Here is a 53,305-nt window from a genome sequence, read left to right as displayed (position 1 = left end):
ATGTCGCCGCAGCAGCGCTGGGCGGCGGCGGGTGCGACGAGCTGATCGCCGCCCGGGTCTTCGTCGATCGGTGACACGCTCATGATCACGCCAGCCACGTTGGACCGCCCGGGGCCAGCCGGCCGGTCTCGCGGCAGGCGTGGATGAGGGCCGGGTCGGTGACGCGGCGCAGACCGAGGTGCCCGGTTCCAGGGATGGGCTCGGCGAACTGGAGGGCATTGGCCAGCCTGAGATGCCAGACGTGCGGTTCCCCCCAGGGCGCGCAGCATCGGCCGTCGCCGCGGTGGACGTCGACCAAGTCCGCTGCGCCGATGAAGTAACCCGGGTGGCACTGCGCCCTGGTCAGCGGCGGTGCACCGGTCATGGCAGCGATGAAGCCCGCCGCCGGCGGGTCCCATTTGCCGGCGCTGGACAGGATGAGCACCAGTCCACGCCACCCGCCAGCAAGGTTGCGGGTGCGGTTCTCGACGGGCTTGCTGCCCTGAGCGATCGCTGCCGACCACGGCGGGATCACGGTCAATGACCGCAGCTTGTCGAGGTCAGCGTGCGCAGCGGCGGACATCAGCCTCACCATCCTCCGACGGCGGTGACAGGAGACCGGTGTCGATCGCCGGCCTGGGCGGCGGAGCGCCTCGAGTCACCGATCGGCGTGCTCGAGGCGTCGTGCACGTTGCCGTGCTCGTTCTCCTGCCATCGGGTAGGCCAGCTGGGCGCCCGATCCGTTCCCCTGTTCCAGCTCACTGCTCCCCGTTCCGCGCCCTGTTGGGTGCTCCCCTATTCCGGTGCAGGGATCTCGTCGAAGCCACCCATCACGGCGTGCGCGAAGCGTGACCCGGCCACCTCGTCGCCGTAGGCGTCGTAGAAGCCGCGGCAGGCGGCCTGGCCGACCTCAGGATGCGAGCCGTAGGAGAGGGTCTGGTGGCAGGTGAGAAGCGCACCGGCGGACCGGTTCGCGTTGATGACTGCGCGGATGCGAGCGCCACCGAGGTGCATGGGGTCACCCGGCCGGAAGATGCAGGTAGAGCACTTCTCGACGAGCAGCTGAGGGCGACCTGTCGGTCCGGGACGTGGTGACTCGTCAGCCACGATGGCCTCCTCTGGGTCGACGTGCAATCCTAGCGTTTTCACGCTAACACGGACACTCTGGATCAGTCACGCCGCGTGCCGCTTCGGCCCTCCTCGCAGGTCTCTCACGTCCTCCGAGCGGGCCGCGATCGCCGTCCTAGGCCACCGCAGTGGCACCGCCGCTCTCGACAAGCCCACATCCTCGCTTTCGGGGCATCGCTCAGTCGTTCAGCAACCCCGGTGATCCATCCGATGCGACGCTCCGACTTAGTCCCCGATGAGGTGGCCGCTCCGAATGCGCCGCTCGCCAGCAGGGGTGTTGAGCTCGGCCCGCATCTCGGGGTGGGCCTGGTAGTAGCGAAGCGCGTGATACGCCACGACTGGGTCGGCAGCGAAGTCACGGGCGTGCACAATGAAGAAGAAGTACGGGAGCCAGGACTCGCGCCACCTGCCCCACTTCCTCCAGCGGAACCGGGCGTCCTCGGAGGGGATTGCTCTCACCACGATGATTGGTTCTTTGACAAACTTGTCGGCTGCCACCTCGCCTACCAGGTGCCACGGGACGGAGCGCTCGAACCGGCTCTTTCGGTCGTGGACCCCGCCCGGTGTGAGCAGCAGATACCCTCTGGCGAGGCGCCCACGGGCGGCGTGGAGGACTATCCGCACCAACCATCCCGCCCACAGCATCAGCAGGATAACCGCGGCGCCCGTGCTGAGAGGTGCCGCCGGTGGCAGCACAATTCCCCCCAGGACGGCGGTTGCCACGCCTCCGGTCACGACGACGAAGTTCCCTTGCAGGAACTCCCTTAACAGCACGTATGGCTGCGACGTGTAATAGATCACGACACCGTCGCGTTCCGAGCCAGTAACCCGCAGCGTGATCGCTGGATTGCGTTGACGGCGCCGCATCATCCATAGATCCAGTGCCGTGAGCGCGCCGACGGAGATGCCTCCCACGCCTCCGATGACGACAAGTCCGGGGTCCTCGTTGTCCACGGCGGCAACGATCCCGGCGACGCACAACGCGAGCATCCACGCCAGCCCCTTGGCCAGCAGCGCGCGCGCCCGCGGCCAGATCTGCAGGTTCGCCCACTCGGTCGGCGTCGGCGGCAAGGTGGTGGTGTCGGCGGTCTTTCTCATGATGGCGCCTCCTCGAGACGGCCGAGCGGTGACGAGCTATCGGTCGCCGGGCATTGCCCGGCGAGCGCAGAGTCGGGTGAGACAGGCGGATTCCTCTTGACTGACGGGGAGCTATACACCCGCGTGCCGTCCGTGCGGCTAACGTGGGATAGCGTCGGATGTAGCCGTGGCCTTCAGCACCTCACTCATGTCGAGCGCAATGCTTCCAACGATGAACTCGGCAAGTTCGCGTGGAGCATAGGTCTGGTTTCGCTGTTTGGCCGGCACCCGTGCAGCCTCGGTCTCTACGTGAATGTGCAGCAGACGTTGGGGCTGATTCGGGCCGAATGCCAGGAAGAGATGCGAGCTGTACGGCTGTGATCTCGGAGTAAGGGTGACCCAGTAGCGGGCACGACCGATCTCTGACCTCGACGCCACATTCACGGCATTTCGACCGCCAGGGCGGTATCGAGGATCGTTGCTCACCTCTAGAATGGTTCTCCCGGTTTCGTCGGTGACGGTGATGGCGGTACGCGCTCCGCGCCAGCGACATAGGCCAGGACCGCGCTCAACCGGTCCTTGCTGGACCGGCGCCTGCTTCAGAAAGAGGGAGTCATTGAACGGAGAACAGAGATCGAATCCCTCGCGGGGGAGATTCATCCAAGAGCCACGAGTCAGGTCATCGGGCGAGAAGCCTCGCTCTCCGGGGTAGTACAGCTGCTTCGTGTAATCGAACTCTGCGGGGTCAGGCTGCGGCGCGGGGGAACTGGAGCATCCTGCCGCTGCGATCGCAACAGCCAGCGCGATGGCCACAGGCCGGACGGCGCTCCTCTGAAAACGTGTCATCGACACCTCTCATCTGGCCCGGGTCGAGCTCTCGCAGGAGAAGGTCATCGGATGGGCGTGGCACTGACATCGAGGGTCGGTGATCGACTGCGCGAGCCTGCATGCTCGGATCTGGCAGCTGTCAGGACCCTCAGGCGACGTACAGAAGGACGCCATGGAGGCCTTAGAGAAGCGTGAGTTGGTAGGGCAGCCGTGAGTGGTCGAGCGCTTCGATGTAGGCGGCGCCGACGGGTTCGACGTCCGTCCCGTTGAGCCGGGCCTCGACGATGCGGTGCGAGGAGGTCCATCGGGTATCGATGGTGGCTCACTCGCCCGATGAGGCTGACCGGTGACGCGGCGGCGCGCGCTGTCGCAGGCACCGGGCTGCCGGGGCCACGAGATCCGCCTCGGCGAGGCCTGGCACTCGTCGTCGCTCGGCGCGCCGGCCGTGTCGAAGACCGTGAAGCAATACCGCCGGTCCGGTCGACAGCCGTGGTGAAGGTCGTCTCGTCGATGGCTGTCGCGGCACGGCGGTCGCCCTTGTGAGACTCGATCAGCACCCCTGCGCCGGTCGTGATCACAGCGCCGACGGTCGCCAGAGCAACGTCCAAGGATCGCTTCGGGATCACGTGCACCTCAGTCAGTTGATGGCATGATCGCAGTCATCCTCTACTGAGGATGAACCGCAGTCAACAACAGTGAGGGCGTCGATGGGGCCTGTCATCACCTGGAGCTGCCGCGCGCTGGCTTCGGTCGTTCTCGCCGGCGCCGTGCTTGTCGGCGGCGCGCAGGTCGCAATGGCCGTACCCGAGGAGCACTGGCGGCATGGGCATTTCGTCCGAGTTGGCGTGCCCGTCTACGCCGAGCCTGTCGATGGGTGGGCGTGCTACTTCGCCGTGGGGTGCCGCGAGTCCAGCGATCGCGAGCCCGACGATCCGCCGCCGATCTGGCACAGCACAGACACTCGCGCTTCCCTGGATGTCGAGTGCTACCTGGGCCGCTACTACAAGATCCACGAGGTCGGAGGCGAGCGGCGCGACGGGTGGGCGCTCGACGACGACATCAGCACCGACGATCGCCTCAAGCCCTGCCGGGCCGGAGATTTCTGAGGGAAGGACGCGGCCGCCCTCTTCGCTGACCGCCGCTCACTGCGACACCACGCGGTGCGACCGACGAGCGGCGGCTCGCGGACACCACGACCGCAGAGGGCATCGGGCTGCGCGCGAGGGATTCCGCGGGGCGGGACTAGCTGTGCGGCATCTGGCAGGATCTGGTCGGCCGATGTCCCGCGGGAAGCGTTGAGGTGCTGCCTCTGGGCGCTATGGTCAGTCCATCGAGGGACTCGAGGGATGCGCAGTCTCAACGTTGCTTGAGTGGAGAGAACCGGGCACGGCGCAATGAACATGACCAATGACCTTGACCGACCGCAGTGGTGGCGGATCGCCCGGTGGCCGCTGTGGTCCTTGCCGCCGCACGCTCTCGTGGCCGTCCTCCTCGTAATCGTCTCAGCCTTGGGGCTGACGATCGCCGGCCTGATCATGACACCGTTGACCGCTCAGCAACTTGCCGTCGCAGGCCTGCTGACCGCGCTCTGCATCGTCCATACGGAGTTCCTCGCCGGGCTCGAGCAGGTCCGCCGCAGCCTGTCGTTCACGGGGTACAACGACATGACCTCGGTCTGGACGTTCGCCGCGGCGTTGCTCGTGCCGCCGGCCCTGAGCGCATCAGCCGCGTTCGTGATGTTGACGCACATCTGGTGGCGCAGCTTCCGGCCGGCCGGCAACCCGGCCTACCGCGGAATGCACTCCAGGTCGACGAGTATGCTCGCGTGCTTCGGAGTCGGACTTGTTTTGACGCAGAGTGGCATCGATGTCAACACCGCTGGCGTTCCTACGTTTAAGGCGTTCCTCGTCATACTCGTCGCGCTGCTTGCCTACCTCACGATTAACACTCTCCTGGTCGTAGTAACCGCCTGCCTGGCATTGCCAGAGACCCCATTTGCCGACGTCTTCGGCACCTCGGACGAGCTCGCAATGGAGGCCGCCACGCTGGGACTCGGCGGCGCACTCGCAGTCATCCTCAGCAGCCTCAGCCCGTGGGTGGCGTGCCTGTTGCTGCCGCTGGTCCTGGTCCTGCACCGGGCGGTTGCCATCCAGGTCCTTCTGTCCCATGCACTTCAGCGAAGGCGCGGCGTCGCATAGTTGCGGCGGAACGGTCGGATGGACCGGCCTCGGTACCGGCTTGGGCGGGTCCCGAACGGTGATGCCCCCCTCTGTGGACGACCAGCTCCCAGCGAGACTGCCTGCGGTGCGCGACCGGCCGAGCTTCCTGGCCGAGGAGTGCGCGCAGATGCACCTGGCCCGCGGCGCCCTTCGTCTGGATGTCCAGATCGTCTCCGACCTGGACCAGCCCGCCCGCCGCCGTCTCGCCCCAGTCGTTCGTGGCGACTTGACCATCATTGGCATTCTTCTGGGCTAGCGCTATTGCTCTGGATGGCCGTTTACTCAGCGTGTTGCCTGGCCGGCGCCCAGCGGCCGCTCCCTGGCGCCTACGGAGCCAGGGTGGTGACGTAGCGCTATCGCGCTTCTCTGCCTCGTAGTTTCCCCTGGTCGGTGTTCGCGTTTTGCGGAGACCTCGGCGAGCCGAGCGGGCGAGCGCCCGGGTTGAGCGGCTTAGTGGTTACGCCATCTCGCCTATCGGTGCTCGCGACCCTCGGGACCTGTGCATCTGCGCGGATACGCTTCCCCTCGGGCAGCCAGCGCACGAGGCGCAGACGCAACGAGGCGGAACCCGGTGCAGGGGTTCCGCCTCAGATGTTGCTGCTCGTCGAGGTTCATTTCAACGAGGAGGTGCGCTAACTTGCGCGACCCTGACGGAGGCTACATGCAGAGCGTGTACGCCGCCATGGAAAGTACCGGGCACCACGTCGTGCTCGCTGTGGTCCGCCTGCTCGAGCAGGTGCTCGGGCGGCGTCGGCCGTTCCGGCGGGCCGTGGTGATCCTGGTCCTGGTGCTCGCTGTTCTCGTGGCCGCGAGGTTCCCGGCGTCGGAGCTGCTGCCCCTGGTGGCGGCACCGTAGCGAGAGGAGCAGGGCGGCCCGCCCGCGTGCGGGCCGGGCCGCCCCGCACCTCCGTGTGCGATGACCCCGGGCGCAGCCCCGCGATCTCGGAGGCCACGCATGCTGCTCGCCGGTGGGCGGACGCTTCTGTTCGGACATCTGTTCGGATGCGGCGTGCGAGTCCCGGCGGCGGCGAGCGAGGATGATCCCATGGACGAGCACGACGACACCCCGGAGCTGGCGCCCGCGCCGACCGTGCATGACCGGCTGCGCACCTACCTCAGCGAGGAGCGCATCCAGGCGCACTTCAAGGCTGGCAGCATCCGGGTGGGCGACCAGGTCGTGACCGACCTCAACCAGCCCGCCCCTCCGCCGGCGCGCCCGGTGATCCTGCCCTTCTGACCATCGCGTACGCGGAGAGTCCGCCGCCCGTCCACGGCGTGTGACGTGCATAGAGTCCGCGGGTGCTCCGCCTGCCCGTGCAGCCGATGGTCGCTCGCCCGGCCGCCGAACTGCCGCGCGGCGGGCGGTGGGCGTACGAGGCCAAGCTGGACGGGGCCCGCGGTATCAGCGTGGTCGCTGGTGGGCGCGCCCGGCTGCAGTCCCGCCAGCTGCGCCCTCTCACCGACTACTTCCCCGAGGTCGTCGCCGCACTCGAGGAGACGTTCGCGGACGTGGCGCTGGACGGCGAGCTCGTAGTGTGTGGCCCCGACGCCCGGCTGGACTTCGGCGCGCTGACGCGGCGCATCGCCGGCGCCCGCCGCGGCGACATCGGACAGGTCAGCTACGTCATTTTCGACGCGCTGTCCGCGGGCGGCACCGACCTGACCGGCTACCCGTACAGCCTGCGACGCGCGGTACTGGAGCAGCTACTCGACGGCGCGCCGCGGCCGCTCGCGCTCGTCCCGATGACCCTGGACGGGAACGCGGCCAGGGTGTGGCTGACCGAGCACCTGGACGCTGGCGTCGAAGGCGTGGTGGCGAAGCGCCTGGACGGGCCGTATGACCCGCACAGGAAGTCGTGGTCGAAGGTCCGCGGCCGCCGAAGTGCCGAAGCCGTCGTGGGCGGGGTGCTCGGCCCGATCACCGCGCCGGTGGCGCTGGTGCTGGGTCGCCGCGACGAGGCAGGCCGGCTGCGGGTGGTCGGACGCACCAGCACCATCCCCCGCCCACAGCGCTCCGAGCTCGGCGCGCTGCTGCGCCCGGCCCGCGGCTGGCACCCGTGGCCGTCGCTGCTCGCGCCGTCGAGGTTCGGGGATGCGGGGCCGGTCGAGTACACGCGAGTCGAGCCCGACGTCGTGGTCGAGTTGACGATCGACTCTGCGGTGGACGTGCTCCGAGGGAGGCCAGCCTGGAGGCACCCGGCCCGCCTTGTGCGGATCCGAGCGGACCTTCGCGCCAGCGATGTCCCGCACCTTTCCTGACCCGAGGAACCGATTAGGAAGCACCTTAGCTCATCCGCAGCTTCCACTTCTGATGACGCTCCAGGCGTTCCGTTCCATGTGCCGATTTCTTGGGATTCCGTCGCTATGTAACCCAACCGCTTCACGTCTCCGACAACTGCCCCGACGATGGTATTTGCCATTCACTATGCTCGGTTCAGAAGACACCAGTATGCGCGATCGCTGGCATCTGCGGTGGTGAATGCAGTGATTCGAAGCTCGCTATCCGTAACGGAAAAGGTTCCCGAACGATCGCCGAAGGCGATTCGGTCCTCCTGGACCGAGTAGCGGGATTCAGGTGGGCCAAAGTCATAGGTCGTCGTTCTGGCGCGGCCGTCCTCAGTGAACTCTACGGCGATTTGACTTCCGAGAAACTGGAAGGTGGGATCATCACTGCACGCTCCGATCCATCGACCGACGAGGGCCGCCGTGGGGTCGCTGCTGCCACAACTGGAAACGAGCAGAAGCGCGGCCGCACCTATACTCAACAGCTGGAGAGGTCCCAGCTTGCGATACGGGCCGGAAGATCCGCGGCGGTTGTGCATGATCCCCACCTGCGCAACGACGAAGAGCAGCACCATGATCATGGCAGCCTTAGCCGCCCGCCGCCAGCCCAACGAATCTCGCCCGCTGGCGATCGACCGCGCGGACGCCTGGTCACCGCTCAGGGGGCACCCATGGCTGTGGAGGCGCGGGGGCCGCGGCGCCGGGCGCCTCGACGAGCTCTTCGAGCATCGCCCGCAGCAGCCTGTTGTCGCCACGATGCGCTGCTGCGGCCGCGGCCACGTTCACCTCGGCGTCCATCGCCGCCCAGCGGACGCGGTAGCCCGCGTCACGGGCGAGCTGGGCGAGGAACGCGCGCTGGGTGCGGCCGTTGCCTTCGCGGAAGGGGTGCAGCGCGTTCACGTCGGCCAGGAGCGCGGTCAGCCGATCGACGAACGCGGCACGGCCCAGACCGCGCAGGTAGCCCTCCCGGGCGAGCTGCCCGAACACCTCGCCGGCGAACGACACGAGGTGTTGCGGGAGGCAGAACGGCTGGCCCTTGCCGATCGAGACGGTCCGCAGCTCGCCCGCCCAGTCGTAGACGTCACCGAAGATGTAGCGGTGGAAGCCCTGCAGGTGGACCAGGTCGTAGCAGCCGGGCAGCGGGTTGAGCCGGAGTTCGATCAGGCGGTAGCTGGTGAGTTCGGCTTCTGCCTGGGCCAGCTCGGCCTTGTCCGTGATCCCGAGCCGGTTGCGCAGGACGCCGGACTGCAGGTCGAGGTATGGGTCCCAGCTCACTTGCGGTGGCGCGCGAGCGTGCGTGCGCGGGCCTCCTCGGTGCTGATCCGGCCCTCCGCGATCGCCTCGAGCAGCGCGAGGCCCTCGTCGCTCGGTTCGAGGCCTTCCGCGCGCACCGACGCCAGCGCCTCGGCGACCGCGTCGCGCCGCTCGGCGGCGTCGACCAGCTGCTGATACTGCGACACGGACATGACGACGGCCTCCGGCCTGCGATGGGCACCGACGAACACCGGGCCACTGCCTTCCTGGACCCGCCTCAACGTAGCGGCGAGCTCGGCCCGGAACTCCCGGACCGACAGAACCGAAGGCAGCAGCACAGCATCAGCGTACACGAACGTGTACACGTATGAGGGCGCCGCCCCGTCGAGCCGTTGGCTCTGCGGGGGATGCGACCGCCATCTCCGGCACCCCAGCGCCATTCAGTTGGCGGTTGCGGCGGCCACGTCTGATCGCGCTCGTGATCATGCCGGACGTTGGGCGCCTTCTGCCGCACTTCGCGACTCGCGAAGGGGTTGCGCTCCCCTACGCCGCGACTCGTCCTGCCCCCTTCCCATGGGTCGTCCGAGCAGGGCCGGCCGTCGACGACGGTGGCGATCGCGCGGCTAGTTGACTGAACTTGGTATGCCGCACATCAAGCTGCTGGGACGGTGCGCATCAAGATGTGAGGTCCTCTGCTGGGGTTGCTCCGGAGGCGCTCGGTGTTAGCCGTATTGCGCTGGCAAGCTGGCGCGGTGGGATTTGCTGTTGCTCAGCTCAGGGCGCCTGGCCACCCTGTCGCTGGATACCCCGTCGATGCAGCTCCTGATGAACACCAATCGGGCAGCAGCAGGTGACCGCGCCACGGACCGGCAACTCGTCGCCGATGACCACGCCGCCACAGTTCGTTCCACGCGTGGCATTTCGCGCCCACACCGGGGGACTACGGTCGGTGGCGGTGACCTCGGGCTGCACTCGGATCGTCACCGCCGACGTTGACGGCGCGGTCCGGGTGTGGAACCTGGACACGTGGGATCTCAGCGGCTCCCCGGTCAGCCAGCCCTTCAGCGTCCATGGCGGCGGCGTGTTCTCGATAGCGGTAACCCCGGACGGCACCCGCCTCGTCACCGCCGAAATCGGCGGCGACGTGTGGGTGTGGGACATGGTCAGCCGCGCACAGCTCGTCGCGCGCTTCACCGGCTTCACGAGCGACGAGGGGTCGGTGGCGGTGACGCCGGACGGCACCAGGATCGTGACCGCCGACGTTGATGGCTCGGTGCGGGTATGGGATATCGCCAGCCGTTCCCCGATCGGCGAACCCCTGACCTGCCATGCCAGCGACGTGTTATCGGTGGCGGTGACCCCGGACGGGACCAGGATCGTCGACGGCGGCGTCGATGGCTCGGTGCGGGTATGGGACATGGTCAGCGGGAACCGCGTGTGGGACCTGCCCAGCGGCGTCCAGATCGGCGAGCCGATCATCGGTCACACCGGCAGCGTGGTGTCGGTGGCGGTGACCCCGGACGGCACCCGGATCGTGAGCGGCGGCAACGACGGCACCGCCCGGGTGTGGGACCTGGACCCGGACAGCCGCGCCCCGGTCGGCGAGCCCCTCACCGGCCACACCGGTGGCGTGAGATCGGTGGCGGTGACCCCGGACGGCACCCAGATCGTCACCGGCGGCGCGGACGGCTGGGTGCGAATTCACGAGGCTTCCGGAGGTAGCGCCACGGCCGAACTTGTGGTCGTCAGCGACCACGCCGAGGGCCGCGATTTGATTGCCGTGACCTCGGAGACCCCGAACGGCGGCACCCAGAAGGTCACCCAGGGCGTCCCCGGCAGCGTGCTTTCGGTGTCCGTGACTCCGGACGGCACGCGGATCGTCACCGGCGGCGACGACGGCACGGTGCGGGTGTGGGACCTGGCCACCGGCGCCCCGGTCGGCGAGACCCCCATGGGCCATCGTGGCGGCGTGCGGTCGGTGGCGGTGACCCCGGACGGCACCCGGATCATCACCGGCGGCGGCGACGGCTGGGTGCGGGTGTGGGACCTGGCCACCGGTGACGAGGTCGGCGTGACCTTGGGCGCCCACAGCAGCGGGGCGACAGCGGTGGCGGTGACCCCGGACGGCACCCGGATCATCACCGGCGGCGGCAACGGCGGCGGCGCCGGCATGGTGCGGGTATGGGACATCGCCAGCCGTTCCCCCATCGGCCTGCCCCTCACCGGCCACACCCGCGGCGTGACAGCGGTGGCGGTGACCCCGGACGGCACCCGAATCGTCACCGGCGGGGGCGACGGCGACGTGCGGGTGTGGGATCTGGCCACCCGTGCCCCGGTCGGCCTGCCCCTCACCGGCCACACCCGCGGCGTGACAGCGGTGGCGCTGAGCCCGGACGGCACGCGGATCGTCACCGGCGGCGACGACGGCACGGTGCGGGTATGGGACATGGCCAGCGGCACCCCGGTTGGCGAACCCCTCACCGGCGACGTCAGCGCTGTGGGGTCGGTGGCGGTGACCTCGGATGGCACGTGGATCGTCGCCGGCGGCTGGGGTGTGGTGCGAGTGTGGGATCTTGCCACCGGGTCCGAGGTGAAGTCGCTGACCTGCGACGGTGGGACTGGCGGGGTGCGGGTGGCGGTGGCGATCACCCCACACGGCGAGCGCGTCGTCAGTGTTGATCGGTTGGGCACGATCCGGGTATGGGCACCGTTTGGCGAGCTCGGCGTGGACGTAGGTGCCGCGGTGGTGACCGATGCTGAGGCCGGCGCCGACCTACTCGACCTCACCAGCGACGTGCGGACGGTGGCGACGCTGTTGGCGGCCAGCGCGACGGCGCCGCCGCTGTCGATCGCGTTGATGGGGAACTGGGGCAGCGGCAAGTCGACGTTCATGCGGCTGCTGATCGCCGAAGTCACCCGGCTGACCAGCGTCGACCGCCGCGGTGTGTACGTGCGGCAGGTGCGGCAGGTGCGCTTCAACGCCTGGCACTACAGCGACGACCACCTGTGGGTCGGGCTGATCGAGCAGCTGTTCGGCCAGCTGCGCGACCAACCCGCCCCGGCGGCGGAGTCGACGGAAAGCCTTCCCGAGCTGCAGGCCAAGCTGGGCCGGGCCAGGACCCGCCAGGATCGCCTGGACCGCCAACTCGCCGACCTCGAGCAGCTCGACCCGGCACAGGGCTGGTTCGGCCAACTCGGCGTGATCCGGCGAGCCACCGTGGCTGCGCGCGCCGCCGGCCAGGACGCCGGGGGTGAGCTGCGCGGACGCGGGTTCTGGAGGAACCTGTTGGTCGCCGCGCCCGTCGTGGTCGGCGTCGCCGCGGCCGTGCTGTTCGGCGCGCAGCTGCGCGACTGGGCCCTGACGTTGCCCTGGATCCGCGACGCTCCCACGACCCTGCCCTGGCTCGTGGCCGCCGCCGGGTTCATCCCCGCGGTGATCGCCGCGGTGAAGACCGTGTGGTCAACCGCGCGGACCTCCGCCGATGAGCTGCACACCCAGCTACAGGCCCGGCGGGAGGAGAACGCGAAAACCATCACCCGCTGGGAGGACGCGCTCACCCGCCTCGACCCCGCCCGCCAGCTCGACGCGCTGCTGGCCGAGATCAGCTCCCCGGATCGCTACGCCGCCCACCGCGGGCTGCTCGGCCGGGTCAGCGTCGACCTGCGGCGGCTCAACGAGCAACTCACCCAACAGGCCCACCCGGCGCAGCGATGGCGAATCATCCTCTACATCGACGACCTGGACCGCTGCCCGGCCGACCGGGTCGTCGAAGTCCTGCAAGCGGTGAATCTGCTGATGAGCATGGAGCTGTTCTTCGTCGTGGTCGCGGTCGACCCGCGGTGGCTGTTCGCCGCGCTCGACCAGCACCACCGCCACCTGCTCGCCCACACCAGCGGACCGGATCACAACGACACGGCGGCGCGGGAACGGGCGCTGGCCGGGCGCGCCCTGGACTACCTGGACAAGATCTTCCAGATCCCGCTGGCGCTGCGCCCGGTCGGCAGCCGCGGGCCGGCCTTCCTGCGCAGCCTGCTCCCCGAACCCGAACCCGACGCCACAAGCCGGTCCCGTGCGGCCGATGCGACCACCACGAGCAACCCGTCCACCGCGGGAACCGCACAGCGCCCACCAACGCCGCAACCTCGGTACGGCGCTGACAGGCCGGTTCCTGAACCCCTCGACGAGCCCCGCGCTGCTGCGATGCCTCGGTCCGCCGACAGCCCGGTGGACAATGCCGCCGCCCAGGCTGCTTCCGGAGTCCAGCAGGCCGTGCCCGCCGGGCCGAAACACGCGGCCACGTCTGCTGCGGCCATTCGGCTGATCCCCCAGAACCTGCGCTTGAGTGCCGCCGAGATCGACTTCCTGCCACGCCTTGCCGGGCTGTTGCCAACCCCTCGGGCGATGAAGAAGTTCAGCAACCTCTACCGACTGCTGCGCCTGGGCATCCCCACCGCCCAGCTCCCGGGCTACCTCGGCGACCGCGACGGCAGTGGCCCCTACCAGGCCGCGGCGCTGCTCCTCGCGATCCTGATCAGCGACCCCGGCCACACCCGCGGCCTGCTCGCCCACCTCGGCGGGCCAGACGGTCCCACCCTCGAGCGCGACATCGCCGACCTGGTCGCCGCACCACGCGACGACCACGAGACCCGCCAATCGCACGGCACCCGCCCGGCCGCGGACATTCCCGCGCTGACACGGCTGGCCAACAAGATCGTCGAGCTGCGCGCCGCCGGTGTGCGGGTGCACGGGCACGTCGCGACCTACCAGCAATGGGCGCGCACCGTGGCGCGCTACAGCTTCGACACCTACCAGCTCTACACCGAACCCGACGAAAACTAGTTGATCGAACTGCGACCGGTGCCGGGTGGCGCCGAAGGCCGACGGCTGGGTCCGGCCAGGTCACGGCATTCAGAGAGCGGGCTGCGTGCTCCGGGAGTTCAGTCAAGGAACCGTCGGCTTTCGGCTCGAATGCCCACTCGGTGCCCGTTGGTAGCTCGGCGGCCGGGCAGGCGACCATCGGCTGTACGGGCGGGCGGACCACCGGGGGACGGCACTCAGGTCACAGTGCGATGACGGCTCGAAGCGCCGCCGCGACGCCGGCGCGGCAGGGCCCATTGCGGCACGAGCGACGGGGGTGGTCATCACCGCGGGGCCGCAGCCCTCGAGGTGTTCCAACTGATCGGCTACTCGAGCGACGGGGCTCGGCGATGATGACCACCCCGACCGCGATGGAGGACCCGATGACGCGCAACCCCCCGATGCCCGGCCGCTCGGAAGTCGACCACTACCTGTGGCTCGCCGACCAGGATGTGGATCAGATCAACCCGAGCGAGTTGACCAATGCTGAGCGGATCGCTTTGGTGCAGGCCCGCGCGACCATGGCACTCGCAGCGGCACTGAAGATCATTGCGGAGCCTGAGCTTCGTCACTCCAAGCGACCGAGGGGCGACGAGGCCGGCTGACGGCCGCCGCATGCAACGAAGGGCCGACCCCGGGAGCGTCGAAGTCGGCCCTTCGTTGGCTGGCCCATCAGCCAGGTTGGCGTGCCGCCTCGGCGACTGCGGCCCGTATGACGTTCAGGATCGCGCCGCGCATCCGGTCGGACAGCAGATCCGTTCCGGCGGGCAGCATCTGTGCCAGCAGGGAGCCCTGCGGCTGCACGTCGAGCTCCAGCGACGGGCGGCGGCGAGCACGATCGTGGTCTCGTCGACGTCGAGCACCTCGGCAAGCAGCCGGACCGTCGCCACCTTGGGAAACGCGTTCAACCGGTTGTGAGAACCGATCTGTTGCCAGCGGGACTTGGTCAGTCGGCCGTCAGAGCGGCGTTCGAGTTCGCCATAGCTCCAGCCGCGCTCGTCGAACCGCTGCTGGATCAGATCGTGGAGTGTCAGCACTCCGCGACTGCCCACTGACGCGCAGTACAGCGTCAACTATCCGGCGCCGCCGGATCGAACTGGCCGGCCTCGTGTTGCTGCGCGGCAGTGGGCCTGTTGTTCGCTTTGCCGTACATCCCGCGGGAGCTCCCCGGGAGCCGGCGCTTCAGGGCCCATTGCGGCACGAGCGCGGACGCGGTCATCACCGGTGCGCCGCGGCGCTCCAGCTCGCACGTGACGACGCCGAGCCACAGGCCTCGGTCGCTCATGACTTGGGCCCACATGATGCCGCGCACGAGGCCGGTGACGGAGACGCCACCGGGCCGGACCTCGCCGTATCGCTTGCCATGCGTGAGGTGCTGCGTGAGCGCGGCAAGGTCTACCCACACCGGCGCCGCTGGCGAGCACCGCCGGACGGCGCGGTCGTCGACGTCGAGGATGTCGGGCGCCGATCCCTCACGTTCGAACATGCGTTCTAGTATCTGCGATCCGCTTCCGCTGGCCCAGGCTGGCCCTGGCGCCGCAGGGCTACCCGGCTGCAGACGGCGCGGTCCTGCCGGAGCCAGGCATCCGTGGGCCGTGTCATCGCTGCAGTCCGGCCGCGTCGTGGATCCAGCCACGCGATCCCGGGCCGCCCTCGGGATCGGGGCTACCCCTCACTCCCCGTCGGAGGTGCGGCGTGCCTCGCGTGTCATGACCGTCTCGTGGATACCGATCAAGTGGCCACTGTCGTCATCCAGGGAGATGAACATCTGCGGTGGCGTGGACTCCAGGCGCGCAGCCTCGACGATCCGGCGCCATTGCCCGGATTCGGGGTTTCGCACCTGCATGCCGGCCTCAAGTTCGCTTGCCAGGCGCGACCGGCGCGACGAGCCTCCCGCCCAGTTCTTGCTCATCAGCCTGCTTCTCCCTCGCTGGAGCTGTCGCCGTAAAGACCCTGCGATCTTGGGGGCAGTGTCCGGGTCGACCCGAGAATCCGCCGGTGGCACTGGTGCTCGGGCGCCGCGATGACGCTGCACGGCTGCATGTGGTCGGGCGCACCACCATGCTGCTGCAGCCCGCCGGGCCGTGGCATCCCTGGCCGTCGGTGCTCGCCCGTCGAGGTTCGGCGACGCCGGCCCGGTCGAGTACGCGCGGGTGGCGCCAACCGCGGTGGTGTAGCAGACGGTGGAAGGCCCATTGGGATGCTGTCGAACCTCTCGCTCATCGCGCTCCCGCTGTTCGTCGTCGACCGGCCTACTGTCGCGCCTGATCTCGACTTCATGCCCCGCCGATCGTCACCATCTGCCGGTCATCGGGATCCAGGGCGGCGTCGACATGGGCGGGGCCTCGCGCGGTCGCAGCCGCACATCCGCCACTCAATGTCGGGTCCGCTACCGGGGGTCACTGGCCACACTCCGTGCAGTGGAACCCGTCGAACTCGGTCATGCGGCCGCAGAACCCGCAGAACGCCTGGTAGAGCCACCTGAAAGGTGGTACGGATCGGTGCGGGTGATACGTCGTGCTGTTGTCGCCAATCATCGTGGAACCCACTTCCGCGCTTCCGCCATTCGGCGACCGTTTTCCGAGACGTGCCCTACTCGATCACGACGCGACGTCAGTGTGGCTCGGATGCCCAGGCTCAGCGTCATCCTGACCATCACTGACCCGCCCCAGGTCGACTGAGCTCTCCACGTCTGTCATAGCGAACAGCGGCAGGTGCGCCTCGTACAGGTCCCCACCAGCGGCAGCCACCGCGGCGGCCAGCCCGTCGAGGCCGCTGAAGGCAAACCAGCGTGCATCGGCGGCGTCGTCGCCCGCCGTTGCGACGACCTGCGCAGGCAGCTGATAGAGAGCCACCGTGGAGCAGACCCAGGCGTGATCGGTGTTGCGCCAGTCCTCGACATAGACGTGGCCGAGGATTGTCGGTGGCACCTCGGCGAGGTCGACGCCGGTCTCCTCGCGCAGCTCGCGCACGAGCGCGGCCGGGGCCGTCTCGCCAGGATCGACCATGCCTCCAGGGATTGCCCACACGCCGCGGTCGCGGCGTCGGATGAGCAGGATGTGCCGGTCCTCGCCAGCACCAGCGACGACGATCGGGTCCGCGGCGGCGTTCTCACCCCACTTGCCAAGGTTGCGGCCGGTGCGGCCTGTGCGGCCGGTCGGGTTGAGCGGCCGCCGATGGTCGTCCAGCACGTACGGCAGCAGCGCGGTGGCCTGACGCTCGGCCAGTCAGGAACCTCGTCCGGGGTGACGTAGGGCTCCGCCCAGCCTTCGGCGACGCTTGCGGCCAGGCCTTGTGGGCGCAGCTCCACCGGGGTGATGTCCACCGGGGCGTATCCGGGCCACGGGACGCTCCACGAGCGCATGGAGTCGGGGACCGGGGGCGCCCGGATGGTCGACGGGTACATGTTCGCCGGCGATGGCGAGTTCCCCGCAGGCACCGGGTGACGTCTTCGAGAGGGTCGTAGGTTGCGGGCGGGTGCGCGTAGCTGGCGCAGGCAGATCGGTGAGCCGGCTCGTGCGGGTTGTGGGAAGAGCGCGGCCCGCGGCGCTCGGTCGAGCTCACGCACCAGCGACTCGGCGCGGCGCCTCGTCGGCCAAAACGTGACGTCGGGTCGTCAGACACCGTCGGTTCCCGATCCGGAGATCTGCTTCACTGAACCGCGCGCCCCATGGCGTCGCGCGCCGACCAGTTCCGGCTGGTCGACGGCCGCACTGGCCACAGGTCGGTTACGCCGCACACGCCTCAAGGTCGAACCGACGATCCGGCCGACGATCCGCGCGACCTTGCGCGACACGAGGTCCTTGGGCTCGACGAGACCGACGTGCAGCCGGTTGCCGAACCAGCCACACGGGAAGCCCGCGATGAAACCAAGCACCCCGCCCAGCAGCAGGACACTCACCAGGTCCGCGATCACGACGCACCTCCCACTACGGCCTTCAGCTCCGACTGGGACATCAGTGGTCCCCGCCTCCCCTTGCGCTGCATAGCACCCGGCCCAGGCTAACGTTTTCACGTTAAATCGTCAAGTAGGACGCCCATGGACTTGGCGGGCGTTGCTGGGTGTGCCTCGATGGGCTCCCGGCAGGCCTGCCGGCATCAGCTCTGATCGTGCACCGCCGCCGGTCGAACCTTGCTCATCGCTGCGGCGATGTGGAGCGCCGCTGAGGACGCTTCAGCGCCAGCCACCGCGCCCGAGATCGCCCATCGGGAATCGGGGCTATTTCACTCTCCGTCGGAGGCGCGGATCGCCTCGCGTGTCATGACCGTTTCGTGGATACCGATCAAGTGGCCACTGTCGTCATCCAGGGAGATGAACATCTGCGGTGGCGTGGACTCCAGGCGCGCAGCCTCGACGATCCGGCGCCATTGCCCGGATTCGGGGTTTCGCACCTGCATGCCCGGCCTCAAGCTCCGCTCGTCGTGCTCCTCGCCGCTGCCGGGCGGATCTTGGCCTGTCGCCCTCTATGACAGCGATCAGCGGGGTCGATCAGGGTTGGCGACCCAGTACAAGCCGGCTCAGGTGGCAGGCCTGCCAGCCCACAGCCTCGTGACCATGGCGCGCGCAGTACGCGATCGCCTCCGTGAGCTGGCTCTTCAGTAGCGCCAGGTGCTGCTCGCGGTCCGCCTCCATCTCGCCCTACTCAGAACAGTGGCCGCGCGCGCAGCCGCTGGGCGTACTTCTTCATCACCTCGGCCTGCTCCAGCGCCGCCTTCGATTCCGCGGAACCCGGCGGGTACTGGCCCGCGCGGATCCGGCACCTCATGGCCTCCTCGGTAGCGCGGTCGATCTCGCGGCCGTTCAGCTCATCCGGACTGGGAACCTCGGGTGCCATCTCTTCCTCCCTCACGCGCCGGCGAACAGCTGGCGCTCGTAGTTGTCCTGGCGATGCGCCAGACGGACGGGTCGGGCGGTGTCGCACCAGTCCTCGACGCGGACGCTCTGACACGTAACATGCGACAGCAAGTGTAGTGTTTTCACGGCAAAACGTCAAAGTACCGACTTGACTGGATAAACGTCCCACTGCGCTACGGGTGGAACGCCAGCACCGAGCACGGCCCAAGACCACGAAGTGTGCAGCGCCAACGCTGCGCGATACCTCGGGGTAGATGCTGTACGCTGATACAGCGTCCGATCAAGGAGGACTACAGCATGACTGCGCCGTACCGGTACAAGGCCGTGGCGAACGGGATCCGCACGGACCATCCGACCCCGGACCTGCCGTTCGTCGACGACTCCCACATCCCGATCGAGGATCCGGTCGCAGTAGAAGCGGTTGGCAGAGGCGCCGGAGATGGCATGTGGGGCCGTGAGGACGCCATCAAGGAGGACGGGAGCTGGCTGGCCTTCACGACCGACCCCGTGCGTCACGACTTGGCATGGATCGTGCGGTGGCATCCCGCGCACGGTCGCTCCGTGGTGCTGTATCGCGACGCGGACGCCTCCGGTGCCTACATGACCTACTGGGGTCCGCCGCTGTTGTTCCGGTCTGGCGGCTATTGGTGGGATGGCGAGGTCTGGTATCGGCCGCTGCAGATCTTCGACCGGGCCAGCGAGGAGTACCTGCGCCGTCCGGTGCCGGCCGCATCGATCACCACTGCGGCCGACCTGCTTGCCGCCGGGAGGGGCGAGCCCGACGACGCGGCAGTACTTCCGATCAGCAAGGTTGACGTCGACGCCGGGTTTACCGGCCGGTGGATCGACCACCTCTCGTTGTGGGCCTCGACGCGCCACAACCGCGATCTCGACCAGTGCGTGGTGAGCCTGACCGCACACGAGCTAAGCGCCGACCAGCTCGTGAATGCCGCTGGCATGGCCGAGATGGCGGGAGTCGCAGCGTCGACGTTCCGGTCCTATTTGGCGCGCGGCGAGGCAGATATCCCACCACCACAGGCCACGATCGGCGGCCGAGCGATGTGGTCGCGGCCGGTCGCGGAAGAGTGGGCCGAAAGCCGACGGCACTCCGCGGAGAGTGCCGCCGAAACCATGGTCGATCGGGAGGGTGACTCGGACCTGCCACGCGGCGTTGCCGAGCTCTGGACCCGCTGGACGGAGATCTTCCGATCCATGCTGTGGGACCACCCCGACCGGCGGAAGCGGTGGGCGCTGCGCTGGCGCACCGAGGCAGCGGTTCAGGACATCGCGAAGACACTCGGCTGGACGGTGGCCGCTAGCGTGGATCGCATCGTTCCCGTGGACGATCTCGCGGTCACGATACAACTGGCTTTCCTCCGCGAGGTGGACGAAAGCCGCCGGATGGACGGTTCCGAGCAGCACAGCGTTTATCTGACACCTCACGTCGCTCGGATGCTCGATTGGCTGATCCAGCACGAGCCGCGACGGGCCTATCACCTCGTCAGCAGCATGCTTGGCGAAGCCGAGCGCAGCTGCGGCGCCTCGCGCTCGGCCGTAGCTCGCGGCCTGCACGTCGCGTTGGTCCTTGACGGCCACCTTGACGAGGCCGATTACCGCAAGTTCCTCGAACGGGCGCTCCCCGCCGGCACGTCCTTCTAACCCGGCGGGCACCGACGGCCCCGCTGAGCGGGGCCGCAGTTCCGCGCGCGGTGCGGCGAAGCGTGGCGCTCGCGGTCGGCGTGCTCAACCAGCGCAGCAGCGAGGACCTAGGCGCCCGGGGAGCCTGATCGTGGGTCGGGCGCAGACTCGACGACGTAGGCGGTTTAGCTCATCAGGCCGGCCATCGTTGCAGCCATCGGGCTCGCGGACCCTGCGTCAACGGTACGGCTCCATCTCCCGCTCGCTCAGGGCGACGGCCGGGACCGGCGCGCGTTCGAGGCGGGCTCGCACTGCCCCGGAGGGGTCACAGATCGCGAAATTGACCAAACCGAACCAACGACCGTCGACGGATCGGGTCCAGCGCGTCAGCAGCCCGGGAACGCGCCCAGTGGCCACGAGTAGCCCGTCCGGCAGTGGGTCCTCGCCAACGTCGGCGGCCTCGTCGGGCTTCCCGTAGAGCTGATCGAGGTCGATCCAAACGGGCCGATCCAGCGGCCGCTCCGGCGGCGGTGTCGGCCCCGCTGACCACCGCTCATATGTCATCGTCGCGCCCCCTTCGCATTCCCTTGCGCAGCACCCTGCCGGGCAGCGTCTTGCGCGAGGCGTGCCGGGGGAAGCGGCGGCTCGCACGGAACATCGTACATACGTTCGAGAGTGGCCGTACCCAGCCGCGCCCTCTCCACCCGTCCCACTGGCGCCTTCCGTCGTTGCCCGAGTTCCAGCAACACCAACATCGCCCGCCACGCTGGCAGGGCATGTGCCGCGGATGCCCATCAGCGAGCCCGCCCATTCGGTTGAGAGGAGCAGGCATCGATCACCGGACCCTCGCCTCCTGGGCCGCAACGTCGGCTCGGGACTGGGCGTGCCCGGCGTCGGCCTGGTACTCCTGCTCGAGCAGCGCGTAGTCGGGGTCGTCCCACCTGGCCCGCCGCTGCTCGGCTCGTGCGGAGATGAGGGCTCGATCCCGCGCGATCGCCTCAGGCGAGCTGTCCAAGGCGTAGATCCCGGGCCGGTCGGACGACTCGACCCACTCCCCCCGGCCCCATCCGTCGGAGAACCTCCGGGTCTCCGACGGAGACGCGGATTCCTGTGCCTGGTCTCGCTGCTCGCGCAGCCGGCTCACCTCCTCTTCGTAGAAGTCGGCGACCTGCGCAGAGACGTCCGTGGCGTGCGGATCCTCCGCTGCGCTCCGCCACCACTGAGCGTTCTGCTCAGCATCCTGTAGTTGCTGCTCGCAGTTCTGGCCGTCCATCACCGGGCCCGCCCATCTGCAACATCCTCGGCGCGAGCCGGCAGCCACCAGATGACTTCTTCGGCGGCGAGCCCGACGCGCTGCAGGGCGGCAAGATCCTCGGCATCGGGCACTTCCACAAGGTCCCCGTAGATCGCCCACCGCTGCACTCGGAAGGTGGCGTCCGCGGCGTACGCGTGGTCGAGATTCCGTTCCTGCTCGGCGTGGCGCTCCACCCGCTCTTCGGCAATGAGCTCGTCGTCCGGGTGGAAGTCACCGGGCTCCGGTCGGAGGCCTGGGCATTCGCCGTTATCGGCGACCATCCCTTCGTCATGGAGGTGGTGGTCGCCGTGCTCGCAGTTCACCGGGCCCTCGCCTCCTCAGCCGCATAGTGCGACGCCTGCGTTGCCGAGCGCCGCGGACCATTTCTGCTGCTCGGTCTCGGTGAAGTCCCACCCTTTCGCCCCGTCCAGGAGGCGGGACACGGCCACACGAGCGGCGGTGAGCTCGGCGTCGGTAGCCGCGACTGGAGGCGATGCACGCGGGCGTGGCAGGAAGCAACTCCGCCTCGGCCAGCTCGTCGGCCGGGGATCTCGCAGGCGGTCATCGGCGCTCGTCGTTCCACCAGCCGCGAATGGTGGCGTCGTGGCCGCTGTTGTCGAGCCGCTGCGGCACGCCGTTGGGGTGCTGTGCGGTGGCGTGCCGCATCCCGAAGGGCTCGTTGTAGATGGCCGGGGCACGACAGGTGTCACACCAGGGGAACCCCTTCGCGAAGTGCTCGGCCGCGTGCGCGTCGTCGGCCCGGATCTCACGCGCGGGCGGGTCCGTGCTCATCAGAACCTCCACCAGCCGTCGTAGCCCGGCGGGAGGGCCGGGTAGTTCTCCAACATCGGGCGGAGCAGGGCGACGTGGCGCTCGATGTCCTCGAGTTGCTCCATGCCCCAGTAGCCCGCGCCGTCCCAGCGGCCGTGGCAGTCACCGCCGTAGCGGCCGTCGACGTGTAGCTCCAGGGCGTGGGCCGCGTCCCGCGGTTCCGTCTCGCCCAGGTAGCCCCAGAGCTGGCCGACGCATGCGACCGTGAAACCGGAGCGGCGGCGAAACCACGCCGCGTCGACCCGCATGCGGTGGGACCGGCCGTAGCCATCGCTCGGGGGCGTGATCTTCATGCTGGACAGGTCGACGGCGTAGGGCCTGCGGGAGATTCTGAACTTCTCCTCCCGGATCATCGGGCGTCCTCCTCGTCGTCCATGACAGGGCGACCGTCGGGGCCGATCTCGACATCCCGGCCGCCGATCCGGACCGTGCCGCCGCTCATGCCACCGATCACCAGGCCCTCTACCTGCACCTCGGTCGGGTCCGTGCTCATCGCGTGCTCTCTTCCTCGAAGACCTCGTTCGCGCGCAGCAGACCTTCCCGCATGGTCTCTCGGGTGATCTCTGCGCTGACGCCGGCGCTGGCCTTCTCCAGGGCGCGGGCCTCGTCCTCCTTCTTCGATGCCCACTCGAACCAGCCGGCCGTTCGGTTCATCAGCTCGTTGCGCGGCCAAGTCCTCCGCCTGGCAGCGCCGCGGGCGCGTCAGTTCGGCACTGCGGCCCGACAGACGAGGTGGCCGAATGCTCCGGCCCGCATCACGCACCGTCAGGCGTACGGGTTTCGATGGCGATGAGGCGGGTCACGAGCTCGTGGAGGAGCTGCTGTCCGCGCGCCAGTCTCTGGATTTCGGCGACCGCCTCGGCGTCGCGGCGCTCGTCGTAGGGTGCGATGACCACGACGGGGGTTCCGTCGGGCGCGAGGCCGCGCAGGTTGAGGCGCAAGACGCGATCGCTGGCGTGGAACTTGCCGGCGATCGTGTCGCGCACCTCCAGAAGCAGTACCCATTCGGCCAGTGCGCGGGCTCGACGCGGCGACCGTTCGGGCAGTTCGACCTGCAGCGCGAGCAGTGCCCGGGCGTCCCCAGTCTGGATGATGCGGGTGTCGGCGATCGGGCCGAGCCAGCCGAGATCGGTCCGATCGCCAAGCCCGAAGTCGGAACCCGTCGTCTGGTCGCTTCCTGTCCGCTGTGGTGCGGGATTCACGACGTCTCCGCCGGAATAGCCTCTACCGTCAACCGGAACCTGTGCTCCCCGGTCCGGGAGGTGTCGGGGTCCCAGGACTCGACATCGAGCGTCACCCTCACGCCGTTGCGCTCGGTGTTCGTGGCCAGCTCGACAGAGTCACCAGCGGCCAGCTCGACGTCGGCGTTGTGGTTGGACAGGAGCCAGCGCAGATGTTCGGCAATGTCCTCAGTAGTCACCGTCAGGGAGATCGGCTGGTTCGGCTCGTGACTCATCGCTGCTGGTCCCTCCGAGTGCGGCCCGCGTCTTCAAAGTGGGTCTGGCGCTACTCGCCGGTCGCGGGGGTCGGCTGCTGACCGCTGGGAGCCTGGCTTGTCATGCAGTCTCAGCAGGCGACGTGATCCCCCGGACCGACCCCCATGACCCAGCCTCCCCAGCCCCTATGGGCCCCCACACAGCACAAGCGTACCCGCCTTACCGTGTTCACGGCAAGACGTTTTCACGCGAACACTGGAGCCCGGGGGTCGACCACCAGAAGATCGACACCTTGACGGCGGGGTTCCGCGCGCACGCGGCCGAGGTCGCCCGTGAACCCGGTGGCCGCCGACGCGAAGCTCGAGCAGATCCTGCGAGCAGGCCCCGGTCGGGGACGACGGCGCCAGGTACCGTGGCGCCGTCAACTTGATGCGTCCCCGGAGCTGGCGGGCCCCGGGGAGCGCGACACAACCGAGAGTGGGTCTCGGCATGGATCAGGGTATCGGCCCAACCATCGGCGAGCGCATCACTCAGCTGAGGAAGGCCGCCGGGTTGTCCCAGTCGGCGCTGGCCGCAGCTGCAGGCGTTTCGCCCGACCTCATCCGGAAGCTGGAGCAGGGGCGGCGGCACACCCTGTCGATCGCCTCCCTGCACGCGATCGCGCGCGCCCTCGACGTCGACGCCGGCGAGATCCTCCCGAAGCGCCCCGTTACGTCGTCCGCGCCGCCGTCCACCCGTGCTCGAGCGGGCGCGGTCGCGCTCCGGAAGGCCGTCACCACGGTCGACGACCTGATCGGCGAGGACCCCGACGTCGAGCCGCTCACCCTCGCGGCGGCGCGGGCGGCCGTCGACTTTGGCTGGGCGTCGTACTGGGCTGGCCGCATGCACGACGAGCTGCCACAGCAGCTGCCGATGGCCATCACGCAGGTCCGGGCGACCCTGCGGACCGTCCAGTCGGACGAGGTGCCGCTCGCGCACGACCTGGCCGCGGAGATCTACCAGCTGGCCGCGTGCACGCTGGTCCACCTCGGCTACGTGGACTCGGCGCACAGCGCCCTCCGGGAGGCCTTGGCGCTCGCAGCGCAGGGCACGGACGAGCTGCGCCCGTACGCGCTGCGCAGCAGCATGGCGTGGCTTCTGCTCAACCAGGGTCGATTCATCGAGTCGCACAAGGTCGCGACCGCCGCGGCGGCCGGGGTCGCCCCGAGCGGGGACTCCCCGATGGCCGAGTGGACGCTGTACGGGTCACTGCTGCTGTCCGGCGCGACGGCCGCGGCGCGCGCCCAGGACCGCCCGACCGCCGGGGTGCTGCTCGACGAGGCAGCGGAGGCCGCGACTCGGACCGGGTGGCGCGACGACTACCAGCTCGCGTTCGGCCCCGAGCAGGTGCTGATGCAGACCGTGGATGTCGACGTCGTCACCGAGAACTACACGCGGGCGCTCGACACCGCTGACCGGATGCCGGCAAGCACGCGGCTCCCCCTGGCGGCGCGGGCGCGGCACTTGGCTGACACCGCGCTCGCGCACACCCGACTTGGGCGATATGAGGCGGCGACCAGCGCGCTGATGCGGATCCGGGAGACGGCGCCGGACTGGCTGCGCGGCCAGCGGCAGACCCAGCAGATCGTGCGGGAGCTGCGCGACCAGGCGGCGTCGCAGCCGCGGCTTCTGGAGCTGGCGAAGCACACCGGCCTGCTCAAGTAGCCCGTCCGCCGCGCGGGGTAGGACATGGCGTCCTACTGGGACGCGTCGTCCTACCCGACAGCGTGGTGATCACGCGACGCTGCGTCCATGTCTGGCGGCACTCCACCCCTGGTCGCACTCATCTGCTCGAACCCGGAGATGGCAGTCCGGCTGATTGAGGATCACCGCGACGACGGCACCGGGCACTGTCGGTCGTGTTCCTCCGGCGCGCAGACCGGCCACTACACGTTCCCGTGCAACATCCTGCTCGACGCCCAGGACGCGATCCGTCGTCTCGGCGAAATCGAGGCGGCCCGCCGCCGGAAGGTCACGCCCGAGCCGGTGGTCCCGGTATGAGCTACGGCTGGGGCCCCAACCTGCACGAGAGCCGCCGCCGAGTCCGCGAGCTCGCCGTGAAGCTCGTCCTCGAGAACGGCGAGTCCCTTCACGACGCGGCAATGCGGGCGCCGGGTGTGACGATCGCCGATGTCGCGGATTGGGTGAAGGAAGCCCAGAACGACGCCGATTCGGCGGTGCCAGCATGAGTGGCCGCGGGATCCCCGACCCGGCGAATCGGCCGCAGGGCGGCAACCTCAGCGCAGAGGACCGCGAGCGCGCCGTGAACGACGTGCTCGCGGACATGTCCATCGTCGGGACCGCCGTGATGTGGGGCGTGCTGGCCGCCGACCCCCAGCGCTGGGTCGAGGAAGCGCAGCCCGATGCGTCGGCGAGTTGAGTTCAGACCGCGGGCGCGCCGGGCTGTGACTCGCAGGCGTCAGCTGGAGTGGCGCGATCGGTCCGATCTCGCGTGGTGGCTGCGCTTTTGGCGGGCCAGGTGGAGCGCACGCCGACGCGGGTAGACGACTCGACCCGAGGTCTACCGGTGCCGCCGGCAGAGGAGGTGCCGCCACTCCAGCCGTGGCGGGAGTCTTGGCAGCTAGTGCGGCACAGAATCAGCCACACCATCCGCAGCGCTCGAGCTTCCAGCACCCCGCGAGCAGCCATCCAAATCCGGCGCCGATGATCGTAAACTGCGAGCGCCAACGGCCTGGGGACTTCCGCAGGGTGTTTGCCCATTTGAGAGATGAGGCCATGCTGGACGATCCCTCCGCAACCTCGACACCGTCGCCTGGTCGTGTGCCGCCGCCAGACGACCTGGCCGACCTGTGGGATCAGGGATATGGGCAGAACCGGCTCGCCGACCACTACAACACCACCCGCCACTACGTTCGCCAGTGGTTGAAGGAACTCGGCCTAACGACAGCCGGACGAGCACGTCAAGGGGGGCGGCGGCCGCCGGGAGGCAGCAGCAAGGTGCCCGGCCGCCAGTGGCCCCCGCCGGCGGCCGTCCTGCGTCGGCTCTACAAGGAGCACAGCATCACCGAGATCGGCGATCAGTTCGGTGTCCGTCGCAACTCCGTCCGATACTGGCTCGACCAATACGGGATCCAGCGGCGGGTCGGCGTGGGACCGCAGGAAGGAACGGGCCCGCTTGAGCGGATCCCCCCGCCGCCTCGTGACGAGCTTGTCAACCTTCTTGTCACGGAGGGCCGCAACGGTGAGGATCTGGCGCGCCATTACCAGGTGAGCACGTCAACTTTCTGGAAGTGGGTCGATGGCTATCAGATCCGCGAAGAGTTCGAGGTGCCACCCACCGCCTACCTGACCAGCCCGACGTACCGCACCTACATGACTCGACGGCGTGAGCCGATCCCCCCACCACCAGGCTCACCCTCGGATCAACCGCGGAGGCAGCAGAAGTGACCGAGCCTCGCCCGCATCCAGGGGACTGGCGCCGCGTGTGGCGCTGGCCTGTGTGGTCTCTCCCTCCGCGGGCACTGTCCCCGATCATCGTGGTGATCGTCGCCGCGCTGCTGTTCCCCATTGTGGGAGCGGTTGGTCTCGTCGTGACCACCGACCAGCTGGCGATCGCCGCACTGATCGCCGGCCTCGGCGTCGTGCATACCGAGGTGCTCGTCGGTATCGAACGGACCCGGCGCAAGCTCTCCACGGCACGACCGGCCAACACCGGCCACACCGACCTGTCCTCGGTCTGGATCTTCGCGGCCGCACTGCTGCTCCCGCCGACCCTCAGCGCGCCCGTGGCCTTCATCGTGCACACCCACCTGTGGTTCCGCGCATACCGACCGGTCGGGAATCCTGCCTACCGCTCGATGTTCAGCAGAGCCACCATGATGCTCGCCTGCTACGGGGTGGGCGCAGTCATCAGCGGGGCGCAGGTCTCGATCGGCGACGGCGTGACAGACCTGCGTGAATTCGCCGTCGTGTTGTGCGCGCTCCTGGCCTATCTCACGATCAACACTGGGTTGGTCGTGGCGGGAGTCAGCCTCGCCGTGCCCGACGCGACGGTTCGCAGCATGCTCAGCTCCGCCGACGACAACATCCTCGAGATCTCGACCCTGGGGCTCGGCGCGGTCTTCGCCGTCATGCTGACCGGGAACTCGCCGTGGATGGTCGTCCTGCTCCTGCCGCTGCTGCTGATCCTCCACCGCGCCGTCACCGTGCAGCAGCTCGAGATGGAGGCCGCGACGGATGACGAGACCGGACTGCTCAACTCGCCAGCCTGGCATCGACGTGCGCTGCGCGAGTTGCGCAGCGCCCGCCGGTGGCATCGGAGCGCGACTCTCCTTCTGATCGACATCGACGGGTTCCGCAAGGTGAACGAGGAGCACGGGTACGCCGCGGGCAATTTGGTTCTGGCTGCCATCGGCCAGGCGCTGCCCCGCGGCGCGCGCGGGCAGGAACTCCTCGGCCGGTTCAGCGGAGAGGAGTTCGCGATCCTGGTGCCCACGGCGGTGGACGACGAGGTGTATCAGCTCTCCCGTCGCCTCAAGACCGAGATAGCCAGCCTGCGGGTCGACGTCGAGAGCCCGAAAGGGCACGCGACCGTGGAGGGGCTGTCGGCCTCCATCGGCGGGGCGCACTTCCCTGGCGACGGAGGCAACCTGGAGGAACTACTCGACGCGGCCGACCGCGCGCTGCGGCACGCGAAGCGGACAGGGAGCCTTGAACTGCGCCCACCGACGATCGATACGCCCAGCCTAGGCGACTACCGCCGAGCTCGGGCGCGCGATCACTACTGAACGAACCACCCGCTCGCCTATGTCGTTCCGACGATGCCGCGCTGCGCGGCATCGTCGGCCGCCGGGCGTGCATGCCATGTGCGGATCACCGCCGCATGCGCACCGTGAGGTCCGGAAAGGCGCGGCGAAGCGCAGCGAGCAGGTCGGTGACGCCTGCTGCGCCGTAGGCATGCACAGCCTGGTAGATAGCACCGAACACTGCCTCGGTCGGATCGGACGTGGCGCCGGCCGCCTGCACCGCGGCCAGGGCGCCGGACTGCCGCGAGACGTCGTCGTGCTGACGATCAAGCGAGGTCACCTTCGTGTGCTCGACCCGATCGTCATCGAACAGGATCCGCCACGCGCTGCCACGAGCATCGAACGGAGCCGGGAGAGGCTGCCTGTGCTCGAGCGCAGTCACCGCGTTCGCGACCCAGTCGACGTCACCCAGACCCGCGTCGGCCACCGTACGGCGGACCGTCCACAAGGTGATCGCCCGCTGCTGCGCCGGTGTGGACGCAGCGAGCGCCTCGGCGAGCCCTCGATCAAGCTTGACCACGCCAGCCGCGTTGGCGATGTCCCCGAGCGGGGCCGCCGGACGCGGCCCACCCCAGATCTGCTGCTCCTGCCACTCCTCGTGGCAGCGGCGCAGCTCCTCTCGTTGTGCCTCCTCGCGCTGCAGAGCCTCTGCGGCCCGCTGCGTTCTGCGCTGGGCGATCTCTTGATGTGAGGGCAGCCTCTGGGCCTCGGCGTGCCAGTAGCCGGCTGTCTCCGACGTCTGCTTGATGATCTCGTCGGGTCGCGGCGGGGCTGGCCAGAACTGAAGTGCGATCCGGTCCAACTCGGGGTCGCCGTCGAGGCGGGTGTCGGCGGCGAAGCCCGCGTCCAGGCCGGCAGCGCAGTAGCGCACCCGGTACGGCACCGGCTCCAGGGTGAACCGCGCGTGCACCACGCCGTCCCAGTCGATGATCTCCGCTGTTGTCCCGTCGGGCTGGAACGGCACCTCGACGATGTCGTCCCAGCGCGGGTCTGCCGGTGGCGGCTCGGGCAGCTGCTCCACCGTGAGGCCGACGCGGCCGCTGTGCACCCCGCTCCGCAGGGTCAGGGCGCCGGATGCTCCCGCACCGCACAGACCATTGCGCTGGCCAGCGAAGGCTAGCTCAGGGTCAAGTCCCGCTTCGTCGTCGCTGCTGAACAGGTAGAACGTCCAGTAGCAGGCCGGCACTTCCCCCTCGAACACCACCGCCACGCCTCTCGGCACCCCCTGGAAACCTCGCACCGGGACGGTGCGCCCGAGCACGGACAGCGCGTCCGACTCTCTGGACGATCCGCTGGATCCTCGCATCCGACACCGACATTCAGCTGATCTGCAGGCGGGCGTGCGTCGTGCCGATGCTGCGACGCCTCGCGCACAGCTCAGCAGGAGTGCGGACCGTTCGCTGCTGGGCTGGCGGGCGTGCAGTCGCAGGTGGCCGATGCGTCGCGCTTCCCGCATCGCCTGCCTTCACGGTGGCCCAACTTGATGCGATCCTGGATGGTGCCGTGTGCTGGACGATCCATTCGCGGGTCTTTCGTGCCATGACGTTCCCGGTCATCTCCGGATACGAATGCACCACGAGAACCGGGCCACAGTGCGTCACGGTGAGGGAGGACGGTCGACTCGCACCGTCTTGCGGAGACGGAAGAGCCCACCTCCCTGCATGCCCCTCGCTCTCGGGCCACCGTCACGGTTGCATCACTATAGGTATCAACCCAACGTTTTAGCGTGACGCTGCGACCTCATAGCGACAGGCAGTGTCGTAGCGCTCTACGCTCCGCGGCAGCCGCGCTCCAGGGAATGGTCGGCACTGGTGGCTCCTGGGACCTCGCGGGCAACGCTGCACCCTTCAGCTATCGCGCCGCCCGGCGACGGCTGATCGTTCCTGGCTGCCTCGCCATTCCCGGCTGCCTTCGGTAGCGGCGGCACAGCCTCATCACTCGACAGCCCTCAAGTTCGTGAGTGGTTACCCAGATCGGCGAGTCCCCTGCCCCTCGCCGCCGAACCGGAGTAGCTTCTACTCTTGTTTGGCGATCGAACACAAACATGATGGAGGCCGTAGGCGATGGCGCAGATCCGTGAGGTCCGGCTGATCGACGATCTGGACGGAGAAGCTGCCGACGAGACCGTCGAGTTCGGCGTCGATGGCCGGAACTACGAAATCGATCTATCGAAGACCAACGCGGCGCGGCTTCGTGACGCACTCGCGTCCTACGTGGCAGCCGCCCGACGCGTCGGATCCCGCCGGCGAGCGGGCACGGCTTCACGGACGGTACCGTCGCGACCGTCGACCGCCGACCGCGAACAGAACCAAGCAATCCGCGACTGGGCGCGCAAGCGTGGGATGAAGGTATCGGACCGGGGTCGCATTCCCGCCGAAGTCCTCACCGCCTACCACAAGCAGGCGAGCTAGCACCCAAGGTCGCCGGCTACCTCTCGCCTTCCTGATCGTCTTCTCGGCGAGCGCCTCGAGGAAGCCGTCGGGTGCCACCCCCTGCACCGACGGCGGCCTCTATCTTCACGCTGCCGTGACGCGCCCGCGTTGAGCAGAGCACCAGCGGAGGACCGTTCGCTCGCTCACCCCGAGCCGAGTAGCGACCGACGCAGCACGTTCGCCCGAGTTCGTCAACGCGACCGCGACGGCGATCCGCTCCGCACGCGGGGCATCGGGTCGGATCGCGAGCTCCAGCTCGGCGGCGGGCGGTCGGCGCGCCGGCTCTGGCTGGCTGGCACGCCGACCGCCCCGATCCCGGGTGGCGCGCCGGAGCTCCTGACGCTCGAACTCGTCATGGCCACCGAACACACCCACGACGTCGCGCGGCAGCGCGTACTCGAGACACTTAGCCCGGACCGGGCAGGCCGCGCAGACGGCCTTCGCCTTAGCCACCTGACGGGCGTAAGGCTCTGTCCCTGGCTGCGCAACCGGGAAGAACAGCTCCGGGTCGTCGACGTCCCCACACTTTGCGAGCAAACGCCAGTTCAGCGTCATAACTGTTCACCTCCCGGCTGCGGTTCAATCTGTCCTGCGACGTGATCACCTGAACGATAGCCGCCGCTCCGACGTCGCGTCAACACGTTTTCGCGTGAAATCTGCTCGCCTGGCTCGATGAGCAGTGGACGGCGGGCTTCGCTTGCCGAGGCAGATGGGCTGCCTGCGCCGTCCAGTCAGTCGGCCTACTGAGAGTGGGCTCGATCAGTCACAACTCGACGGCCGTGACGGGGACGACTCGCCGAGGGCAGCAGCGGTGAGCCTGAGCGTCACCGAGAGCCCCGTCGTGCACCACCCGGCCGGCGCTGCGCCCGCTGGCTCGCGCGGTGCGCGTGCTGCCACGTCGAATCCCAGCGCTCGATCATGGCGGGACTCATGGGGCGGGCGTCGTCATCCGTGGCAGCGTTGCCGAACTTTCGGATGGCCTCGTCAACTGCCTTCGTGTGGCGACGCCAGGACTTCGGGCTCGACTTCTCGCCAGTGTGTGGGTTACGGCTCATGGTGGTCCTCCCGATCGTGGGCCGACCCGCTTGTCAACCGATCGGCCTCGCGAAACCGCAATAGCTGCACCCCCGGGCGACGATCTTCATGCAGTTCGTGCAGTCCACGAATCCGCTCTTGACCTGCGACACGCCTCGCGTCCCGTTCAGGTGCTGACAGTCGCCCCACGCAAACCCAGCGGGAAGGACGTGCGACCGACAGGGCGACGGTTCGGCCGTCGCCTCCCGCCCGAGTGCGTCCTGTAGCGCATCGGCGAGCTCCCACAGGACCGAAGTCGCCGGATGCCGCCGGCGGCGCTCGATGTTGACGCGGGTAAGCAGTCGACGGAACTCCTGCACCTGGCCGGGGCTAAGGGTCCGTCCCTCGCCCTGAGAGGGCATGCCGGTGACGCTCATCGACGGGGCCTCGACGAGCGAGCAGGCGGCGCAGAACGAGCGGGCGGCGCCGTCTGCTTGATAGACGGGGCATTTGTCTTGGTCGGCCCGGACTGCGGGCCGACCGGCACCGGCACGCCGACGAAGACCGGGACGCGGTGGTGGTCGTCGTCGCAGTCCGCACCTTCGACGTAGGCGGGGGTGAGGAGTTGGCCGATGTCGGTGCGGTCGTCCTCGGTGAGGCAGTCGTCGTCGGCCTCGTACCACCTCACCGCGGTGTTGCCGGGGTGGCACTGGTCGTCGGGGGCGTGGACGGGCCGGGCGTCGAGGGTGCCGCAGACGCGCTCGGGAATCGGTGGCGCGGTGGTACAGCCGGCAATCAGGAGGATCGCGGCGAGGGTCGCGAGCATGAGCCGGAGGCAGGTCATCGCGACTGCCCCAGGAATGCCGTGGGCCCGACCAACACGCCGCGGCTCGGCCGCATGTCCGTCGAGCTCGGCGTGCAAGTACGTGCCATCGGCGGACTCGTAGGTGTCGAGCCTCATCACGTCCGCACCTCCTTCATCCTCTTCGTGAACTGCTGGCCACAGTCGATGCACCGGTAGCCCAGGCCGTCCCACTCCGCGACACCTCCGCAGCGCGTGCAGTCGCGCGGCGGAACCACCGGCCCCGGGCGTGGCTGCTTCATGACGTCCGCCTCCGTAGATCCGTTCGAAAGCTGAGCCCACCGGCGGTTGGTTGCCTCGATCTCCGCGGGCCCACTGCACGGCGTACCGCTCCTAGAGCCGCGCCACCGATCGCCTTGTCGACTGGACGGACCGTTCGCACCCGCGCCACGCCGTCTGCTTGCAGCAGGGCGTGAGGCAGGCGATCTTGCAGGGCCCGTCACGGCAAGCGTAGCGTTTTCACGCTAAAGCGTCAACACACTCGACCGGTCCCGCGGATGCCCTAAGTTCGACTGATGGGATGGTGTGGCACTCGCCGGCGGATTCGCTCTCCTTCAGACAACGCGCGCTGACTGCCGCGCCTCATCGGGAACCCGGAAGAACGTCAGGGTCAGCTGGCCATCCGCGCTCCCGCTCCCGGCCGGTCACGACCGGGCCAGCTCCAGCACGGTGTCGGCCGCCGCAAGGGCCGGGCGCAGGGCCAGCCCCACTCGCCGCACGTCGCGCAACCGAGCTCCGACTGGTGGTCGCGTCTGCAGCCGAGCGCGCCATCAGCGTCTGAGCAGTCTGGAATCTCAGTGTCGCGTTCATGACCATCGCCACGCCGATCCGGTCCACGAGCACCCTCCGGGGCAGATGCCGGGTGCCGAGCAGCGCTTGCCGCACGCGGCCAGGGCAGCGATCCACTCGCCGGCACGGTCGGCGGTCACGTCGGCGATGCGCGCAACGTCGCGGAGTCTGGCAGGCACACGGCTCAGAAGCGGCTCCGCGAGAGCAGCCTCTCGGCGGCGTCAGCTGCGGCGTGGAACGCACCCGCGATCTGCTCGGCGATCAGCTACATCACAACCCGCGCGCCTTCTTGTACTGCTCGTACTCGGCCCAGGTGATGACGGCGTTGTTGCGCGGGTGGTGGGCGTGATCTGCCCAGGACTGGCACTGGTGACAGGTCTGCCGACTGTCGGCGTGCATGCCCTGGTCTTCGAGCGCGTCATCGCGGGCGAGGGCTTTCCGAAGCTGCTCACTCATGCTCATTTGCTTGCCCTTCGCTGCCTCAGCTCTGCGCGCCTACCACCAAGAACGGTAGCGTTTTAACGCTACAACGTCAATTACCCTATTACGAGCTCCAGCTCCACCCCGGGCAGGGCCGCTGAACACCAGCCCGCGGACCGTCGTGCTGGGAGGGATGAACCCCTTGGCCCGGCGGTTCGACGGCGAGGAAGAATTGCCGGGCCAAAGGGGCGACCTCAATCGATGACCTTGAATCGGTTGTGGCCGGCATAGACGTCACCCCTGGCGGGGACGCCCGCGAGTGTCTCCCTGGCGATGTGGAAGTGGCGCTCGCCGACCTTGGTCACCTCCGTGATCCTGAACGGGGGAAGGTCACCACGTTCCACGGTGCCGGCCACGATCATGCCCGGCTCGGCGTCCATGACCTTGACATGCTTCATCTTGGTTTCCTTTCGTGGGCGACCCGCCTTATCGGGTCATGTTCAGTTGGACGCCGGGCGCCACCGGGCTGCGTGCCTGCAGCCCCCACGGGATTCGTGGACGGCCTGTTGTATTGCGGATCAGTCGAAGTGGATTCCGGTGTTGTAGGCACCGGCGTGCTCGCGCAGCCAGCGCTGCAGTTCCTGCATGTCGCGGCCGCTCATCGGCCGGTTGACAGTGGTGCTGACGGTGCCGTTGTCCAGTCGGATCACGGTGATGTCCGGATCCGGGTGGTTGAGATCGGTCGGCATTTCCCTCTCACCTCCTTCCAGTTCAGAGGTCTTTTCGAGTGACCTGCGATGTCGGCCTGCGGGATCAGAGCCGATCAGTTCGAAATTCGCTGGTCCAGCAGAGTCGCCGGCGGATGCTCGGCGTGGTTGCGCCGAGGCTCGACTCGGTTGCTCAGGTGACCCGGCGGTGTGGGTCGTCTTGCGGCGCCTAACGGGTGCGCAGGCGGCGGACCTCACGGTTGGTGCCGCTGATCAGGCCTACCTGGTTGGTGTCGACGTTTCGGCAGACCATGCTGAGGACACCCTCGTTGTCGGTGATGTTGGTGATCCTCCACCAGCCGCCGGTATGCCCGAGCACGATCTCGCCCTCGACGATCTGGTCCATACGCTTGCGGTACTCCCCCGCCATTCCCTCACTCCTTTGCGTGCGATCGTCCGCGAGCAGGCATCCGGATCCGGGCCTGGGTCCGCGTCGTTTCCTCCGAGTGGTTGCGAATCAGTCGCATCGGCAGCGCGTGATGCCGCTCTGGGCGCGCTGTCTCGTGTTGGTCGACCTGAGCAAGCCAGGGGTCCGCCACACGTCCGCGGCCGCCTCGCTCACGATCAGCTCTGGCTGCGACGGTTCCGGCGGCGAGTGATCGCGCACGCGACCGCGGCGGTGACAAATGTCCCGGCCGGAATCTGGATCTGGAGGTGGGCGGCCTGGTCGAGGAGTGCGCGGCCGTTGATGCCACCAGCGGCAAGGTCGTGGAAGCGGCGCTTGCCGGTGGCGTCGGCGAACCGGCGGAGCAGCCGGCCGTCGTCGATCGCGGCATGCAGCACGCCTTCGACAACAGCACCGGAGAGCTGGGCAAGCAGCGGAACACGGACCCCAGCGCTGCGATAGAACGCAGCCTTGGTCACGGCCTGGGTGGCGACGTAGCTGATGACGTGGGCGGCTAGGGCGCGACGCCCTTGGGGATTGTGCTGCTGCTTGAGCGGGACTCCGTCGGGACCGCTGGGCGCGGCCCAGCGGTGCAGCTGCACGAGGTAGTCGCCGCCATAGTGGCCCGCCAGGCCGCCGACGCCGCTCAGGACGGTGGTGTGGATGCGGTCGCGCGCTGCGGTTGTCATGATGGTGCTGCTCCGTTCGCTACGAGGGGATGGGGTGTGCCCCGGGGCGGCGGGTCTGCCAGGACAAGGCCGCCCCGGGAGCTCTTCAGACAGCGCACCAGCGCCACGCCTTCGCGACTGTCCGATCCCGGACAGTCGCGAGTGGGCCAATCGAGTGATCTCGATGTCGCAGTCCGAGCCTCTGGACGAGCCCGAATCCTGAAGGTTCATGCCGGCCGCCACCGGTCGCCGGCGAGGTGGAGGCGGCGGGCCTCGGCCTCGATCTCGGCCCAGTGCCGGCCGACCAGCTTCCGGGCCATCGCCTCGGCTTGCGAGAAGCTGATGCGGGTCGCGTCGAGCACTTCCTCGGCGTGGTTGAGGTCCCAGCTGCAGCTGGACGGGAGGGACAGCCACGCGCGGCGCCGGCTCACCTCGACCCCGCCCAGCGCGACTGCCGCGCGTTGCAGCGCCAGCTTGTCGCCGCTGAGCCGCGGGGCCCAGTCGCCGTTGTAGCCGGCGTCCCAGCCTCCGAGCCAGGTATTGCGCATCCAGATCTTGTGATCGGTCCAGCCGAGCTCGCGGGCGACGATGTAGTGGCCGACCTCGTGCAGGCACATCTCCCACTTGGCTGACCAGGTGTTGACCGTCTCGCGTGCGCGCGCCACCTTGAGCTACCTCTTGCCGGGCATCTGGAGGTGGAAGCCGCCGCAGCGGGTGCAGTCGATGGGCACGGAGCCGAGGCGCTGGCCGGCTTTCTGAGCCTCGTGGATGTCGGCGAAGTAGGCGACGTACGGGCAGCGCGGGTGCTTCAGTCGCACAGGAACATGCTTCGACGGTCGGTGGGCGTTCATCGGTGGTGCCCCGTTTCGGGGCGCGGGCCGGGCGGGCCGACTTGTCGACGGCTCGCGCGCGGGCGGCGGGCTGGGTGAATGCCTGTCATTTGGGGTCTCCTGAAGTCGCCCCTCGTGGGGCAGGTGGATGGAGGAAGGACCCACTGGCCGGGCGAGTCGACGTGGCGGAAGAGGCGCTCGGCCAGGGGGCGTCAGAGCCGGCGCTGGTTGATGCAGCGGGCAACCTGCTGGGGCGTGAACCCGAGCGCGGCCAGCTGCTGCCAGCACTGCTGCACTTCGCGTGCGCGGCCGGCGTGGGCGCGGTCCGGGCGCGGGTCGGCGCCGGCAGATGTGGCGGCGACGATCCGGTCGTACTCGGCGCCCAGCTGGCGGCGGGCGGTCTGCAGCTGCTGGATCAGCTTCCGGGCCGCCGGGGTCAGCTCGGGCGCGCCGGAGCTCGTCCGGCTGCCCGTGGCGGGGTGGGCGAGGGTTGGGCTCATCGATGTCCTTGGTGTGACGGCCGCGCCGGCGCTGGCGCTCGGCGTGACTTCCTGGTCGGCGCAGTCCAGGGGCGTTCGGATCGCGTCGGCCACCCGTCCGGCCAGGGAGCTGGCCTGGTCGAGCCCGCCGTCGACCGGCAGCCCGGTCAGCAGGACGGCGAACTCGTCCCCGTGCAGGCGGACCGGCAGTGCGCCGACCGGCTCGACGGCGGCGGCGAGCCGGTCGGCGACGTGCTGCAGCACCAGGTCACCGACGGCGTGCCCGTGGGTGTCGTTGACCTGCTTGAAGTTGTCCAGGTCCAGCAGCAGCACCCCGACCGCGCCGCCGCGTTGCCGGCGAATCGCCCACTGGAACCGCCGGGTCAGTGCGTCGCGGTTCGGCAGGCCGGTGAGCCGGTCGGTGTGCAGCAGGCGGCGCAGCCGCTGTCGGGCATGCTCGGAGAGCACCCATCCGAAGGTGGTCACCGATCCGAGCAGCAGCGCTCCGACTGTCACGGTCGTGCTCACGAGCCAGTCCCTGAGCTGGGCGCGCCTCGGCGGCGGTTCTCTTCCCGGCAGGCGCCGCAGTGCTGCTCGTGGACGCAGGACATGCAGTCGTAGGGGCAGCAGCACACGTACCGCAGCGCGCGGCGGAGCAGTCGAGTCATCACCGGTCCTCGATCCACTCGACCGTGCGGCGCAGCACGATCACCTGATGACTTGGGAACAGGCGTCGCAGCTCCGCCTTCCGCTTCTGGACATCCCGCGGCGAGGTGAACAGCTCACGCGTGGGCGCGCCGAGCATCTCGCCGTCGTACAGCAGCGCGACGGCCCACTTGTCGGGCTCGTCGAGCGCCGCGGCGGCGGTTGACGCTCGGCTGGACATCTGCGCGCTCATCGGGTCGCGCCTCAGTCCCCGGCCCTCGCGACCTCGATCGCCGCCATGTAGGCCCTGTGGCACGCGGCGCTGCTGCACAGGTTGCCGATCGCGCCCTGCCCCAGCTTCTTGCCGCAGGCCGCGCACCAGTCGCGGGTCCGCATCGTCTGGAATCCCCGCTTGTCGTTCGTGCCGGCGCGCAGCGCCGCCCGCCCGGCCGACTTCAGGAGGTTCTCCACAAGCCCCATTTCGATCTCCATTTCTTTGAGGGGATGGATCTCCTCGAGGCGGCGGGGTCTGCCAGGACAAGCGCCGCCGCGAGGAAAGGCCCAGCGAGGGCCCGTTATCGGGTGCGGCCGATGCCCAGGGCGTCGGCCGCTGCCCGGCCTGCCCGCGCGAGCGACTGCCGGGTCTGCTCCCGGAGCCTCACGCGGCCAGGCCGGGCGATGCGGTCAGGTCGGAGCGCCGCAGTGGCGCCAGCCAAAGCAGGCCGCACACGCGCGGCAGCGCCAGCGGCAGTGATTCGGAGCCCGCGCGCGCTCGGGACGTCCGGCGGGTCGCGCAGGACGAGCCCGGCGAGTGCCACGACGAGCGGGAGCAGCGCGAGCACCACGGCATGGGGGCCGGTGTCCCAGATGGTTCCGGCGACCACCGCGGGGAGGTTGAGGATCATCACGGACCCTTCCGCGAAGTTGAGGTTGACGTCGACGCGCAGCTGGCTGCGTCGACCGCCAGCGCTTCGTTCCTGCTACTAGTTTGACCGCATCAACGGCATAACGTCAAGAGGTTTTCACGCTAAAAGAGCAGCGCGCTGCCGCCTTCGCCGCGGGCGCATGGCCATCACGGCGGGATGGCCGGGTTCAACCTGGGCGAGTCTCCCGCTCGCCGGAGGCACTGGTGTCGGTCCCAGTCGGCCGCCAAACACCACGAGGCCCTCGACCCACCCCACAGGGTCGAGGGCCTCGTCGGTGCCCCCAACGGAATCTGCGACAACCGGCCCTGCGCCTGTGCTCCTGACGCTTCACCCAGCGCTTTAGGACCCGCGCGGGGTCCCGACGCCTCTCCCGAGCTGGCAGATCCCGATCAACGCGACTCCGGGCGGCGTCTGGGCGGCCGCGACGTCGTCGTTGCGGGTCGCTTCCGGGGCGCGGGGAAGCAGGAGCATCCGGACGCAACACCGCATAGCTCACGAGGCGGGCATGCACCCACCAGCCCTCGCCAGACCTGTGCCCGCAGATCCGCTGGTTTCCGTCGTCCCACGCCGGTGGCTACAGAGGCGAGCGCGCGCTCATCCAGACGTGGATGCGGCGCGGGTCATGGTCGGAACTCGATCCCTGGGCCAGCGGCGCGCGCCGTGCCGGGATCCGAGCACCACCGAATGACTCGATGTTGTTCGTCCACCGCGGCGCGAGGGGGCACCGCCTTGAGCCCGTCGGTCGTGGTCCACCAGCCCGTTCGGTGCCGGGACAGCAGGCGCGAGGTGCCGCGCTGTTGAGGCGGTGTGGCGGACCACCGCTCGTTGGCGAGCTGGCGAGCGAGCTCGAGGTCATGTGTGCGGCGCACCAGCACGGTGACGACGCGCTCGTGCGGGTACCAGAGCAGGTCAGCGCGCGGGGCCTTGGCCTGTACGACCTTGGTGCCGTCCGGTCGGACAACGACCTGCCTGGATCGGCGGCGTTTGGCCTCTGCGGCGAGCAAGGCCCGGAACTCGCGGATCCACGCGACGTCGACCTCGGTCAGTGCGCCGGCAGCGACTGCTTGCTCGAGGGTGGCGTCGTCGACCGGGCCCGACCAGCAGCCGGTGCGACGGGTGGCCGGGCCGCGGCGGCCGGGAGGGGTGCGCGGCCCAGCATCCAGGTCGGGGCGCGCACGCTCCCCCACCGCGGCGGCATACTCCGCCCGGCTCTCCGCGGCTACCTCCTCGGGAGGTCGGAGCGGATCGTCCGGGCTGCTACTAGCCACGCCCGGCCCACTTCTCGCGGAACCGGTTCGCCCACCCGGGCTCGTTCACATCGGGCTGCTCGGACAACGGCTCGATCACGCACTCGACGAGCGGCTCTTCGATCTCGAGCTCGTCGCAGCGGGCTTCGCCGGCTTCCTGGTCGTCGGTGTAGACCACGATGAAGTGCCCGTCGCGGTCCGGGACGGGCTCTGGTTCCGGCCCGGGGCCGGGCCCGCGGACGGGCAGCACGCCAAGGCCCGCGGACGGGACCATGCGCTCGGCGTGGGTTTCGCTGGTGCACCCGATGATCAGTGTGACGGCGAGGGCGGTGAGAGCGATCTTCACGGCAGGTTCTCCGCGGACCCGTCGTCGTCGAGCCAGCTGCAGGCCTCGCGCCAGATCCGTGAGACCTGCCCGTAGCCCTCATCGGCAGGTTGTTGTTCTCCTGTCCAATCAGCTCCGCGAGGGCGTATGGATTGGTGGGTACCGGGTCTAGCGGTGTGACGCCGTGGGGTGCCGGTGACCAGGTGATCGTCGTGCCCTCAACGTGCTGAGTGTTGTGCAGGTCGTCGGTGAGCGACCAGGAGGCGTGCTCGGCTTGGTGCCGGAAGGCGAACCCCAGGTGCACGTCCGACAGTCCAGGGCGACGCACGGTAACGACGAACGGGTAGGCCGGGGTCTCGGCGGTTGCAGCGATAGCACTAACTGGCTTCATGATCGGTTCTCCCAGAGTCGTCGCCAGGGTGTGGGCTGGGCCTCGCGCCCACCGGTGCCGTCCTCGTCTCTGAGCCGGAGCAGCATCTCGACATCGGACGGGATAATCTGCCCCCGCCGCACGCACCAGTCCCCCGTGTCAGCATGATCGTCGTGCTAAGGGGGTCGGGATCATGGCAATCCTCCTCCTTCGTGGGCTGGCGTCAGGACCGGAGGGCGGGCGTCAGTGGTGCGGACGCCGAATGTGCAGGCGGTGGGTCGCCTACAGCAACTGCGACCGGCCCTACGGCAGCCCCTGCGCCCATGAATTCGCGTGCGTTCGCTTCCCCCTGCTCCGACCGGAACCTAGCCGCCTGCCCCCTTGCTGCGTGAGCTCGACGCCAACCTGACCGAGCGGATCGCCGAGGCCCGCGAATGAGTCTGGCTCGGCGAAGTCGCCGGCCTGCAGGAAACGCTGGTCGCATTGCGCACCAAGACCCAGCACGCCGAACGCCTCGCCGCGTCTAGCGTCACCGACACCCCCGGCGGCACTGGCCTGAGCTGAGAACCTGATCAGCCACCGGCGACACCCGCCCTGGCGCGCGGCCGCGGGAACTCGTCCCACATCCGTCCGTCCAGCCGCCGCCCGGCGGCCGACTTGCCGACCCGAACCATCGCGGCCGAGCCGATGTGGCCAACGCTGGCCGGCCCGTCGAATGCCACGGCTTGACGGCGCTGGAAGGCGTCGCCAGCCTCGGCCGGACGCCACGCTCCCCACTGCTTGAAGAAGAACGCCACCCCAGCGGCCTGGCACTGATCTCGCAGGGACCTGGCCCAGTCCGGGTGCATCGGCCGCGCCTTCGGCCCGGACTCCCCGCCGGCGATCACCCAGTCCAGACCGTTGCCCAGCCACGACCGGATGTCCAGCGCGCCCAGCAAGGGCTCACAACTGGCGAAGCGCACCACGGCGGGGGTGTCGGCCAGCAGCGGCAGCCGCACCCGCGCCCACCGTTGGCTCTCGGCCGACACCCCGAGCCAGGCATTCGGCAGCACGCCCGACATCCCCGGTGCCGCGGCCACGTCCTCGCGGTCGCACCAACCCCGCTCGGCCGCCGCCTCGATCCAAGCAACCCGCTGATCCCGGTCGCCCCACCGGCGCAACCAGCTGCGCATCCGTCCCGGCCGCTTGGTCAGGATCTGATACGTGTGACACGGGCTCAACGACGAGCTCGACCGGCTCGCCGGCGAGGTCCAGAACATCGTCGTCCACACCGCCGCGACGAACTCGTCCGGCACCGCCTCGTGCCACAAGTCGGACATGCTGTTCACGAACACGCGTTTGGGCTTGCGCCAGCGCAGCGGCAACCCGAGCCGCTGCGGCCACAGCCGAATGTCGAAGCCCTGCTCGAATGGGTGCCCCGGCACGCCACGCCACCGCTCAGCGAACGTCTTGGCATAGCAGAGGTCGCAGCCCTCGGAGACCTCGCTGCACCCGGTCACGGGGTTCCACGTCGCCCCAGCCGTCCCGTCATCGCCCCGCGCCCACTCGATCTTCGTCGCGGTGCTCATAGCTCGCCTCCTGCCCAGTCGGGCCTGGACAACGGGGTCGGCACGAGACCAGCCCTCAGATAGAGCGGGTGCCGAGGCTGACCGTCGTCGGTCACGGCGAGCTGATACGGGCGGACCCCCTGGCCTTCCAGCAGGTCCAGCACCGCACGCCCACGGTCGCCACCGCGCGCGCCCCACGCGACGACGGTCATCTCCTCGTCCGCGCATCGAGACAGGTACGCGTCGTTCTCCGGGCCGATCGGATCCGCATGGCGATCCAGTTCGGACGGATCAGTAGCGCGAAGCGCGAACAGGTTGCGGATGATGATCCCGCCGAACCCCCACCCCTTCGCGAATCCGATGCACCGGCGCACCGTCCGGTCGTCGACATCGGCGTCAGCGGTCGATGGGTTCAGCATCACCCAGCCGACCAGTGAACGGCTCGACCACCGCCGTGTGAGCTCATAGCGGTAGGTGCCACACGGACTGAGGACCGCCGACTTCTGCAGCTCAACCCCGAAGAGCGGCATCGTGTCGCTCACGGCCGCCCACCGCCTTCGGACCGGTTTCGGAAGGTGATCAAAATGCTTGCCCTGAAGGGTTTGTGCGGAGGGCGGCTGGTGCAGAGAAAGTCGGCCCCCTCGATTGTTGTTGTCGCACTCATCTGCTCTCCTCGCACGGAGGGCGACTGGGTGACAAGCCAGGCTCGATAGGCCCGTTCACGGAACCCCTGGGACCCGTCCCTGGTGGCGCAGGCGTGCATGTCACCTGCGGCGGTTGCGGCTGCGGCCGGACACGGTGTGGGTGTCGGCGTCAACGTCCACGCCCGGGTTAGCGGTGATGTCGATGTCGCCCGAGACGGACTCAGCGCGCACCTGGGACGTCTCGACCGCGTGCACAGCGATGTCGCCGGCGACAGTGTTGATGGCCGCGCGACCGGACAGTTGAGCGACGGTGACATCACCAGAGACGGAATGCGCGGTCACGTCGCTGGTGATGCCGATCCGAAGGTCGCCCGACGTGGTGCGGTGCCTCACGGTGGCAGCGGCGCTGACCTGCACGTCGCCGGACACGGTGTTGGTCCCGACTGCGCGGGCCTCACCGTGGACGGTGAGGTTCGTGGCCTGGCCGGCCACGATGACGGCCGATCCCTTGGGCAGGCGAGCTGTGATGCGAAGGGCACCGCCACGGTGTACGACGCCGGCCGCGCTGATCAGGCGTCCGTTGACGATCGTCACGTCAGCGACGCTCCCAGTGACGATCACACCGCCGGTACCGGAGACGATGATCGGGTCGCCGTCGACGACGATCGGGTGACCTGCGCTCTTCGGGCCCGGCACCCGGACGGTGAACCGCTCGGCATCGCTGGTGGCAGTGGTGCGCTCGATCAGCCGCAGAGCCTCGCGGTCCTGTGGATCAGCGGCTTCCAAGGTGACCACGGCGGTGTCGCGGTCTTCGCAATGGACCGTCACGGCTGCAGCTGGAACATCCAGGTCGAATGCCGGTGGTCCTACTCCGGTGTGAGTGATCGTGCGCATGAACGCCGCCTCCCGTTGATGGCTGCGACCGCTGCCGGGAGTCGCCCAGCACTCAGGAAGCGCACACGCGGCGGCCGCTGAAGTTGCACTCTCCTCAGCCTGCCCCGAAGACGTGTTCCCGTCAAGCCGTTTTCACACTATTACACCGGCGGTAGCAGCACAGATCCTAGTCTCGGGTCGCGTTGCATGCAGTCCACATCCAGCTGCGGAGCCCCCTGAGACGGCCTGTACGCGGGATCGAACCTCAGGCCTGGGACCGCCGGCGAGCGCCGTGAGCCTCCACCGGACAGCCCGCCGAGTACGGCGGCGCCGTGGGCGGCAGTCGACGGAGTCCGGGGCGTCGGAGGAGGCATCAGCAGGGCGTCGGGACCACCGGCATCGCAGCGCGCCGGGGTGACAAAGGTATGCGTGGACAACGTCGTGCCGCCCGACCTACCTACAGGAATAGATCTACAGGTGAACTACAGGCAGAAGATCAACATGGGCTGTGACCACTGCGTCCACACCGGGTCAGATACAGAGATATGCGTGCTGTGTGACAGAGGTATGCGTGGAAGGCCGGGTATCGGTGACAGAGGTATGCGCGCGCCGGTGACAGAGGTATGCGTGGACAACCTCCACCGAGGGCCCCGGTGACAGAGGTATGCGTGGCGGAAGCTACAGAGTTATGCGTGGATGACTCGCCGATGGTGGGTGCTGCGCAGGTCGAGACGATCAGCTGTGCCATGCTGCCCGCCATGACGGCGCAGCCGGGTCCGCGGCAGCTTGAGCTGCTCAAGGCTGCTGCTGAGCTGTGGGATCAGGACGGCTCGGAAGATCCGCGCTACCTCGCGAGGCTGTGGTGCCAGACCACGCTGCCCTACCGCGACCCGGGCGACGTGCAGCACTGGGGTCGCCGCAACGGCGACCTGTCGCTGGTCGTCCAGCCAGGTGTCACGATCGACGAGGCCGGTCAAGCCCACTCGGTCGGCTACCCGTATGGCACCGTCCCGAGGCTCGTGCTCACCTGGCTGTCGACCGAGGCCGTGCGCACCCAGTCTCCCACCCTCATGCTCGGGGACTCCCTGTCCGCCTTCATGCGTGATCTCGGTTTGAAGCCGACGGGTGGCAGGAACGGGTCGATCACCAGGTTGCGCAAGCAGCTCGAGCGACTGTTCTTGGCAACGTTGACCGTGCGCTGGGATGGCCCCGACCAGTCCCGGCAGACCGGCGGCAGGCTGAACGTCGCGAGCAGCTACGACCTGTGGTGGCACGATCAGCGGCCGGGTGAGCCGACGCTCCTGCCGTCCGTCGTCACCCTGAGCGGGGAGTTCTACAAGGAAACCGTCGAGCACCCCGTGCCGCTCGACATCAACGTGCTGCGTGCGCTGCGCGGCAGCGCGTTGCGGTTGGACATCTACGCATATCTCTGTCACCGCCTGTCCTACCTGCGGCGCACCACGACCATCCCCTGGGACGGCTTGCGCGGACAGTTCGGGTCGACCTTGGGTGCCGACAAGAACGGCCGCGCTCGGTTCCGGCAGGAGTTCGAACGCAACTTGAGTCAGGTCCTGCTGCTGTACCGGCACGCGGACGTCGACTCGACGTCCGCCGGCCTGGTGCTGCGGCCCTCGCCCACCAGCGTGCCGATGCGGTCACGCAGGTCTCTGCGGTAGATCGGCCAGGCCGATCCCGCCGTTACTCCCACGGCAGCGTGCCCGCGTTGTCAGGGTCCGGGATCAGCGACGTGATCTCGGTGTCGCCGTCAACGTGCATGTCGCCGATGACGAACTGCAGATCGTCATCGAGCTCCGGCAGCGTGACGCGGATCAGGTCGCCGGCTTGGAACTCGAGCTCGTCCGCCATCGGATCACCCTCCTCTGGTCAGAGCCTCACCTCGGACGCTAGTCGCTGCGGATGGGCGGCGCAGTCCTCGACGCACCTCAGCCGACGCCGACCGGGGACGAGCTGCCCTACGGCCGCGCCGCCGCCGGGACGCCCGAACACGCCAGCTCGAGCGCATGCTCACCGAGCTCCGGGGCGAGCGCACCCTGGCCGCCCGACCTCGGCACGCCCGACGACATCGACGGCTCCGCCGCCGCATCACCACCCTCGCCGAACGCGTCGTCGAGGTGACCGCAGAGGTGGAGGAACGCACGCAAGACCTCGTCGCCGCCCGCCGCACCAATCGTGAACTCATGACCCCCTTGACCAGGACACGCTGACTGCGGCAGAGGGCTGATCAGCCTGGATCTGCTGGGCCTCGAGGAGCCCGGCTTCGGGCACTCCGCGAACGGCCCGCACGAGCTCGGCGATCGCCCGCAGCACCGCGGGCTGCTGCTCGCCCCGGGTGAGCAGCAGGACGACGATCACGATGACGACCACCCCGGCCGGCCACGCTGCGATTGCCAGGATCGCCGGCCACAGCGACTCGGCGTTCACCGCGATCATTGGCCGATCCCCGACGCCGGGCGCGGGTCCTGCGCCTGCAGCATCCGCACCCGACGCATGACCTTGGCGCGCACCCGCTCAGACACGCCCTTCGCGTCCGCGGGCAAGTAGCCGCAGACGATGGCGGCTTCGCTCCACGACCTGGTGCGCCCACGGGCAATGACGACCTGCGCCTCCTCGGGGCTCAGATCGCTCACCACGATGGCCAGCCTCATGTCGTCGAAGATGTTGAGAGCGGTGAGCGCGAGCGTCTCCGCCGAGGGTGCCTTCGGCAGCATCCCGGCCGCCTTCTCCTCCCCGAGGATCGACGGCAGCGTCTCGAGGGGAACCACCGGCACGTGGTTGAGCTCGGTGCCGGCCAGCGGACGCCGCCCACGACGGTAGTGTCGGTTGGTCTTCTCCTCGATCAGCTCCACCAGTTCGAAGGCGGTCTCGGGGCCGAACGGTGCGAGGTCGAGGAATAGCAGCACGTCGAGGCCGGCATGCAGCCGAGCGTTGCGGTTGCTGCGGGGCAGCTCGATGAACTCATCGAAGAACGCGGCGGTCCGGTTCAGGTCGCCGCGCATCGCGGCATCCTGGGCGGCCAGCACGGCGAGGAACAGCTGCTGGCGGAACAACCGTGCCGCCGCCACGGCCCGGCGGCCGATCTCGAGGGCATCGGTTACATGGGCCGAGACGGAAGCGGCCGACCTGAGCAGGGCCACCAGCTGCGGCTTCCGCATCGAGAACTCGGCCAATTGCGAGGCGAACAGACTCGACGCCGGCGGCACGGGCACCAACGGCGGCAGCGCCCGCGCGAGGTGCTCGAGGGTCCCTGTGATAGCCCGCAGTGAGTCCACGACCAGCGAGGTGTCCACCATCGCAGCGTTGGCTATGTTCGCGGCGAGACGCGCGGTCGGCATCTCGACGATCGACTTGGCCAGCGCCACGGCCGGAGCGCGGCTCAACTCCTGCGTCTTGGCCGCTTGCGCGGCCATGGACTGCTCATGGATCCGGCCTAGCTGATTGGCGGTATCGAGCACTCCGCCAGGGGCGGTGAGGCTTGCCACGCTCGTCGCGAGCATCGCCGAGTGCAGCCACGCCGAGACCGGAGCGATGGTCTTGACGATGCGAATGCGGCGCGCACGCGCCATGTCTGCGGCCCGCTGGGCCTGCCGAAGGTGGGCTGCCACAGCATTCTTCACGATCCGTGACTGCTGCATCGGCACGGCTGGAGCCGGCTTGTCGACGGCGCTCGTGCGCCGCCGCGCCTGGGCAGGGTCCGAGCCACCCGTGTTGGCGGCGGGACCGTCGCTGATGGCCTCTGCGACGAATGGGGTGTGGGCGGGCGGGGAGACGGTGAGCTCGGGGGAGTCAGTCATGAACTGGCTCAGCTCCTTTCTGGTGTCTTGCTTTCTCCCCTCCCAGGCCAGATCGGGTAGTTCTCCGAGTCTCGACCGGAAAAGTAGCGCAGATCACATCCGGCGGCCTGGCTCCGCGAGCAGTGTCCCCTGCCGCACCGACCGGAGGGCCATAGACACGAACGTGTGTCGGGGTTGCGTGCGACGACACGCTGACGGGACGGCTGTCGCGCACGCTCATGATCCGCGTGAATGCCGATGAGCGGCAGTGACCAGCGCCCCTCACAGACAGACGTCGGGGGCTCCCTCCCCTGGGAATTTCGGCTACGGATCGACCCGCTCGGGCAAGGTGACACCCTCCGCCGCTACCGCGGCGTCCACCGTCGCACCGGCCGGGGCGTCACCGACGAGGAGCCACTCGATCCGCACTGGCGTGCCCGACTGCTGGGCAAGGTCGCGCACGTCACGGAGAATGGCGCCTACCAGGTCGGCCAGGTCCTCGGTGTTGTCCTCTGTGGCCTCGACGCTGCCCGCTGGCGCCCACTCGGCTGCCCAGCTGACCGGATCCTCCGGATCGTCGACGACGATGCGCTGTAGCTCGACCTCGAACAGCTGCTCCTGGCCAGTCACGCTCCGATCATGGCATCAGATCATGCGGTGTCGGGGGACGGTCGCCGCGATAAGGCACCGGGACCAGTTCATCGACTCCGGCCGCTGGTACGAGGTCGGCGTGACGCAATGGCACCTGATCGAGCCGCGCAAGTGAGGGCTATCTCGGACACGATCCGGTTCGACACCGAGCGGCAGAAACCCCGAGCGCGTCCGCTCCCCGGCTGGCGTGGCCTGGGCTCCGCAGGCGGCGTGAGGTGGTTCGACGAGATGCTGGACGAGCTGATCAGCGAGCACAGCCTCGACGAGGGGATGGCTTGGGCTTCGGCCAGGGCGCTCAGCCGGTCGGCCAGAACGCCCGGCTCATCCTGCCCGTTCGGCGCGTATCAGGCGACTAAGGTGTGTCCTCTTTGCGCTTGGGAGGACCAATGCACGCCACCTTGCTGTTCGTGCACGGCACCGGGGTCCGTGCCAAGAATTATGCAGCCACGCTGAAGATCATCCAGGCGCAGGTGGCGACGCGCGGGCTGCCCCTAGAGGTTCACGGTTGTTTCTGGGGCGCCGCCGAGGGCGCGCGGCTCCATGCGGGCGGGGCGTCCATCCCGGGTTACGACGAATCAGGTGGCGAGGCTCCCAGCGAGGCCGACGAGCTGATGGCGCTGTGGACTCTCCTCTACTCCGATCCTTGGTACGAGCTGCGGTTGCTGCGGCACCGGCCCGTCGTGGGTTCGGTCCCGTTCGGGCAGGAGCCACCGTCCGTGCTGTTGCGCCGTGCGGTTGACGAGTACGAGCCGTCCGACGAGCTGCGGGAATGCTTCGCGAGCGCCGGGCTCGATCCTTTCCTCAACGACGCCTTGAAGCGCCTGCGCGCGGCACCCGAGCTAGGCGACGCCGTCGCCACCGCATCCGCCGACCCGCTGGAGCACCGTCGTGCCATCGGGCGGGCCCTGGTCGCGGCCACGCTGACGATGGCCGAGGACGCCGGTCTGCCTGCCATCGACGGCGAGACCCGAGACGCGCTCGTCCTCGCTGTCACAACCGAGCTGCGCGGCCACGGTATGGGCGTCGGGTCGTTCCTCCTGCGGCCGGTCAAGGGCCTGGCGTTGCGCATGGTCACGCACAAGCTCACCGGCGACCGCGGCAGCTTGAGCGACGCCGCCTCGCCCGCCGCCGGAGACATCCTCCGCTTCCTCGCACATGGGAGCGGTGCGCGGGCCTTCGTGAAGCGCGCGATCGGGGACCTTGGCCCCGGCCCGGTGTTCCTGCTGGCGCACTCACTGGGCGGGATCATCTGCGCCGACCTCCTCGTCCGCGAGCAGATCCCTGGCGTCGCCGGGCTCGTAACGGTGGGGTCGCAGACCCCCTTCATGTACGAGATCGGCGCGTTTCCTGCCCTCGCCCATCCGGACCCGCTGCCGGACCACATGCCACAGTGGCTCAACGTTTACGACCGGCGCGACGTGCTCTCCTACCTCGGGGCGGGCGTCTTCGGGGATCGAGTGCGCGACGTTCGCGTCGACAACGGGGCGCCGTTCCCGCAGTCGCACAGCGCCTACTGGACGAACCGTCAGCTGTGGTCGGCGATCCGGGAATTTGTCACGTGAATGCAGCGTCGCCCCAGCGGACGTCCGTACTGGCGGTCGGCATCGAGCGCTACGACTGGGGTAGCGCGCTCGACCTGCCCGGTGCGGCCGATCACGCGGTGCGGTTCGCGCGGTGGGCCGCCGGGCGGGGCGTGCCAACGGAGCGGATCCGTCTGGCGTGCTCGTGGCTGGAGCCGCCGGCGGCCGAACCGGTGCCCGGCGCCGTCGGCGTCGGCACCACGCGGGAGGCGCTGGAGAAGGCTCTCTACTCGCTCATGGACGAGGGCGGTGACCTGCTGCTTCTCTACTGGTGCGGGCACGGCGTGACCGAGAAGAGCACCGAACGTGCATTGTTCACGTCCAACGCCATGGAAATTGCGAAGCGGAACTTGCTGCTGGGCGAGATCCAGCGGCTGGTGACGTCGTCGACCGGCGCTGGCTTCGCGCAAGTCGTCGTCGTGGTCGACGCATGCGCCAACTTCCTGGAGCAGCTAAACGCCGAGCGCAGCCTGCCGGAGGTCAGGTTCGGCGAGCTGGTGGCGCGCGAAGTGCCACAATTCCTGTATCTGTCCACCGACCTCGGCCAGATCGCCGAGATCGACCCGCAGCTGCGGCGCGCGACCTTCTCGACCCACGTCATCGAGTGGCTGGAGAAGCACGGGGACAACCTCCCACCGGACATGCAGAGCCTGAGCCGCGACGTGGATGCCGCCTTCACACAGCGCGCGGAGGCAGGCGGCTTTCGGCAGCGGCCGGTCCGCGTCGTCGTCGGGTTTGTGGGAGGCCGGGCCGGGTCGGTGGTACCGCCGAGGGACATCACCTACAGGGCGAAGCCGGTCGCTGGTCATCTGCAGTTCTCGCAGCTACGCCGCCTGACCGACACCATCGTCGCGAGCGGCCTGCTGGCCAAGGGACATGAGCCGCCGGGACTGGCGGCGGTACTTGGCGCCGCGGGCGACGCGGAGTCGCGCGTCGCCGCAGCGTTGACGCAGGGGCGCGGCGAGCCGCTGCTGCATGCGCTGTCGGTTCTGGTCGGCGACGATCCCGATCGGGCCGCGGCGTACGCCGAGGTGTCCGCGTGCTGGGTGCGCCAGCACCGGACGGCTCCGCTGCTGCAGACCTTCGCGCGTGTCACGCGCGAGGAGATTCTCACAGCGCTGCACCGAGCCCTGCCGCTCGGCACGGTCTCGCGTGCACGGGATTTCGCCGACGCCGTGGAGCACGCCGCGTCGCTGACACTCTCGGCACCAGATGGCGTGGACACACTGCACCGCATGGTCGCGATGCTGGAGCGGCTCACCGGGACGGCCGTGGACGAGTCGTGGTTCGCATTGGACGACCACCAGCTCGCGCAGCTGCGCCAGCAGGCGGTCGGCTGGCTGGCGGCGGCACCGGCCCGCGTCGTCATCGACCTGCGGTCGGGTGGATCGCCAGCTGGTGTGCCGGTCCTCCCCAAGGAGGTCGTCGCGCACGTCGGGCGGCGCGTCGGGGGCGAGCTGCGCTGGAGCCGCCTGGACGCCAGGAGCGGTACCGGCGGGGACGGCAGGCCGACATTGCAAGGCGTGCAGGCCGCGGTGCAGGAGCTCCTGGACCGCGTGTACGACGAGGGCGAGACCGCCTTGACTGTCGGCCTCCTCGTCCCGCGGGTGCTGCAGGACCAGTTTCCGGAGACCTGGCCGCTCCTGCAGGATCAGGCCCCGTCGCGCTCGCTCGGCGTCGAACATCCTGTGGTCCTCCACAGCGGCGAGCGTCTCGCCGTGCGCGCCAAGACTAAGGCGATCTGGCGGCAGCGCGCCGCAGATGTGCAACAGGCGATCGCGGCCGCCACTCCCACCATCGCCTGGGTCAAGGACGCGGACCGGGCAGATCCGCAGGGCGTCCGGAACGCTGTCGAGGCCGCTACTGCCGCGGTGATCGCGCTCGAGTTCGTGCCCGACCCGGCATCGGACGACCTCTCGACGGACGCGATCATCGCAGCCGTCATGGCCGGTGCGCCGTATGTGATCTGGACGCAGAGTGCGCCGCAACACTGGGAGGCGGTGTACAGGGAAGTCTGCGACCTCATCGAGCTTGGGCCGTTCGCTGACGTCGCGCTGCGACTGCATCAGATCCGCAAGCAGCGCCCGGAGACGCTGACCGCTGGCCTGCGCGTGCTCTGGGACGATCCGGACCTGCTCGCGCCCGTACTGCCGCTGCGCGGTGCGGCGACTCTCGATCCCACGGGACCAGGAAGTGGCTAACTGGAATGGCTGACTGGCAGATCTACACAGGGACGGCGGAGCCGCACCGGGCCGCGATTCCGGCGGCACCGCCGTGGCGGACGTTCGGCGATCCAAAAGCCGGCCACCAGATGGAGCTCCCGGCACCCGAGAGCGAATCCGAGACCGCGGCGACGTTCCAGGCAACCGGCGAGATGGTTGATGCCGTCAACGCGGCGCTCGTCCTGCGCCGCCCGTTGCTCCTGACTGGGCGCCCGGGCTCGGGCAAGTCGTCGCTGATCGATTCGGTCGCCCGCGAGCTGGAGCTGGGACGCGTGCTGCGCTGGCACGTGACGTCGGCGAGCACGCTCACCGATGCCCTGTATCGCTACGACGCCATCGGCAGGCTGCAGGCACACGGGCTGCGTCGCGAGCAGAGTGACGGCAGGGTCGTCGACGCCCCGGAGATCGAGGACTACCTACGACTCGGGCCGCTCGGAACGGCCCTGCTGCCTTCGCTCAGGCCACGGGCACTCCTCATCGACGAGATCGACAAGAGCGACATCGACCTGCCCAACGATCTGCTCAACGTCTTCGAGCGCGGTGAGTTCGACGTGCCGGAGCTCGCGCGGATGGGTACCGGGCCGGTCGATGTCCGCGTTGACGGCGGCGACGAGTCGTACCCGATCGAGAACGGTCGCGTACGCTGCACCGAGTTCCCATTCGTCGTATTGACGAGCAACGGCGAGCGCGACTTTCCCGCCGCGTTCTTGCGCAGGTGCATTCGGCTAAGAATGCCGGACCCCACAGTCACACTGCTGACCGACATCATGATCGCGCACCTTGGCGCGGTGGCGGCGGCGGAGAGCGACGCCCTGATCAAAGACTTCGCAACGCGGGCGAAGGCAGACCGCGCCTACGCGACGGACCAGCTCATGAACGCGGTCTTCATGGTTACTGGCGATGGAACCCCGCCCGGTGAGGAGGAGCGGGCGCGTATGGTCGAGCTGTTACTGAAGAAGCTCGCCACCGATGTCGTCTGAGCACCCGAACCTCGCCGCGTTCGTCACCGCACTGCGATCTCCCGAGGCCAGCATCGACGTTGACTGGCGCGACCTCGCGGACATGTTGTGGCTGGCGAGGTCGTCGACCTCACCCGGCGCGCACGCTCCCTCGACTGAGAACGCGGACGATCCGGACGCCGGCCGGCTAGGTGAGGCGGCTTCATACGAGACGGCGGGCACGAACGCGGGAGGCCGTCCGCCCGGAGCGGGTGTCAGGCCGGCATCCGAGGCGAACACGCAAGGGTGGCGGCTGTCGGAGACGACCGGTGGAGAGGCGGGTCAAGAGGGCACCGGTCTCGATGCCGACGCCCCGCCCTGGCTCGCCCTCCCGGGCCGAGCGGAGATCGGGCGC

At 69.0% G+C, this 53,305-nt stretch carries 68 protein-coding genes and 1 pseudogene (1 of these 69 cut by a window edge); 22 read left to right on the top strand and 47 right to left on the bottom strand.

Translation table 11 applies throughout. The annotated features are described in order from the left end of the window. Positions 1-85: 85 nt before the first annotated feature. The 4 genes from K1T35_RS48395 to K1T35_RS48380 all read right to left on the bottom strand — a co-directional run bounded on the left by K1T35_RS48395 (position 86) and on the right by K1T35_RS48380 (position 2,997). On the bottom strand, positions 86-562 hold the full coding sequence (locus K1T35_RS48395) for a hypothetical protein (protein ID WP_220263537.1): 477 nt from the start codon (positions 560-562) through the stop codon (positions 86-88). 212 nt (positions 563-774) lie between these two features. Beyond that, positions 775-993 (bottom strand): hypothetical protein, encoded by a 219-nt coding sequence (locus tag K1T35_RS48390; protein ID WP_220263536.1) that lies wholly within the window; start codon positions 991-993, stop codon positions 775-777. A gap of 339 nt (positions 994-1,332) precedes the next feature. Then, positions 1,333-2,205 carry a hypothetical protein gene (locus K1T35_RS48385; RefSeq protein ID WP_220263535.1) on the bottom strand — a complete coding sequence of 291 codons (873 nt, stop codon included), beginning with the start codon at positions 2,203-2,205 and terminating at the stop codon, positions 1,333-1,335. 138 nt (positions 2,206-2,343) lie between these two features. After that, positions 2,344-2,997, bottom strand: a complete 654-nt coding sequence (locus K1T35_RS48380; RefSeq protein WP_220263534.1) for a hypothetical protein — start codon at positions 2,995-2,997, stop codon at positions 2,344-2,346. A 722-nt stretch (positions 2,998-3,719) separates the two neighbouring features. Between K1T35_RS48380 and K1T35_RS48375 the strand changes: the two genes are divergently transcribed. From K1T35_RS48375 to K1T35_RS48350, 6 genes are all read left to right on the top strand, one after another. Continuing rightward, positions 3,720-4,118, top strand: coding sequence for a hypothetical protein (locus K1T35_RS48375; RefSeq protein WP_220263533.1), 399 nt, complete (start codon positions 3,720-3,722; stop codon positions 4,116-4,118). 264 nt (positions 4,119-4,382) lie between these two features. Then, positions 4,383-5,210 carry a hypothetical protein gene (locus K1T35_RS48370; RefSeq protein ID WP_220263532.1) on the top strand — a complete coding sequence of 276 codons (828 nt, stop codon included), beginning with the start codon at positions 4,383-4,385 and terminating at the stop codon, positions 5,208-5,210. Between the two features lie 106 nt (positions 5,211-5,316). Continuing rightward, positions 5,317-5,487, top strand: coding sequence for a hypothetical protein (locus K1T35_RS48365; RefSeq protein ID WP_220263531.1), 171 nt, complete (start codon positions 5,317-5,319; stop codon positions 5,485-5,487). A gap of 405 nt (positions 5,488-5,892) precedes the next feature. Continuing rightward, on the top strand, positions 5,893-6,087 hold the full coding sequence (locus K1T35_RS48360) for a hypothetical protein (protein ID WP_220263530.1): 195 nt from the start codon (positions 5,893-5,895) through the stop codon (positions 6,085-6,087). Between the two features lie 99 nt (positions 6,088-6,186). Continuing rightward, positions 6,187-6,468: a hypothetical protein gene (locus K1T35_RS48355; RefSeq protein ID WP_220263529.1), complete on the top strand. Its 282-nt coding sequence runs from the start codon at positions 6,187-6,189 to the stop codon at positions 6,466-6,468. 62 nt (positions 6,469-6,530) lie between these two features. After that, positions 6,531-7,490, top strand: coding sequence for a hypothetical protein (locus K1T35_RS48350; RefSeq protein ID WP_220263528.1), 960 nt, complete (start codon positions 6,531-6,533; stop codon positions 7,488-7,490). A 164-nt stretch (positions 7,491-7,654) separates the two neighbouring features. Here the strand turns inward: K1T35_RS48350 and K1T35_RS48345 are convergent, their stop codons facing one another. The 3 genes from K1T35_RS48345 to K1T35_RS48335 form a co-directional block, all read right to left on the bottom strand. Then, entirely contained in the window at positions 7,655-8,095 is a 441-nt protein-coding gene (locus tag K1T35_RS48345) for a hypothetical protein (RefSeq protein ID WP_220263527.1), read from the bottom strand. A 70-nt stretch (positions 8,096-8,165) separates the two neighbouring features. Beyond that, positions 8,166-8,789, bottom strand: coding sequence for a Fic family protein (locus K1T35_RS48340; protein ID WP_220263526.1), 624 nt, complete (start codon positions 8,787-8,789; stop codon positions 8,166-8,168). Further along, positions 8,786-9,106: a type II toxin-antitoxin system prevent-host-death family antitoxin gene (locus tag K1T35_RS48335; protein WP_220263525.1), complete on the bottom strand. Its 321-nt coding sequence runs from the start codon at positions 9,104-9,106 to the stop codon at positions 8,786-8,788. Before K1T35_RS48335 ends, K1T35_RS48340 begins: the two co-directional genes overlap by 4 nt. Before the next feature lie 545 nt (positions 9,107-9,651). Between K1T35_RS48335 and K1T35_RS48330 the strand changes: the two genes are divergently transcribed. Together K1T35_RS48330 and K1T35_RS48325 are read left to right on the top strand one after the other, a co-directional pair. Further along, complete coding sequence (locus K1T35_RS48330) at positions 9,652-13,608, top strand: P-loop NTPase fold protein (protein WP_370645557.1); 3,957 nt, start codon at positions 9,652-9,654, stop codon at positions 13,606-13,608. A 368-nt stretch (positions 13,609-13,976) separates the two neighbouring features. Beyond that, positions 13,977-14,231, top strand: coding sequence for a hypothetical protein (locus tag K1T35_RS48325; protein WP_220263523.1), 255 nt, complete (start codon positions 13,977-13,979; stop codon positions 14,229-14,231). A gap of 114 nt (positions 14,232-14,345) precedes the next feature. Here K1T35_RS48325 and K1T35_RS48320 read toward each other — a convergent pair whose 3' ends face one another. The 4 genes from K1T35_RS48320 to K1T35_RS48305 all read right to left on the bottom strand — a co-directional run bounded on the left by K1T35_RS48320 (position 14,346) and on the right by K1T35_RS48305 (position 16,817). Beyond that, positions 14,346-14,663, bottom strand: coding sequence for a hypothetical protein (locus tag K1T35_RS48320; protein WP_220263522.1), 318 nt, complete (start codon positions 14,661-14,663; stop codon positions 14,346-14,348). Between the two features lie 32 nt (positions 14,664-14,695). Continuing rightward, entirely contained in the window at positions 14,696-15,112 is a 417-nt protein-coding gene (locus K1T35_RS48315) for a hypothetical protein (protein WP_220263521.1), read from the bottom strand. Between the two features lie 186 nt (positions 15,113-15,298). Further along, a complete protein-coding gene (locus K1T35_RS48310) occupies positions 15,299-15,538 on the bottom strand; it encodes a hypothetical protein (protein WP_220263520.1) in 240 nt (79 codons plus the stop codon). A 688-nt stretch (positions 15,539-16,226) separates the two neighbouring features. After that, a complete protein-coding gene (locus K1T35_RS48305; RefSeq protein WP_255622852.1) occupies positions 16,227-16,817 on the bottom strand; it encodes an NUDIX domain-containing protein in 591 nt (196 codons plus the stop codon). Positions 16,818-16,943: 126 nt separating this feature from the next. Here K1T35_RS48305 and K1T35_RS49585 point away from each other — a divergent pair, with 126 nt between their 5' ends. Continuing rightward, the gene (locus tag K1T35_RS49585) at positions 16,944-17,072 is read left to right on the top strand and encodes a hypothetical protein (protein ID WP_255622851.1); all 129 of its coding nucleotides are present in this window, start codon (positions 16,944-16,946) and stop codon (positions 17,070-17,072) included. 170 nt (positions 17,073-17,242) lie between these two features. Here K1T35_RS49585 and K1T35_RS48300 read toward each other — a convergent pair whose 3' ends face one another. The 3 genes from K1T35_RS48300 to K1T35_RS48290 form a co-directional block, all read right to left on the bottom strand. After that, on the bottom strand, positions 17,243-17,542 hold the full coding sequence (locus K1T35_RS48300; protein WP_220263519.1) for a hypothetical protein: 300 nt from the start codon (positions 17,540-17,542) through the stop codon (positions 17,243-17,245). A 308-nt stretch (positions 17,543-17,850) separates the two neighbouring features. Beyond that, positions 17,851-18,024, bottom strand: coding sequence for a hypothetical protein (locus K1T35_RS48295; protein ID WP_220263518.1), 174 nt, complete (start codon positions 18,022-18,024; stop codon positions 17,851-17,853). A 245-nt stretch (positions 18,025-18,269) separates the two neighbouring features. Continuing rightward, entirely contained in the window at positions 18,270-18,461 is a 192-nt protein-coding gene (locus K1T35_RS48290) for a hypothetical protein (protein WP_220263517.1), read from the bottom strand. Positions 18,462-18,778: 317 nt separating this feature from the next. Here K1T35_RS48290 and K1T35_RS48285 point away from each other — a divergent pair, with 317 nt between their 5' ends. After that, positions 18,779-20,140 carry a hypothetical protein gene (locus tag K1T35_RS48285; protein ID WP_220263516.1) on the top strand — a complete coding sequence of 454 codons (1,362 nt, stop codon included), beginning with the start codon at positions 18,779-18,781 and terminating at the stop codon, positions 20,138-20,140. 814 nt (positions 20,141-20,954) lie between these two features. Here K1T35_RS48285 and K1T35_RS48280 read toward each other — a convergent pair. The 8 genes from K1T35_RS48280 to K1T35_RS48245 all read right to left on the bottom strand — a co-directional run bounded on the left by K1T35_RS48280 (position 20,955) and on the right by K1T35_RS48245 (position 23,700). Continuing rightward, positions 20,955-21,392, bottom strand: a complete 438-nt coding sequence (locus K1T35_RS48280) for a hypothetical protein (protein ID WP_220263515.1) — start codon at positions 21,390-21,392, stop codon at positions 20,955-20,957. Next, entirely contained in the window at positions 21,392-21,736 is a 345-nt protein-coding gene (locus K1T35_RS48275) for a hypothetical protein (RefSeq protein WP_220263514.1), read from the bottom strand. Before K1T35_RS48275 ends, K1T35_RS48280 begins: the two co-directional genes overlap by 1 nt. Positions 21,737-21,974: 238 nt before the next feature. Continuing rightward, positions 21,975-22,205 carry a hypothetical protein gene (locus K1T35_RS48270; RefSeq protein WP_220263513.1) on the bottom strand — a complete coding sequence of 77 codons (231 nt, stop codon included), beginning with the start codon at positions 22,203-22,205 and terminating at the stop codon, positions 21,975-21,977. Next, positions 22,205-22,597: a hypothetical protein gene (locus K1T35_RS48265; RefSeq protein ID WP_220263512.1), complete on the bottom strand. Its 393-nt coding sequence runs from the start codon at positions 22,595-22,597 to the stop codon at positions 22,205-22,207. The genes K1T35_RS48270 and K1T35_RS48265 overlap by 1 nt, the downstream gene beginning before the upstream one ends. Then, the gene (locus K1T35_RS48260; RefSeq protein ID WP_220263511.1) at positions 22,594-22,737 is read right to left on the bottom strand and encodes a hypothetical protein; all 144 of its coding nucleotides are present in this window, start codon (positions 22,735-22,737) and stop codon (positions 22,594-22,596) included. Before K1T35_RS48260 ends, K1T35_RS48265 begins: the two co-directional genes overlap by 4 nt. Then, on the bottom strand, positions 22,734-22,898 hold the full coding sequence (locus K1T35_RS48255) for a hypothetical protein (RefSeq protein WP_220263510.1): 165 nt from the start codon (positions 22,896-22,898) through the stop codon (positions 22,734-22,736). Before K1T35_RS48255 ends, K1T35_RS48260 begins: the two co-directional genes overlap by 4 nt. Before the next feature lie 101 nt (positions 22,899-22,999). Beyond that, positions 23,000-23,446, bottom strand: a complete 447-nt coding sequence (locus tag K1T35_RS48250) for a hypothetical protein (RefSeq protein WP_220263509.1) — start codon at positions 23,444-23,446, stop codon at positions 23,000-23,002. Beyond that, positions 23,443-23,700 carry a hypothetical protein gene (locus tag K1T35_RS48245; protein ID WP_220263508.1) on the bottom strand — a complete coding sequence of 86 codons (258 nt, stop codon included), beginning with the start codon at positions 23,698-23,700 and terminating at the stop codon, positions 23,443-23,445. The genes K1T35_RS48250 and K1T35_RS48245 overlap by 4 nt, the downstream gene beginning before the upstream one ends. 469 nt (positions 23,701-24,169) lie before the next feature. On the opposite strand from K1T35_RS48245, the gene K1T35_RS48240 reads away from it, so the two are divergent. From K1T35_RS48240 to K1T35_RS48215, 6 genes are all read left to right on the top strand, one after another. Next, a complete protein-coding gene (locus K1T35_RS48240) occupies positions 24,170-25,384 on the top strand; it encodes a helix-turn-helix domain-containing protein (RefSeq protein WP_220263507.1) in 1,215 nt (404 codons plus the stop codon). 87 nt (positions 25,385-25,471) lie between these two features. Next, entirely contained in the window at positions 25,472-25,720 is a 249-nt protein-coding gene (locus tag K1T35_RS48235; RefSeq protein WP_220263506.1) for a hypothetical protein, read from the top strand. Beyond that, positions 25,717-25,908: a hypothetical protein gene (locus K1T35_RS48230; RefSeq protein WP_220263505.1), complete on the top strand. Its 192-nt coding sequence runs from the start codon at positions 25,717-25,719 to the stop codon at positions 25,906-25,908. Before K1T35_RS48235 ends, K1T35_RS48230 begins: the two co-directional genes overlap by 4 nt. Next, positions 25,905-26,099 (top strand): hypothetical protein, encoded by a 195-nt coding sequence (locus K1T35_RS48225; RefSeq protein WP_220263504.1) that lies wholly within the window; start codon positions 25,905-25,907, stop codon positions 26,097-26,099. Before K1T35_RS48230 ends, K1T35_RS48225 begins: the two co-directional genes overlap by 4 nt. Positions 26,100-26,455: 356 nt before the next feature. Further along, on the top strand, positions 26,456-27,127 hold the full coding sequence (locus K1T35_RS48220; RefSeq protein ID WP_220263503.1) for a hypothetical protein: 672 nt from the start codon (positions 26,456-26,458) through the stop codon (positions 27,125-27,127). An 89-nt stretch (positions 27,128-27,216) separates the two neighbouring features. Beyond that, entirely contained in the window at positions 27,217-28,467 is a 1,251-nt protein-coding gene (locus K1T35_RS48215; protein WP_220263502.1) for a GGDEF domain-containing protein, read from the top strand. A gap of 85 nt (positions 28,468-28,552) precedes the next feature. Here the strand turns inward: K1T35_RS48215 and K1T35_RS48210 are convergent, their stop codons facing one another. Beyond that, positions 28,553-29,695, bottom strand: coding sequence for a hypothetical protein (locus tag K1T35_RS48210; RefSeq protein WP_220263501.1), 1,143 nt, complete (start codon positions 29,693-29,695; stop codon positions 28,553-28,555). 853 nt (positions 29,696-30,548) lie between these two features. On the opposite strand from K1T35_RS48210, the gene K1T35_RS48205 reads away from it, so the two are divergent. Then, on the top strand, positions 30,549-30,896 hold the full coding sequence (locus K1T35_RS48205; protein ID WP_220263500.1) for an Lsr2 family protein: 348 nt from the start codon (positions 30,549-30,551) through the stop codon (positions 30,894-30,896). 330 nt (positions 30,897-31,226) lie between these two features. On the opposite strand, the pseudogene K1T35_RS49580 reads toward K1T35_RS48205, so the two are convergent. From K1T35_RS49580 to K1T35_RS48110, 19 genes and pseudogenes are all read right to left on the bottom strand, one after another. After that, positions 31,227-31,472, bottom strand: a pseudogene (locus K1T35_RS49580) (WhiB family transcriptional regulator); the annotation flags it as partial. Between the two features lie 533 nt (positions 31,473-32,005). Next, positions 32,006-32,368, bottom strand: coding sequence for a hypothetical protein (locus K1T35_RS48195; protein WP_220263499.1), 363 nt, complete (start codon positions 32,366-32,368; stop codon positions 32,006-32,008). After that, the gene (locus K1T35_RS48190) at positions 32,365-32,892 is read right to left on the bottom strand and encodes a hypothetical protein (RefSeq protein ID WP_220263498.1); all 528 of its coding nucleotides are present in this window, start codon (positions 32,890-32,892) and stop codon (positions 32,365-32,367) included. The genes K1T35_RS48195 and K1T35_RS48190 overlap by 4 nt, the downstream gene beginning before the upstream one ends. 960 nt (positions 32,893-33,852) lie before the next feature. Then, positions 33,853-34,038, bottom strand: a complete 186-nt coding sequence (locus K1T35_RS48185; protein WP_220263497.1) for a hypothetical protein — start codon at positions 34,036-34,038, stop codon at positions 33,853-33,855. Positions 34,039-34,256: 218 nt separating this feature from the next. Further along, positions 34,257-34,460 (bottom strand): hypothetical protein, encoded by a 204-nt coding sequence (locus K1T35_RS48180; RefSeq protein WP_220263496.1) that lies wholly within the window; start codon positions 34,458-34,460, stop codon positions 34,257-34,259. 120 nt (positions 34,461-34,580) lie between these two features. Continuing rightward, entirely contained in the window at positions 34,581-34,751 is a 171-nt protein-coding gene (locus tag K1T35_RS48175) for a hypothetical protein (RefSeq protein WP_220263495.1), read from the bottom strand. A gap of 187 nt (positions 34,752-34,938) precedes the next feature. Continuing rightward, positions 34,939-35,139: a hypothetical protein gene (locus K1T35_RS48170; protein ID WP_220263494.1), complete on the bottom strand. Its 201-nt coding sequence runs from the start codon at positions 35,137-35,139 to the stop codon at positions 34,939-34,941. 194 nt (positions 35,140-35,333) lie between these two features. Continuing rightward, on the bottom strand, positions 35,334-35,843 hold the full coding sequence (locus tag K1T35_RS48165; RefSeq protein ID WP_220263493.1) for a hypothetical protein: 510 nt from the start codon (positions 35,841-35,843) through the stop codon (positions 35,334-35,336). Between the two features lie 206 nt (positions 35,844-36,049). Then, positions 36,050-36,487 carry a hypothetical protein gene (locus K1T35_RS48160; RefSeq protein WP_220263492.1) on the bottom strand — a complete coding sequence of 146 codons (438 nt, stop codon included), beginning with the start codon at positions 36,485-36,487 and terminating at the stop codon, positions 36,050-36,052. Between the two features lie 6 nt (positions 36,488-36,493). Further along, positions 36,494-36,640, bottom strand: a complete 147-nt coding sequence (locus tag K1T35_RS48155) for a hypothetical protein (protein WP_220263491.1) — start codon at positions 36,638-36,640, stop codon at positions 36,494-36,496. Positions 36,641-36,864: 224 nt separating this feature from the next. Beyond that, complete coding sequence (locus tag K1T35_RS48150; protein WP_304940869.1) at positions 36,865-37,659, bottom strand: GGDEF domain-containing protein; 795 nt, start codon at positions 37,657-37,659, stop codon at positions 36,865-36,867. Positions 37,660-37,798: 139 nt separating this feature from the next. Next, positions 37,799-38,017, bottom strand: coding sequence for a hypothetical protein (locus K1T35_RS48145; RefSeq protein ID WP_220263489.1), 219 nt, complete (start codon positions 38,015-38,017; stop codon positions 37,799-37,801). A gap of 23 nt (positions 38,018-38,040) precedes the next feature. After that, the gene (locus K1T35_RS48140; RefSeq protein ID WP_220263488.1) at positions 38,041-38,268 is read right to left on the bottom strand and encodes a hypothetical protein; all 228 of its coding nucleotides are present in this window, start codon (positions 38,266-38,268) and stop codon (positions 38,041-38,043) included. 83 nt (positions 38,269-38,351) lie between these two features. Further along, positions 38,352-38,681 (bottom strand): hypothetical protein, encoded by a 330-nt coding sequence (locus K1T35_RS48135; RefSeq protein WP_220263487.1) that lies wholly within the window; start codon positions 38,679-38,681, stop codon positions 38,352-38,354. A gap of 641 nt (positions 38,682-39,322) precedes the next feature. Next, positions 39,323-39,889, bottom strand: coding sequence for a hypothetical protein (locus tag K1T35_RS48130; protein ID WP_220263486.1), 567 nt, complete (start codon positions 39,887-39,889; stop codon positions 39,323-39,325). 73 nt (positions 39,890-39,962) lie between these two features. Beyond that, entirely contained in the window at positions 39,963-40,295 is a 333-nt protein-coding gene (locus tag K1T35_RS48125) for a hypothetical protein (protein ID WP_220263485.1), read from the bottom strand. 921 nt (positions 40,296-41,216) lie between these two features. Beyond that, positions 41,217-42,212: a DUF5131 family protein gene (locus K1T35_RS48120; protein ID WP_220263484.1), complete on the bottom strand. Its 996-nt coding sequence runs from the start codon at positions 42,210-42,212 to the stop codon at positions 41,217-41,219. Next, positions 42,209-42,733, bottom strand: a complete 525-nt coding sequence (locus tag K1T35_RS48115) for a DUF1643 domain-containing protein (RefSeq protein ID WP_220263483.1) — start codon at positions 42,731-42,733, stop codon at positions 42,209-42,211. The genes K1T35_RS48120 and K1T35_RS48115 overlap by 4 nt, the downstream gene beginning before the upstream one ends. Positions 42,734-42,955: 222 nt before the next feature. After that, positions 42,956-43,429, bottom strand: a complete 474-nt coding sequence (locus tag K1T35_RS48110) for a DUF4097 family beta strand repeat-containing protein (protein WP_220263482.1) — start codon at positions 43,427-43,429, stop codon at positions 42,956-42,958. Positions 43,430-44,400: 971 nt separating this feature from the next. Between K1T35_RS48110 and K1T35_RS48105 the strand changes: the two genes are divergently transcribed. Then, positions 44,401-45,384 carry a replication protein RepA gene (locus tag K1T35_RS48105; protein WP_220263481.1) on the top strand — a complete coding sequence of 328 codons (984 nt, stop codon included), beginning with the start codon at positions 44,401-44,403 and terminating at the stop codon, positions 45,382-45,384. A 22-nt stretch (positions 45,385-45,406) separates the two neighbouring features. Here K1T35_RS48105 and K1T35_RS48100 read toward each other — a convergent pair whose 3' ends face one another. From K1T35_RS48100 to K1T35_RS48080, 5 genes are all read right to left on the bottom strand, one after another. Continuing rightward, entirely contained in the window at positions 45,407-45,574 is a 168-nt protein-coding gene (locus K1T35_RS48100; protein ID WP_220263480.1) for a hypothetical protein, read from the bottom strand. A gap of 107 nt (positions 45,575-45,681) precedes the next feature. Further along, positions 45,682-45,870 carry a hypothetical protein gene (locus K1T35_RS48095; RefSeq protein ID WP_220263479.1) on the bottom strand — a complete coding sequence of 63 codons (189 nt, stop codon included), beginning with the start codon at positions 45,868-45,870 and terminating at the stop codon, positions 45,682-45,684. A 34-nt stretch (positions 45,871-45,904) separates the two neighbouring features. After that, the gene (locus K1T35_RS48090; protein WP_220263478.1) at positions 45,905-46,159 is read right to left on the bottom strand and encodes a hypothetical protein; all 255 of its coding nucleotides are present in this window, start codon (positions 46,157-46,159) and stop codon (positions 45,905-45,907) included. Further along, positions 46,156-47,520: a hypothetical protein gene (locus K1T35_RS48085; protein WP_220263477.1), complete on the bottom strand. Its 1,365-nt coding sequence runs from the start codon at positions 47,518-47,520 to the stop codon at positions 46,156-46,158. Before K1T35_RS48085 ends, K1T35_RS48090 begins: the two co-directional genes overlap by 4 nt. A 303-nt stretch (positions 47,521-47,823) precedes the next feature. Continuing rightward, positions 47,824-48,129 carry a hypothetical protein gene (locus K1T35_RS48080; RefSeq protein ID WP_220263476.1) on the bottom strand — a complete coding sequence of 102 codons (306 nt, stop codon included), beginning with the start codon at positions 48,127-48,129 and terminating at the stop codon, positions 47,824-47,826. Positions 48,130-48,536: 407 nt separating this feature from the next. On the opposite strand from K1T35_RS48080, the gene K1T35_RS48075 reads away from it, so the two are divergent. The 4 genes in view from K1T35_RS48075 to K1T35_RS48060 are tightly spaced (at most 5 nt apart) and all read left to right on the top strand, a layout consistent with a single transcriptional unit that may run on beyond the window. After that, positions 48,537-49,712, top strand: coding sequence for a hypothetical protein (locus K1T35_RS48075; RefSeq protein WP_220263475.1), 1,176 nt, complete (start codon positions 48,537-48,539; stop codon positions 49,710-49,712). After that, complete coding sequence (locus K1T35_RS48070) at positions 49,709-51,931, top strand: caspase family protein (RefSeq protein ID WP_220263474.1); 2,223 nt, start codon at positions 49,709-49,711, stop codon at positions 51,929-51,931. Before K1T35_RS48075 ends, K1T35_RS48070 begins: the two co-directional genes overlap by 4 nt. Before the next feature lie 5 nt (positions 51,932-51,936). Then, complete coding sequence (locus K1T35_RS48065) at positions 51,937-52,932, top strand: MoxR family ATPase (protein ID WP_220263473.1); 996 nt, start codon at positions 51,937-51,939, stop codon at positions 52,930-52,932. Beyond that, a protein-coding gene (locus K1T35_RS48060; protein WP_304940868.1) for a serine protease crosses the window boundary here: on the top strand, positions 52,922-53,305 show its start. Its footprint extends 3,462 nt past the window's final position; only the first 384 of its 3,846 coding nucleotides appear in the window; it begins with the start codon at positions 52,922-52,924; its stop codon lies beyond the right edge, outside the window. The genes K1T35_RS48065 and K1T35_RS48060 overlap by 11 nt, the downstream gene beginning before the upstream one ends.

It is taken from the genome of Pseudonocardia sp. DSM 110487 (assembly GCF_019468565.1).
Taxonomy (GTDB): Bacteria; Actinomycetota; Actinomycetes; order Mycobacteriales; family Pseudonocardiaceae; genus Pseudonocardia.
Note: the sequence above shows the minus strand (reverse complement) of the source record. Positions and strands in the feature narration are given on the sequence as shown.

What these genes read in the sequence shown, in the direction of transcription:
- K1T35_RS48355 (WP_220263529.1), top strand. Translation starts at nt 6,187, where the DNA reads ATGCTGCTCGCCGGTGGGCGGACGCTTCTGTTCGGACATCTGTTCGGA.
- K1T35_RS48085 (WP_220263477.1), bottom strand. Translation starts at nt 47,520, where the DNA reads ATGACTGACTCCCCCGAGCTCACCGTCTCCCCGCCCGCCCACACCCCA.
- K1T35_RS48235 (WP_220263506.1), top strand. Translation starts at nt 25,472, where the DNA reads ATGTCTGGCGGCACTCCACCCCTGGTCGCACTCATCTGCTCGAACCCG.
- K1T35_RS48090 (WP_220263478.1), bottom strand. Translation starts at nt 46,159, where the DNA reads ATGATCGCGGTGAACGCCGAGTCGCTGTGGCCGGCGATCCTGGCAATC.
- K1T35_RS48165 (WP_220263493.1), bottom strand. Translation starts at nt 35,843, where the DNA reads ATGACAACCGCAGCGCGCGACCGCATCCACACCACCGTCCTGAGCGGC.
- K1T35_RS48195 (WP_220263499.1), bottom strand. Translation starts at nt 32,368, where the DNA reads ATGAGCGTCACCGGCATGCCCTCTCAGGGCGAGGGACGGACCCTTAGC.
- K1T35_RS48330 (WP_370645557.1), top strand. Translation starts at nt 9,652, where the DNA reads ATGACCACGCCGCCACAGTTCGTTCCACGCGTGGCATTTCGCGCCCAC.
- K1T35_RS48240 (WP_220263507.1), top strand. Translation starts at nt 24,170, where the DNA reads ATGGATCAGGGTATCGGCCCAACCATCGGCGAGCGCATCACTCAGCTG.
- K1T35_RS48230 (WP_220263505.1), top strand. Translation starts at nt 25,717, where the DNA reads ATGAGCTACGGCTGGGGCCCCAACCTGCACGAGAGCCGCCGCCGAGTC.
- K1T35_RS48255 (WP_220263510.1), bottom strand. Translation starts at nt 22,898, where the DNA reads ATGAACCGAACGGCCGGCTGGTTCGAGTGGGCATCGAAGAAGGAGGAC.
- K1T35_RS48280 (WP_220263515.1), bottom strand. Translation starts at nt 21,392, where the DNA reads ATGGACGGCCAGAACTGCGAGCAGCAACTACAGGATGCTGAGCAGAAC.
- K1T35_RS48075 (WP_220263475.1), top strand. Translation starts at nt 48,537, where the DNA reads ATGCACGCCACCTTGCTGTTCGTGCACGGCACCGGGGTCCGTGCCAAG.
- K1T35_RS48315 (WP_220263521.1), bottom strand. Translation starts at nt 15,112, where the DNA reads ATGTTCGAACGTGAGGGATCGGCGCCCGACATCCTCGACGTCGACGAC.
- K1T35_RS48145 (WP_220263489.1), bottom strand. Translation starts at nt 38,017, where the DNA reads ATGTCCAGCCGAGCGTCAACCGCCGCCGCGGCGCTCGACGAGCCCGAC.
- K1T35_RS48290 (WP_220263517.1), bottom strand. Translation starts at nt 18,461, where the DNA reads ATGGCACCCGAGGTTCCCAGTCCGGATGAGCTGAACGGCCGCGAGATC.
- K1T35_RS48065 (WP_220263473.1), top strand. Translation starts at nt 51,937, where the DNA reads ATGGCTGACTGGCAGATCTACACAGGGACGGCGGAGCCGCACCGGGCC.
- K1T35_RS48170 (WP_220263494.1), bottom strand. Translation starts at nt 35,139, where the DNA reads ATGGCGGGGGAGTACCGCAAGCGTATGGACCAGATCGTCGAGGGCGAG.
- K1T35_RS48180 (WP_220263496.1), bottom strand. Translation starts at nt 34,460, where the DNA reads ATGAAGCATGTCAAGGTCATGGACGCCGAGCCGGGCATGATCGTGGCC.
- K1T35_RS48325 (WP_220263523.1), top strand. Translation starts at nt 13,977, where the DNA reads ATGATGACCACCCCGACCGCGATGGAGGACCCGATGACGCGCAACCCC.
- K1T35_RS48375 (WP_220263533.1), top strand. Translation starts at nt 3,720, where the DNA reads ATGGGGCCTGTCATCACCTGGAGCTGCCGCGCGCTGGCTTCGGTCGTT.
- K1T35_RS48385 (WP_220263535.1), bottom strand. Translation starts at nt 2,205, where the DNA reads ATGAGAAAGACCGCCGACACCACCACCTTGCCGCCGACGCCGACCGAG.
- K1T35_RS48135 (WP_220263487.1), bottom strand. Translation starts at nt 38,681, where the DNA reads ATGATCCTCAACCTCCCCGCGGTGGTCGCCGGAACCATCTGGGACACC.
- K1T35_RS48100 (WP_220263480.1), bottom strand. Translation starts at nt 45,574, where the DNA reads ATGGCGGACGAGCTCGAGTTCCAAGCCGGCGACCTGATCCGCGTCACG.
- K1T35_RS48245 (WP_220263508.1), bottom strand. Translation starts at nt 23,700, where the DNA reads ATGAGTCACGAGCCGAACCAGCCGATCTCCCTGACGGTGACTACTGAG.
- K1T35_RS48310 (WP_220263520.1), bottom strand. Translation starts at nt 15,538, where the DNA reads ATGAGCAAGAACTGGGCGGGAGGCTCGTCGCGCCGGTCGCGCCTGGCA.
- K1T35_RS49585 (WP_255622851.1), top strand. Translation starts at nt 16,944, where the DNA reads ATGTCCACCGGGGCGTATCCGGGCCACGGGACGCTCCACGAGCGCATG.
- K1T35_RS48295 (WP_220263518.1), bottom strand. Translation starts at nt 18,024, where the DNA reads ATGCAGGTGCGAAACCCCGAATCCGGGCAATGGCGCCGGATCGTCGAG.
- K1T35_RS48360 (WP_220263530.1), top strand. Translation starts at nt 5,893, where the DNA reads ATGCAGAGCGTGTACGCCGCCATGGAAAGTACCGGGCACCACGTCGTG.
- K1T35_RS48345 (WP_220263527.1), bottom strand. Translation starts at nt 8,095, where the DNA reads ATGATCATGGTGCTGCTCTTCGTCGTTGCGCAGGTGGGGATCATGCAC.
- K1T35_RS48175 (WP_220263495.1), bottom strand. Translation starts at nt 34,751, where the DNA reads ATGCCGACCGATCTCAACCACCCGGATCCGGACATCACCGTGATCCGA.
- K1T35_RS48205 (WP_220263500.1), top strand. Translation starts at nt 30,549, where the DNA reads ATGGCGCAGATCCGTGAGGTCCGGCTGATCGACGATCTGGACGGAGAA.
- K1T35_RS48185 (WP_220263497.1), bottom strand. Translation starts at nt 34,038, where the DNA reads ATGAGTGAGCAGCTTCGGAAAGCCCTCGCCCGCGATGACGCGCTCGAA.
- K1T35_RS48270 (WP_220263513.1), bottom strand. Translation starts at nt 22,205, where the DNA reads ATGAGCACGGACCCGCCCGCGCGTGAGATCCGGGCCGACGACGCGCAC.
- K1T35_RS48260 (WP_220263511.1), bottom strand. Translation starts at nt 22,737, where the DNA reads ATGAGCACGGACCCGACCGAGGTGCAGGTAGAGGGCCTGGTGATCGGT.
- K1T35_RS48395 (WP_220263537.1), bottom strand. Translation starts at nt 562, where the DNA reads ATGTCCGCCGCTGCGCACGCTGACCTCGACAAGCTGCGGTCATTGACC.
- K1T35_RS48390 (WP_220263536.1), bottom strand. Translation starts at nt 993, where the DNA reads ATGCACCTCGGTGGCGCTCGCATCCGCGCAGTCATCAACGCGAACCGG.
- K1T35_RS48225 (WP_220263504.1), top strand. Translation starts at nt 25,905, where the DNA reads ATGAGTGGCCGCGGGATCCCCGACCCGGCGAATCGGCCGCAGGGCGGC.
- K1T35_RS48285 (WP_220263516.1), top strand. Translation starts at nt 18,779, where the DNA reads ATGACTGCGCCGTACCGGTACAAGGCCGTGGCGAACGGGATCCGCACG.
- K1T35_RS48265 (WP_220263512.1), bottom strand. Translation starts at nt 22,597, where the DNA reads ATGATCCGGGAGGAGAAGTTCAGAATCTCCCGCAGGCCCTACGCCGTC.
- K1T35_RS48120 (WP_220263484.1), bottom strand. Translation starts at nt 42,212, where the DNA reads ATGAGCACCGCGACGAAGATCGAGTGGGCGCGGGGCGATGACGGGACG.
- K1T35_RS48190 (WP_220263498.1), bottom strand. Translation starts at nt 32,892, where the DNA reads ATGAGGCTCGACACCTACGAGTCCGCCGATGGCACGTACTTGCACGCC.
- K1T35_RS48140 (WP_220263488.1), bottom strand. Translation starts at nt 38,268, where the DNA reads ATGGAGATCGAAATGGGGCTTGTGGAGAACCTCCTGAAGTCGGCCGGG.
- K1T35_RS48220 (WP_220263503.1), top strand. Translation starts at nt 26,456, where the DNA reads ATGCTGGACGATCCCTCCGCAACCTCGACACCGTCGCCTGGTCGTGTG.